Raw genomic sequence first — 56,924 nt, 5'->3', positions numbered from 1 at the left:
CCCCACGGCCAGGCTGGCGCCGACGAGCAGCACCCCCACGCCAAGGCAGGATGCCCCGAGACCGGCAATAAACATCGCCCCCGCCAGAATGCCCCCGGCGGCGGCAATCAGGCCACCGACAATCGTTCCGGCAATCATCCCGGCCAGCGCACCGGAGTGGCCGATATCATCACCAACGCGTGCAGCTTCAAACATAACGACTATCCCTGGTGTTAATGGTGGAAGCGAAAGCTCCTGAGAAGATCGCCGAACAGCGCGCAGTCCGTATCGCCCAGCGTACGGGTGCAGGTCATGGTGAACACCAGAATGTTATCGCGCTCGGCATTAAACACGGCCTGCTGCTGCCAGATGCGTTTCCCGTCGCGCAGATAGCTGGCGTGGACCATTTCACCCTGCAAAAGGCCGTCGCCGAGCGTTGCGGCACTGCGTTCACCCTGCTTCCAGCCCTTGAGATGTTTTGCCATCAGGGCGAGCTGGCGATCGATATACGCGGCAAGCGCTTCGCCGGGGTTGAGGGTATCGCGGGAGATGTTGAATGCTGGCGCATCCGCTGCAGGCGGCGCGAAGACATTGACGGTACGGTCCTGATAGCCCTCGGGAAAAGCGATCATTCCTTCATTAAACAGGCACTGCGAAGATGGTTCTGACATTGAGCGGGTCCCACCACATTTTTTCAGAAGCGGTAAGTTTCGCATATGTGTTTAAGGCTGACTATCCCCAGATTATTGTCCCACCGCCACGCTCGCCGACAGGCCCGCCACCAGCTCAACCCCCTTCGGTAAGGTGTCGATATGAATGCGCACCGGCACGCGCTGCGCCAGCCGCACCCAGCTGAAGGTGGGCTCCACGTCGGGCAGACCCAGCCCGCCGGTCTCGTCGTTGTTATCGCCAATCCCATGACCGATGCTCTCCACGTGCCCCGTGAGGACAGGGTCATAACCCATCAGCACAACCTGCGCGGCATCCCCGACGTGAATATGGCGCAGCCTGGTCTCCTCAAAGTACCCCACCACCCAGAAGCTGTGGGCATCAACGATGGCAACCTTGGTTTCCCCCGCCGTCGCGTAGTCTCCGGGGCGAAGCCGCAGGTGCGTGACGTACCCCGAAACCGGCGAGCGGACGGTGGCGTGCGCCAGATTAAGCTCTGCCAGCGCCAGCGCGGCCTGCGCACCGTGAAAGTTGGCCGCCGCGACGTTCGCCGCGCTGCCGGTTTGCTGCAAATCTTCGCTGGAGATGGCGTTTTTAATCAGCGTGCGTCGCCGGGCCGCGTCCTGGCGCATCAGCATCTCATGGCGTTTCGACTCCACGTCCGCCTGCGCGCTGGTCACCGCCAGCTTAAGCCAGCGCGGATCGATGGTGTAGAGCACATCGCCCCGGTTCACCCACTGATTATCCCGCACGGCCACGCTGATGATCGGCCCGGAGACGTCCGGCGCAATCTGCACCACGTCCGCCCGCACGCGGCCGTCGCGGGTCCACGGCGTTTGCGCATAGTGTTTCCACAGCATAAACGCCAGAAGGGTGGCCGCTGCGGCCGCGCTTAACGTCAGCGCATAGCGAGCCAGTAAAGAGAGCAGTGATTTCATGACAATAACCCCAACGCGGTCAGACCCTGCATCAGCAGGAAAAAGGTGACAATCCAGGTAGAAACGTCCAGCAGCGGGCGACACGGCAGGTGCCGGTAGAGCCTGCTGAGAGAGAAAAGCGCGACGAGGCCCAGCGTGCAGACCAGCGCCGCAAGGGCGACCATCACCAGCCCCGGAATAAAAACGCCGCCGATATTGAGATCGTTAACCATGGTCTGGCTCCCGTAATGCACAGTGCAGATCCACCAGCCTGAAGACAAACTGGCGCGTATGTTCATCTGCCGCAGGCAGGTGCCGCTCGATGATGTCGGCGATGCGTTCGCGCAAGGAGCTGAGGTCTGCGGTAGCAATCTGATGAAAAAGCGTGTCAACCTCCCTGCCGGGCAATGTGTCACCACGGCGTAAATGCATAACCGAAAGCCCCAGACGCAGCGCGTGCAGCAGCCGATCGAGCGCCTGCTCTGGCGCACGTTTGCTGCGCTGCAGGCGCGGCAGCAGCAGAGCGGTGCGGTCCATCATCAGGTTGATCCAGTGCGTTTCATCAACCCGCAGCATGCCCTTCACGCTGCGGCGAATGTCGCGCTGGCACAGGCTCAGCAGGCGCGCGATGGCGGCGTCCGCCTGCACGGTTTGCAGCAGGCTCATGCTGACGACGGCAAAGCCGGTGGCGGCAAAGAGCGCAATGGCGGTGTTGGCCGCGACGGCGAAGTCTCCGCTGTAGCGCGCGCCCAGCTCGCACAGAATGGGCAGCGTCAGGGTGATCCCCATCGCCATAAACGTGGTGGGCGGACGCGCCTGAAGCGACCCGGCCAGCAGATACGCCGGGGCAAGCACCGCCACCAGCACCGGGAAATCGCTCACCTGCGGCAGCAGCGCAAAGCTGTAGAGCAGGCTAATCAGCACGCCCCAGAACGAGCCAACGATGTACTTCACAATGTGCGGCGCCGGGGTGTCGAAGCTGCCAAACAGCGTGCAGCAGACGCCCAGTATTGACACCGCCGTTGCGCCATCCGGCCACGCAGAGAAGATCCATACCAGGCAGCCGCTCAGGATAATGGCGAAAGCCCCCAGCGCCGTGCGGGCTGCGGTAAGGGGATCCCGGTGGAACACGTAGCCTTTTGCCGCACGGGTTTGTTTCTCCCCGAAGACAGGCTTCGCGTGGCGGATGGCCCCGGAAAGGCGCTCGCACTGCTGCAGAAGAGCGATGGCCTCCGAGAGGTAGCGGATAAAACTGACCCGCAGCGCGTCGTCAAACGTCTGCGCCTGCGCGGCATACCGCGCGATGAGCTGCGCGCTGCGGTGCCGCAGCGCCTCGCCGCCGCGGCTGTCGCTTTCAGCGGCGAGCCAGGCCCGAACGTTCTCCAGCAGCGTCTGCACGTCGGCGGGCAGGGTTCCTATCATGGGCAGGCGATCGTGTAATTCACAGTTGACAATAACGAGCCGCGCCAGCCGGTCGTGAATGGCGTTTCTGGCCTGCCGCACCGGGGCTGAGAGGGCAAAATCGTACGGAATATGGTGGCTGATGCCCTGCAGGAACTGCAGCGCCAGGGCCAGATGCAGCGGGCCGGATGCCGCGTCGGGTTTGCCCGCTAAGGTATCCGCCACCCGCCCGCGGGCGGCCCGTAGCGTCTGGGATAGCTTAGCGTTGAACTGGCCCGATATCCGCGCGGGCAGCACGTAGCGGTGGATCAGCGCCGCGCAGAAAATCCCAATCGCGATCTCCTGCACGCGGACAATGGCGACGTTGAAGATGCCGCCGGGATCGGACACCGCCGGAAAGCCAATCAGGCTCGCGGTGTAGCCCGCCAGCACAAAGGCGTATGCCCGGGGCGTGCGTTCCAGCAGAGAGAGCCACAGGCAGAACGCGATCCAGCCCGTCAGCACCACGCTGCACAGGATCGGCGTATTCGCGAAGGTGGGCACAATCAGAACGGTCGCGCTGGCCCCGACAACCGTACCGGCCAGACGGTAGAGGCTTCTGCTAAGCGATGCCCCCACCGACGTCTGCGACACGATATAAACCGTAATAATCGCCCACGAGGGACGTTCGAGGCCGATCGACAGGGCGAGGTAATACGCGAGCATCGCCGCAGCAAAACTCTTTGCGGCGTAGATCAGCGCCCCCGCATCGTTTCGCAGCGCGGGATGAGAGAAAATGTTTTTCATGCCGGGATTATTACCGGCTTGCAGACCCGCTTAAATACTCTATTCTGTCAAAAAATACCTAAAAGTTGCCAGAATCGTGAAGCCTCAACTCGCTCATACGCTGTATGACCCTGACTCTAGCGCCTCGCCTGCCGTGGCGCGTCATCTGGACTTCGTGGACTACGCCGCGGAAGTGCCGGTACACACCCACCGTAAGGGGCAGCTGATTATTGCCCGCTACGGCGCGGTCAGCTGTTATGCGGAAAACGATATCTGGATCGTGCCGCCGGACTGCGCCGTCTGGATCCCGGGCGGGATCCCGCACAGCGCGAAAGCGACATGGAACGCGCACCTGAACTATCTGTTTATTGAGCCCGGCGCGGCGGCGCTGCCGGAGAAGTGTTGCACGCTGGCGATCTCGCCGTTGATTAAAGAGCTGGTCGATCGTTTGACGCATGAAGGCGTTGATTATCCGCCCGACGGCCACGTCGCGAGGCTGACCCGGGTGACGCTGGACGAGCTCGCCAGCATGCCGCAGCAGAAGCTGAGCCTGCCGGTCTCAGCCGATCCGAAAATTCGCACCATGGCCGACGCGCTGGTCAGCCATCCTGAGGACAGAAGCACCCTGAAGGCGTGGGCGAAGCGGCTGGCCCTCAGCGAGCGCTCGTTTGCCCGCCTGATGCAGCGCGAAACAGGGCTGAGCTTCGGGCGATGGCGCCAGCAGCTGCATTTGATTATTGCCCTGCGGGAGCTGGCAAGCGGCGTGCCCGTCCAGAACGTGGCGACAACGCTCGGGTACGAATCCGTGAATGCATTTATCACCATGTTCAGAAAAGCGATGGGCAGCACGCCCGCGCATTACTTTGCCGAACGGAAAAACAGCGGCCGTTAGCCCGGTCCCTCGCTCCCCGCCGCCAGCAGCGGCACTATCACATCGCTGATGGGTACCGGAATACCGTGCGCGCGGCCATAGCGCTGGATCACGCCGTTGCGGATATCCCATTCCAGTGGGCGGTTGGCCTGACGGTCGGCAAGGATCGAGGTGCCTAAATCGGCCGGGGCGCGCTGGAAGTTCGCCAGGATCTCCTGCGCCACGTCATCATTGAGCGCCGCCCCCTCGGCACGGGCGACGGCAAGGCCTTCGCGAAGATAGGCCAGCGCAAGTTCGCTGATATCCTCGCGCCTGAACATTCCGGCGCGACGGTTGGCCAGCACCATCAGCCCGGCAACCGCATTTTGCAGCAGCTTGCGCCAGGCGACAGTGGTGAAATCAGCCGAAGGTTCTACCGCACAGCGTGTACCCTGCAGCGCATCCACCACCCGTTTTGCCTGCGGGACGTCCGGCAGGGTCAGGCGCGGTTTGGCACGCAGCCAGACGGAGGCATCCGGCTCGCGCTGCGCCGGGAACCAGACCACCGACGGTAGCACCGTCGCGCCGTTGACCCACGGCTCCAGTTGGGCTTTCTGCTCCACGCCGTTTTGCAGAGCGCAGACCACTGTGTTTACGTCACACAGCGCGCGCAGCCACCCGGCGCTGTCAGCGTTCTGCGTGGTCTTCACCGCCACAAAAACCAGATCCACAGGGCGTGTGATGGTCGTCGGATCGGTCAATACCGGGCCGGGAACGACCGTTTCACCTTCGTCGTCGCGCAAACGCAGTTCTGGATGTGCGGTGCGTCCGCATAGCTGCAGTGTGCGGCCAGCATCATGCAGCGCCGCGGCGATGGTGGTACCAATTGCACCAGGACCAATCAGCGCAATCTCTGGATTGTCAGACATGGTTAACTCCCCTTTTCGCTAAGCCTGCTAACAGTTATACCACTGTAAAAAGTGAGCGCCACGTCGTTGTCTATACTCAACACACGACAGACAACGGAGTGCGCCATGCCTTTACCCGATTTCAAATCCTCTGAACCCTATACCCTTGGCATCGAACTCGAGCTGCAGGTGGTTAACCCACCGGGATATGATCTGAGCCAGGACTCCTCCGCGCTTATCGCCGCCGTTAAAGACGACATCAAAGGCGGTGAGGTCAAACACGATATCACCGAAAGCATGCTTGAGATTGCCACCGGCGTGTGCCAGAACATCGATCAGGCGGCGGCACAGTTCTCCATGATGCAGCAGAGCATTTTGCGTGCGGCGGCGGAGCAGCATATTCAGATCTGCGGCGGTGGGACGCATCCGTTCCAGAAGTGGCAGCGGCAGGAGGTGTGCGATGACGAGCGCTACAACATTACCCTGGAGCGCTTTGGCTATCTGATTCTACAGGCAACGGTCTTTGGCCAGCACGTGCATGTCGGGTGCCGGACCGGCGATGACGCGATTTATCTGCTGCATGGCCTGTCGCGCTTTGTTCCGCATTTTATCGCCCTGGCCGCCGCCTCCCCCTACATGCAGGGCACGGACACGAAGTTTGCCTCATCGCGACTCAACATCTTTTCCGGGTTCCCGGATAACGGGCAGATGCCGTGGGTCAACAGCTGGCAGGAGTTCGAGGGGCTGTTCCGCCGCCTGAGTTCGACCAGCATGATCGACAGCATTAAAGATCTGCACTGGGACATCCGCCCCAGCCCACATTTTGGCACCGTTGAGGTGCGGGTGATGGATACGCCGCTGACGCTCGGCCATGCGATCAATATCGCCGGGCTGATCCAGGCCACATCCCACTGGTTGCTGACCAGCCGGCCGTATAAGCATCAGGAGAGGGATTTTCTGCTGTATCGCTTTAACCGTTTTCAGGCGTGTCGCTACGGGCTTGAGGGCATACTGACGGACGTGCATACCGGCGAGCACAAGACGGTCGCAGAGGATATTGCCTGGCTGCTGGAGCAGGTTGCGCCATCGGCCGAGAAGCTCGGCGCGACCAGCGCGATCAAGGAACTTGCCCTGCTGTTAAAGCAGGGCAAGAGCGAGGCGCAGCGCATGCGGGACTTTATCGCCGACGGCGGCTCGCTTATTTCTCTGGTTCAGAAGCACTGCGAGCTGTGGGCGACGAGTCCGTAAGGCCGTGCCCCCACTCGCGCAGGCGCTGGAACAGCACGAACAGCGCGGGGATGAACAGGATCCCCACCACGGTCGCCACCAGCATACCGCTGAATACCGTAGTACCAATGATGCGACGGCTTTGGGCACCCGCCCCGGTCGCCAGCATCATTGGCAGGACGCCAATGATGAACGATACCGCCGTCATCATCACCGCACGGAAGCGGCGTGATGCCCCCTCGCGAGCCGCATCGGCTATTGCTATCCCCTCCATGCGCCGCGCGCGGGCAAACTCGACGATAAGAATGGCGTTCTTGGCAGCAAGGGCTATCAGCAACACCAGACCAATCTGTACATACACGTCGTTGGCATAGCCGGCTGTCCACAGCCAGACCAGTGCCCCGCCGATGGCGAACAGCACCGAGAGCATCACGCTCGCCGGTAACGTCCAGCTCTCGTACTGGGCAACGAGGAACAGCCACGCCATCACCACCGCCGCCAGTACGATCCAGATTGCCTGATTGCCGGTCTGCTGCTCCTGGTACGACATGCCGCTCCAGGCATAGTCATAACCCGCTGGCAGGTTTTCCGCCAGAAGCTGGCTCATCGCCGCCATAGCGGAGCTGCTGCTGACCCCTTCCGCCGCTGAACCGCTCACCGACACCGACGGGAACTGATTGTACTGCTGCAGGAACGGTGCGCCGACGGTGGGCGTGATGGTCACGAGATTACTCAGGCGCACCCGCTCGCCGTTGTTGCTGCGCACGAACAGCTCGCTGATTTGCCCGGCGCGCTCGCGCCACTGCATCTCGTTTTGCATCACCACGTGGTAGACGCGGTTGTTGACGCTGAAATCGCCGGCGCGCGTACCGCCAAAAGCGGTCTGCAGGCTGCTGAAGATGCGCGACACCGGTACGTCGAGACGTGCCGCGCGCTCGCGGTCAACGGTCAGCGTCAGCTGCGGTACGTTGCTGCTCCAGGTGGTGAATACGCGGCTCAACTGCGGATGCTGGTTGGCTTTTACCAGCACCTCGCGGGTGATGCGCTCCAGCTCCGCCGGGCTCTGCCCCGCCTGCGCCTGAATACGCAGGTCGAAACCGGAAGCATTGCCCAGCCCCGGCAGCGTCGGCGGGGCAAAGGTCATGATGGTTGCTTCCGGCAACGCCAGCAGCTGGCGCTGAAGGGTACCCATCACTTCATCCAGCGGCGGACGCTCGCTCCAGTCCTTCAGCATGATGGAGATAAACCCGCCATTGGAGGCGCTGGTGCCGTTGAGAATATTAAACCCGGAAACCTGAATCACATCCTCTACCGCCGGGTTTTTGGCGATCAGTTCACGTGCAGTGGTCATCACCGCTTCGGTCCGCTCAAGCGACGCCGCTTCCGGCAACTGAACGCTGGCGAAGAAGTAGCCCTGATCTTCCTGCGGCAGGAAGCCTTTTGGCATCGACGTAAAGCTGAACACCACCACCGCTGCCGCGCCTGCGGTGGCCAGCAGCGCCAGCCACGGGCGAAGGTTGAAGAAATTGACGATGCGGGTATAACCATTGCGCGCAGTATCCAGCCCACGATTGAAAACGCGATACACAGCCGCCGGACGCGCCGGACGCGGGCGCAGCAGCAGCGCGCAGAGCGCGGGGGTCAGGGTTAACGCCACCAGGCTTGAAAGCGTTACGGCGGTGGAGAGCGTGACCGCAAACTGGCGGTACAGCTCGCCGACAATCCCCGGCAGCAAGGCCACCGGCACGAATACCGCCAGCAGCACCAGCGTCGTCGCGATCACCGGCCCGGCAATCTGGCGCAGCGCCAGCGCGGTCGCCGCCGTCCGGCTCTGCCCTTCCGCCATCAGCGTTTCGACGCTTTCCACGACGACGATGGCATCATCCACCACCATGGTCAGCGCCAGAATAATGGCGAACAGGCTGAGCGTGTTGGCGGAGTAGCCAAGCGTGTAGAGCACCGCAAAGGTGCCCACCAGCGATACCGGAATGGCAAGGGCGACAATCAGCGTGGCGCGCCAGCTCTGCAGGAACAGGGAAACGACCACCACTACCGCCAGCAGGGTCAGCACCAGCGAGACGCCGATCTCTTTGATCGTCGCGGCGACAAAGGTAGTAGTGTCGAATTTCACCTCATACACCAGGTCGTCCGGGAAGCGCGTCGAGAGACGTTCAAGCTCTGCGCGCACCGCGTCGGCCACGCGCAGGGCGTTGGCGGACGGGGTCGGATAGATACCGAGGTAGGCGGAGTCCTGCCCGTTCAGCTGCGCGCCGGAGCTGTAGCTGCGCGAGCCAAGCTCGATGGTGGCAACGTCCTGCAGGCGCACCAGTTGCCCCATCTCGCCCGCGCGGATGATGATGTTGGCAAAGTCTTCGGCCTGGTTTAAGCGCCCCAGCCCGTTGATGGTCAGGGTCTGCTGCTGGCCGTTAAACACCGGCGGCGTGCCGACCTGGCCTGCCGCGCCCTGCACGTTCTGCTCGCGCAGCGCCTGCGCCACGTCGTCGGTGGTGACGTTGAGCGCGTTCATGCGGTCGGGACGCAGCCAGATACGCATGCTGTAGTCACGCGCGCCAAACATCTGCACCTGCCCGACGCCCGGCAGGCGGGACAGCGCCTCACGCACCTGGGTGCTGGCGTAATTGCTGACGAACAGTGGCGTGTGGGTGTTATTCGGTGAGTAAAGACTTACCCCCATCATCAGGTTGGTGGCCCGCTTGCGCACCTGCACGCCGTTTTGCTGCGCCTCGGTCGGCAATTGCGCCACAGCCTGCGACACGCGGTTTTGCACGTCGATGGCGGCCAGATCCGGGTCGGTTCCGGCAGCAAACGTGATGTTCAGGCTGTAGGTGCCTTCATCAGAGCTGGTGGACTCCATATACAGCATGTGATCCACGCCGTTAAGCTGGGTCTCCAGCGGTGTGGCGATGGCCTCCGCCACGTCAGCCGCGCTGGCGCCGGGCCATGACGCTGACACATTCACGACCGGCGGCGTAATCTGCGGGTACTGCTCCACCGGGATCAGCTTCAGCGCGATAGCCCCCAACAGGGTAATGACCAGCGCAATCACCATCGCAAAGCGCGGGCGTTTGATGAAAAACGTCAGCATGATGGCTCCTTAATTCAGTATCTGGACGGCAGCGCCTGGCTGCACGCGCTGTGCACCGTCAGTGATCGCTCGCTCACCGGGCTTCACGCCGGAGGTAATCTGGAACTGCTGGCCGATCTGCCCGGCGATCGTCAGCGGGCGCATGTCGGCTTTGCCGTCGGCGTTAACCACCCAGGCGAAAAAGCCGTCGCCGTTCTGCTGGACCGCCGCGGCGGGAAGGGTCAGCACGGGCTGCTCGGTTGCCGGGCGCAGGGTCACGTTCACGTTGCCGCCGGGCAGGAGTTGATGGCGCGGGTTGGCAAACTCGGCGCGCAGCATCACGCTGGCGGTACGCGGGTCGATGCGGTTATCCACGGATGTCAGTTCACCTGGGATGCGCTGGCCGTTGCTGTCAATTAACGCCTGCCAGGCCTGCTTCATGGCGCTGATATCCGCATGCTGTCCGGCTTTGGTGGCAAATGCCCCCTCTTCCAGCGCAAAGGCGATGCGGATGGGATCGAGCTGCACGACTTCCACCAGCACGCCGCTGGCAGGGTTGACCAGGCTGCCGACGTGGAACTGGCTGTGCCCCACGCGACCGTCAATCGGCGAGACGATGCGGGTATAGTTCAGGGTGACGCTGCGGGTGTCGAGACGGGCTTTCGCCTGCTCCAGCGCGGCGCTGGCGACGTCCCGCTGCATGCGGGCGTTATCCACGTCGTGACGGCTGATGGCGTTACTGCTACCCAGGCTTTCAAAGCGCGAGAGCTGCTGCTGCGCCTGACGCAGCGTGGCTTCGGCGCTTCTCACCTCGGCCTGTGCCAGGCGCAGGGCGGCGCGCGGCTCGGCGTCATCGAGCTCAAACAGCACGTCTCCCTTTTTCACGTACTGCCCGTCGCGGAAGTGGATTTTGGTAATCACGCCTTCCGTGCGGGCGCGCAGCTCAACGGTGTGAATCGCTTCGATGCGGCCCGGGATCTGACGCTCGGCGGCGTGGGCGGTCTGCTCCACGGCGGCGACGCGAACAGGAATGGCGGCAGCGAATGCGGGTTGCAGGGTGCAGGCGAGGAGCGCGAACAGGAGTGGGAATTTCATGGGAGTACCTCAGGGTTGCTGCCCTCACCCCGGCCCTCTCCCACAGGGAGAGGGAGGTCAGGGTCCCCTCTCCCTGTGGGAGAGGATTAGGGTGAGGGCAAAAGGTTATGCGGCCTTACGGAACCTGCGGGTGAGTCGCTTCTCGATTTCGACGATAAAGAACATCCCGATTGCCACCGCCAGAGTCACGAACCAGTAGCGCAGCGGCAGTGCTTCGGTGCCGAACAGCATCTGCATAAACGGCAGATAGATAATCGCCACCTGGAGCAGGAACAGCACACCGGTCACCAGCCAGATCCCTTTGTTTGCCAGCAGGCCGCGGTTCAGGGAGAACCCTTCGGTGTTGCGGCAGTTAATCATGTACACCCACTGGGCGCAGACCAGCATCTGCAGCAGCACGGTGCGAATGAACTCCGCGCTGTGACCGCGCGGGGCAAGCAAGGCTTCCAGCGCAAAAGCGGCGATGGCAATCATGGTGCCCACAAAGGCCACGCGCCACACGGCATACGCGTCCATCACATGCTGCCCGGTCTGACGCGGCGGACGGCGCATGATGTTGCGCTCGGCGGCTTCAAACGCCAGGCCGAAGGAGAGCGTGGCGGAGGTTGCCATGTTCATCCACAGAATCAGTACCGGCGTGAGCGGAATGATATTCCCCGCCAGCAGCGCAATCACAATCAACAGCCCCTGCGCCAGGTTAGTTGGCATGATGAACAGAATGGTTTTCTTCAGGTTGTCGTAGACACGACGTCCCTCTTTTACCGCGCTGGCAATGGTGGCGAAGTTATCGTCTGTCAGGACCATGTCCGCCGCCTCTTTGGTCACTTCGGTGCCTTTGATGCCCATCGCAATACCCACGTCCGCCTGACGCAGCGCCGGGGCATCGTTCACGCCGTCACCGGTCATGCCGACAATTTCACCTTTATCCTGCAGGGCTTTCACCAGACGCAGCTTATGCTCCGGGCTGGTACGGGCGAAGATGTCATACTTCACCGCCGCGTCCGCCAGCTCGGCGTCGTCCATCTTCTCCAGCTGGTAGCCTGTCACCGCCTGCTCGCTGTTGGTGATCCCCAGCATCTGACCAATGCTCATCGCCGTCTGCGGGTGATCGCCAGTGATCATCTTCACGCGGATCCCTGCTTGCTGGCAGGCGTTAATGGCGTCAATGGCTTCCGGGCGCGGTGGATCCATCATCCCGGCGATACCGAGGAAGATCAGACCGTGGCTGAGATCGTCGTGCGTCAGCGCCTGCTCACCGTTTGCCGGTTTGAACGCCGCGGCCACCATACGCAACCCCTGGCGCGCATAGCGCTCCATCTCGCTTTCCCAGTACGCACGATCAAACGCCTGCGCACCGTTGCGGGTCTGCTGCTGTGCGCAGAGGGCGAAAATCACATCCGGCGCGCCGGTGATCAGGATCTGCTCCTCACTGCCAATCTGGTAGTGGGTGCTCATGTACTTGTACTGCGAGTCGAACGGGATTTTGTTAATCAGCGTGGTCATCACCGGCGCGAGGTGGGCTTTCGCCGCCAGCACCTTCAGCGCGCCTTCGGTCGGCCCACCGGTGATGCCCCACAGGCCGCGCTCGTCCTGAATCAGCTGGCTGTCGTTGCACAGGTCGATGGTGCGCAGGTACTGCTCCAGCACGGTGTCCGGCTGGATCTGCATCGGCTCGTCGCTGCCTTCCAGGTAGATGTTACCCACCGGCTCGTAGCTGTTGCCGTCCACGCGGTAGCAGGCGTCAGCGGTGATGATGGCCTTCACCGTCATTTCGTTCATGGTCAGGGTACCGGTTTTATCCGAGCAGACCACGGTCATCGCCCCCAGGGTTTCAACCGTGGGCAACTTGCGGATAATCGCCCGCTTGCGCGCCATCGCCTGCACACCCAGAGAGAGGATAATGGAGATAATCGCCGGCAGACCTTCCGGTACGGACGCCACCGCCAGGCTAATCAGCGAGAGCAGCAGCTCGCCCATTGGGATCTCGCGGAACACCAGGCTGAAGATAAACAGCGCCGCCATCATCGCCAGAATAAGGGCGAAGATAGCCTTGCCCAGCTTGTCCATCTGTACCAGCAGCGGCGTGCGGTGTTTTTCAATCCCGTCCATCATCTGGTTGATGTGGCCAAGCTCGGTCTCCTGCCCGGTGGCAATCACCACGCCAATCCCCCCACCCGCACTCACGGTGGTGCCTGAGAAGACCAGGTTAGTGCGATCGCCCAGCGGCAGTTCACCGCTCAGCGGGTTGGTGTGTTTATCTACCACCGTGGATTCGCCGGTGAGAATCGCCTCTTCCACGCGTAAATTATGTGCTTCGATTAAGCGCATATCTGCGGGAATACGATCCCCCGCACGTAAGACAATAATATCGCCCGGAACTATTTCAGTTGTGGGTATTGTTTCATGGTTGCCATTGCGAATAACGCGCGCCTCGCTGGAGAGCATATTACGAATACTCTTCAACGATTTTTCCGCGTTGCTTTCCTGAATATGACCAATTAACGCATTGATCACCGCCACGCCCAAAATAACCAGCGTATCGACCCAGTGGCCCATTATTGCCGTTAATACGGCCGCGGCCAGCAGGACATAAATCAGGACATCGTTAAAATGGGCTAAAAAACGCAGCCAGGCGGGTTTACCTTTTTTCTCCGGCAGCGCATTCGGGCCCTGTTTTTGCAAACGCGCCTGTGCCTCTGCACGGTCCAGACCACTGGCCTGGCTCTGCGCGTGCGCAAGCACCTGCTCTACGGTCTGCTGGTATGCCAGCCCGCCGGAAGGTGGCACATTTGGGGACAATTTTTTTTCGGTCATCGTATTTTTCCTTTAATATCCGGTGAACAGAAGCCTGAATTCCTTTCGGGCGTAAATAAATTCATTTTAAAGTCTTGCGGGTAAAATTGATCTACCGCAATATAATGACGTCTCGGTTATTCAAAACTGCTTAAAACTATTTCGATGACCCAATTTTTACAAAATATTTCTAAACCAACTCTAAACGAGGAGGATCCATGTTTGGTATTTATCGCGGACGCCGCCTGGCGTTATACATTATCGCTGCCATTGTTATTGCAACGTTAATTGGATATAGCACCTATACGTTTGTAAAATTATTTTCATAACGCAGACATTAATTGACATAACGCGATTTTCATTTAATCGCGCGTGGGGGATTGTTTTTATTCTGAGAATAAGAAGATGATCAGCGGCGATTATTTTGGTGAATGTGTATTGTCGGGTTTATATTGCTTTACGTTTCGCGATGCCCGACAATGACTTTTTTAACTGACGATTAACATTACGATGAAACACCCGTTAGAATCGCTGCTCACGGCGGGCGGCATTTTATTGCTGGCCCTGCTTTCGTGCCTGCTGTTACCGGCACCCTCGCTGGGGCTGGTACTGGCGCAGAAGCTGGTTCAAACCTTCCACATGGTGGATCTGAACCAGCTCTACACTATTCTGTTCTGCGTGTGGTTTTTACTGCTCGGGGCGATCGAATTCTTCGTGCTGCGTTTCGTCTGGCGCCGCTGGTTTTCACTGGCGTCGTAAGCAGGTGATGGAGGCCCGGCAGGCGAAGCCACCGGGCAAAACGGCTTAATGCGCCCGACTGTGGTTCTCTTTGCGATACGCCCCAGGCGGCTGGTTGAACGTGCGGGTGAAGATGCGGGTAAACGTCTGCTGCGAGTCAAACCCGTAACGCAGGCAAATGTCATACACCCGCGCATCTGATTCACGCAGGTCCCGTGCCGCCAGCAGCAGCTTGCGTTCACGGATGTAGCGCCCCAGACTCTCCCCTTTGTATTGCATAAACAACCGCTGCAGATGCCATTTCGAGTAACCCGCGTGACGGGCAATCTCTTCAATACGTAATGGCTGGTGCAGGTTATCGTCGATCCACTCGACGATGGTGTCGATAACTTGAGCGGAAATGGTCATACTGCTCTCCCCTTCAGCTTCTTGATTGATCATTATTCCCACCACTCACGAAATGTTTGTGTGGTGTCACTCACCCGGACAGGCTCGCCCAGCGCGGGTGTCAGCAGCCGATAATTTTTGTCCTTGCTGGCTTTTGCCAGTTGGATCAGCGGATCGTTCCAGGTGTGTTTCGCCAGCACGAAACGTCCGTTATGCCCAGGCACCACGGCTTTCGCGTTCAGATCCACTGAGGCCTGCGCCGTCTCTTCCGGCAGCATGTGGATATACTTCCAGTCCTGGTCATACTGACCGTTTTCCATAATGGCCAGGTCCACCTCGCCAAACTGCTCACCGATAGCCTTAAAATGCGGCCCGTAACCCGAATCGCCGCTGTAGTAAATCTTCTGCCCGGGCGTAACGAACATAAAACTGCCCCACAGCGTTTGATTGCGCTTTATGCCGCGTCCGGAAAAATGACGCGCCGGCAGGACATGTACCGTCAGCGCCTCGCTGATACGTACCGACTGGTTCCAGTCGCGCTCTTCAATAATCTCCGGCTTCATCCCCCAGTAACGCAGGTGCGATCCCACGCCAAGTGGGGTAACCACGCGTTTCACCTTCGGTAGCAGCGCCGTGATGGTGGCGTGATCCAGGTGATCGTAGTGATCGTGCGAGATGATCAGCAGGTCGATCTCCGGCATGCTGCTCGCCTGCCAGGGATACTCCCCGGCGAAGGCTTTATTGAGGAATGAAAACGGCGCCGCGTAATTCCCGAGAACGGGGTCGATCAGAATACGTTTACCCGCCAGCTGCATATACCAGGAGGAGTGACCGAGCCACACCAGCGTCTCCTGCTCCAGCGGCAGGCTCGCGAGATCGGTTTTCACCAGCGGCAGCGGCTGTGCAGGACGGGCGTTTTCGGTCTTCTGGGTCAGAAACTCCCACATCGCCACCAGCATATTTTTGTCGCCGTTATAGCCCGGCGTAGGCAACGTATTGTGGAACTTCCCGTCGCGATACTGTGGCGAGGCCTCTACTTCCGTAAGCTGCGCACCCTGCGGTGGCTGGCCAAAACCGGCGTTCAGAACAGACGGAAAACTCGCAGCTGAAGCAATAATCATGATTAACACCACGCAGATGAAGAGAGGTTTTTTCATATCCTGACCCGAAAACGCGCCTCATCCGATGGTTTGCGCGGGGTAAACTTGATTATGAGTGAGTAAGCACTCATTATAGATATGATGATAAAGTCGTCAAGACGTTTTCGATCTTTGACATTCCGCGTTGCAGCGGGTCAAAGCACGTGTTTCAATCAGGGTTTTTACAAGTGACAGGAGGATAAATTTAGTGGCACGTCCGAAGAGTGAAGATAAAAAACAGGCCTTACTGGACGCCGCAACCGCGGCATTTGCGCAGTCAGGTATTGCCGCCTCAACGGCCTTAATTGCCCGTAAGGCGGGGGTCGCCGAAGGCACCCTGTTCCGCTACTTTGCTACCAAAGACGATCTGCTGAATGCCCTCTATCTGCATCTGAAGCAGGATCTCTGCCAGACCATGCTGGCGAACCTCGATCGCACCATTACGCTGCCAAAAGAACATACCCGCAATATCTGGAACAGCTATGTGGACTGGGGTATTCGTAACCCTGTTGCGCATGCGGCTATCCGTCAGATCGGCGTGAGTGAAAAGCTGAGCGTCGAAACGGAACAGGCGGTGAAGGAGATGTTTCCGGAACTCCATGAGCTCTGCCGCCGTTCGATACGCCAGGTGTTTATGTCTGATGAATTTAAAACCTTTGGCGATGCGCTTTTCTTATCGCTTGCCGAATCCACAATGGAATTTGCCACCCGCGATCCTTCCCGCGCCGTTGATTTCAAAGCGCTCGGGTTTGAAGTTATGTGGCGCGGGCTTGCCCAGGAAGAGAGCGATGGACAGTAAATCCCTGCAGGAGCACGCCAAACGCGTGGCGCTGGAGTTGCCTTTCACCGAACATTGCTGGCCGTTTGGGCCGGAATACGATGTGTTTAAGGTGGGCGGAAAAATTTTTATGCTGATGGCCACCGTACATGGACGGCCCCACGTCAGCCTGAAATCAGACCCGGAAAAATCGCTGTTAAACCAACAAATTTATCGCGGGGTTGAACCGGGCTATCATCTGAACAAAAAACACTGGATTTCCCTCTACGGTACCGACGACGTCACGCCAGAGCTGGTGACCGATCTCATCAACGATTCCTGGAATCTGGTGGTGGATAAGCTGCCGAAAAAAGACCAGAAGTGGATCAGGCCGGTTTGATTGTTCGTCTGAGACGAACAGAATAAGCGCTCGAATCGCACTTATCTTTTTCTGCGTCTCGCTGTAATCTGCTCTCCTTTCGCGCCCGCATGCGGGCGAATTTCATTACCAGGAGTTGTTATGGATATTATTTCTGTCGCCCTGAAACGCCACTCCACCAAGGCGTTCGACCCCGCTAAAAAACTGACCGCAGACGAAGCGGAAAAAATCAAAACCCTGCTGCAATACAGCCCGTCCAGCACCAACTCCCAGCCGTGGCACTTTATTGTCGCCAGCACCGAGGAAGGTAAAGCACGCGTGGCGAAATCTGCCGCAGGCACTTACGTCTTCAACGAGCGCAAAATGCTGGACGCTTCTCACGTGGTGGTGTTCTGCGCAAAAACCGCGATGGACGATGCCTGGCTGGAACGCGTCGTGGATCAGGAAGAGGCCGATGGCCGTTTCAACACGCCTGAAGCCAAAGCGGCCAACCATAAAGGTCGTACCTACTTTGCTGACATGCACCGTGTGGATCTGAAAGATGACGACCAGTGGATGGCGAAACAAGTTTATCTGAACGTGGGTAACTTCCTGCTGGGCGTGGCTGCGCTGGGCCTGGATGCGGTACCGATTGAAGGCTTCGACGCCGCAATCCTCGACGACGAGTTCGGCCTGAAAGAGAAAGGTTTCACCAGCCTGGTGGTGGTGCCGGTTGGGCATCACAGTGTGGAAGATTTCAACGCCACGCTGCCAAAATCTCGCCTGCCGCTGAGCACGATTGTGACTGAGTGCTAATCAGTACTGGCACGCTGGATCCCGGCGTGCCAGCTATCAATAAAGCGTGATCTGCGGATGCTTTACCCCACACACCAGCGCATAACGCGTTAAGGTATCCAGACTGGCACGTGTGATATTTGCTTCCATTCGGGAAACCGTTGGCGCGCTAACCCCCATCCTCTCTGCCACCTGCGCACGCGTCAGTCCGGCCTGGTTTCGCCATTGCGCCAGCATGTCACGCAGACGCGCTTTACGCTCTTCCGCATCAAAAGAGGCTTGTACCTCTGAATCACTTAATAACTCTGCTCTTAACTCATCCCAGTTAATAATCTTCTTGCTCATCTAACATCTCCTGTTGGTAGACATAATTCCCCGACTATGGAGCAACCCAACTGTTCTTATTTCAAACAAGCCATGTGGCAATCGCTTGCTATCAGGCTCACACAATGCCGTTGGATGAGTACGCAGTTTATGACGACATTAACATATAAGGCAATTTGCATTAAAGGCTAATTTCGCCTTTCGTGATTTACCTTACACGTTTGTGCCAGGATCAACCGAGTCCACGTCGATTCCCTGAATTCTTCTCGCAAAAAACTTACCTGGCCGGGTTCCCGGCGTGCCAGATTCGTTCTGCATAGCGCCCAATCACCGCCAGCGACGCCGCGAGGAGCAGGAAGAACACCACTTTGTTCATGCCGTCCCAGAAGTATTCGAAGTAGCGGGTGTAGAGGTTAATGGCGAGGAAGGTCAGGCCAAAACCGCGCAGCATGCCGTCGTCGGTTTTAAGGCCGATGTAAATGCAGAGCACCGCCGCCACGGCGAACAACAGCGCCCACGGCAGCAGCGAAGCCTGCGTAACGCCGTACCAGTTATCGATATCGTAGTTGCCGAAAATCGACATGATCCACAGGGCGACAAACAGATACGTGAGCCCCATCGCTTTGCTGGTCGTGTAGAGATGGCGCACCTGCAGCCTTCTGCGCAGCAGCCAGCACAGTGCCAGCAGCGCACCGCCGAAGAAGATAAAGCGCACCGGGTAGTTCATTCCCAGCCAGTAGGCGCCCCAGCCGGACATATAGCCCGTCTCCGCGCCAAACCAGTTACCGAGTGAGAGCAGGAAGAACAGCCACACCAGGCCGGAGCGACCAAAGAAGCCCACCAGCCCGTAAACCGCACACCCCGCCAGGAAGAGCGGTGCGATATGGCCGCTGCCGTTATCCAGCCGCTCCCCGAGTTGCCAGAGCGCGATAGCCGTAAACAACACGCCGAGGAAAAGCATGGCTTCAGTGCTGTAGTGCCACTGGGTTTCCCGCCGCTGTCGGCTGAAGCCCCACAGATAAAACAGCACGGCAACCAGCGCAGGCAGCCCGATGCGGGCGAAGGAGGAGAAAGAGAAGAATTCAATAATGCGCACCATCAGTTCACTGTCGGAGAACAGGCTGCCGATGGCGATGATCACGCAGGCCAGCGCCGTCCAGAAGGCATAGCGACTGAGCCGCTGCCAGTCCATGGTGACGCGTGTCAAGGTGCCCGCCAGACGCTGATGCTCGTCAGCGCTTAATGTGCCTTCCTGCTGCCACTCGTTGAGCGCGCGGCGCAAAAGCTGCTCCTGTTTTCGGGTTACCTTCATTTTGCCTGCTCCGCCAGCCATTCCATCGCCCTCTCCCCCGCGTCATCCACCGGCAGATAGACCAGCAGCCGCGATCCATTACGCGGCGCAGAGTACCAGTACATCTGCTGCAGGGTAAACTCGCCCAGCTCAGGATGGGTAAACAGCTTGAGCTGGTTCTCCACGCCGCGTACCTCGTTGCGCTGATGCCACAGGGTTTTAAATTCCTCAGACACGGCAAAGAAACGCGCCAGTTTCGCTTCCCACAGCGGATCGCCCCGGTGTTCGGCCATCGCCGCGCGGAAATAGGAGACAAAGATCGGCAGGACGTCGTCACGCTTGCCGAGCCGCGCACGCCATGCAGGATGGGTGAGGAAAAGATAAATACAGTTGCGATCTTCCGGCGGGATCGTATTGAAATCGACGCCCATTAAGTGCCCGAAACTGTCGTTCCACGCCACGATATCGAAGTTGGGTTTCTGGATGCTGGCGGGTTTCGGCATGAGGGTATCAAGCAGGCGGCGCGTGCCCTCGCTGATCCCCTCGCAGCCCGTCGCCTGTGGCGCTTCGCCCGGCGGCAATCCGGCCAGTACAAAGAGATGGCGCGTCTCGGTTGGGGTACATTGCAGCGCTTTTGCCACTGCCGCCATCACGGTGCTGGAGGGATTAACATCTCTGCCCTGCTCCAGCCACGTGTACCAGGTCACGCCCACATCAGCCAGCAAAGCCACCTCTTCACGGCGCAGCCCCGGCGTGCGGCGGCGGCCGCTGCGCGGCAATCCAAGACGCTGTGGATCAAGGCTCTCACGCCGGGCGCGTAAAAATGCCCCCAGCTGTTTTCGCGTGTCGTCCTTGAGCGAGACAACAGGTTCAGACATCAGCGCCATAACTCCCCCTGCATGGTAGTGCCAGTACCAGTATAAGCAAGAACTGGTACCCGTTTATCAGATCGTTGATGCTACGACCATCTGTTGAATGACGCAATGGAGTTACCATGAATACGTCAGTTGTTTCACCGGGTCGCGCAGGCCTGATATTGCTGTTAACCGGCCAGATGCTGCCGCTGATTGATACCTCGATCACCAACGTGGCGCTGGACGCTATCACCCACTCCTTGCATGCCACCGCCACCGAACTGGAGCTGATTGTCGCGCTCTACGGCGTGGCCTTCGCCGTCTGCCTTGCCCTTGGCAGCAAGCTCGGGGATAACCTCGGGCGCCGTCGTCTGTTTATGTGGTGCGTGGCAAGTTTTGGTCTGGCGTCGCTACTGTGCGGAATGGCGGGAACCATTGAGCAGCTGCTTGCCGCGCGCATCATTCAGGGCGCAGGCGCGGCGCTGATCGTGCCGCAAATTCTCGCCACCCTGCACGTGACGCTCAAAGGTACGGCTCACGCCAAAGCGATCAGCCTGTTTGGCGGTATCGGCGGCATTGCGTTTATCGTCGGGCAGATGGGCGGCGGCTGGCTGGTGTCGGCGGATATCGCCGGGCTGGGCTGGCGTAACGCCTTCTTTATCAACGTGCCTGTCTGTCTGGTGGTCCTGGCGTTGAGCCGTCGCTATGTGCCGGAAACCCGTCGCGAAACGCCGTCGCGCATTGACTGGGCGGGCACCGTTCTGCTGGCAGCCATTCTCTGCTGCCTGCTGTTCCCGATGGCCCTCGGCCCCCAGTGGCACTGGTCCTGGCCGCTGAAAGCCGCACTGATGGCGATTATCCCGCTGGGGTATCTGATGGTCTTAAATGCCCGTAAAAAGGAGCGTGAGGATGCCCATCCGCTGATCCCGCCGCGTCTGATGCAGCTTCGCAGCATCCGCTTTGGCGTACTGATTGCGCTGCTCTTTTTCAGCGTCTGGTCCGGGTTTATGTTCTGCATGGCGCTGACCATGCAAACCGGTCTCGGAATGGCGCCGTGGCAGTCAGGAAACAGTTTTATCGCCCTGGGGGTGACCTATTTTATTTCGGCATGGTTTGCCCCGCGTCTGATTGCCCGCTACAGCAGCAGTACGATCCTGCTGACCGGGCTGGCCATCCAGATTATCGGCCTGCTGGCGCTGATTGCCACGTTCCGCCTCTGGGGCATGCACAACACGGCGCTGACCCTGGCACCGGCAACCGGGCTGGTCGGCTATGGGCAGGCGCTGATCGTCAACAGCTTCTACCGCATCGGGATGCGCGACATTCAGCCTGACGATGCCGGGGCGGCCAGCGCGATTTTAAGTACGCTGCAGCAGGCCGCCCTGGGGCTTGGCCCGGCGATTTTTGGTGCGATCCTGCTGCACGCACTGCAAAACCACCACGGCGATTACACCCAGGCGATTAACGTCTTCCTCGCCGTGGAAACCGGCATGATGATCGTGCTGGGGCTGGCAACGTTACGTATGCGCCATCGTCTGTGCCTTCCGGTGGTGAAAACCTGCCACGCCACTAAATAAGCCGCGAATTTGCATAATAGATCCGCAGCCGCCATTATGGGGCTGCATCAATACAGGAGACGTTATGCAGGAATTAATTGCTCAGGTTGAAGAGTTAGGGATTGAAATTAATCACACCACTTCGTTAGTGATTATCTTTGGTATTATTTTTCTTACCGCCATCATTGTTCATTTTATTCTGCACAAAGTGGTGCTTCGCGCGTTCGAGAAACGCGCGCAGGCCAGCAGCCATTTATGGTTGCAGATCATTACGCAGAACAAGTTATTTCACCGTCTGGCGTTTACCCTTCAGGGGATAATCGTCAACGTTCAGGCGGTACTGTGGCTGCAAAAAGGTAGCGAAGCAGCGGAAATGCTCACCACCTGCGCGAAGCTGTGGGTGATGGCGTATGCCCTGCTCTCTTTCTTCTCGCTGCTGGACGTGATTTTTAATCTGTCACAGAAAATGGCGACCGCCTCGCAGTTGCCGCTGAAGGGGATCTTCCAGGGTATCAAGCTGGTGAGCGCTATTCTGGTGGGGATCTTAATTATCTCCCTGCTGATCGGCCAGTCACCCGCCATTCTGATCAGCGGCCTGGGGGCCATGGCAGCGGTATTAATGCTGGTGTTTAAAGACCCGATACTCGGACTGGTGGCGGGCATTCAGCTCTCCGCCAACGACATGCTGAAGCTCGGCGACTGGCTGGAGATGCCGAAATACGGCGCCAACGGCACGGTGACGGACATTGGTCTCACCACGGTTAAAGTTCGCAACTTCGACAACACCATCACCACCATTCCGACGTGGGCGCTGGTCTCCGACGCCTTTATCAACTGGAGCGGCATGTCTGCCTCCGGCGGGCGACGCATTAAGCGCAGCCTGAATATTGATACCACCAGCATTCACTTCCTCGACGAGCATGAGCAGCAGAAGCTGATTCAGGCGAAGCTGCTGAAGCCTTATCTGGCCGCACGTCATGAGGAGATTAACCTGTGGAATCAGCAAAACGGTGAAGGGGAATCGGTATTAAACCTGCGCAAGATGACCAATATCGGCACCTTTCGCGCCTACCTGAATGAATATCTGCGTAACCACCCGCGGATTCGCAAAGATATGACGCTGATGGTGCGCCAGCTGGCGCCTGACGCAAATGGTCTGCCGATTGAAATATATGCCTTCACCAACACGGTGGTCTGGGCGGAATATGAAGAGATTCAGGCTGACATCTTCGACCATATTTTTGCCGTGGTGGATGAATTTGGTCTGCGTATTCATCAGTCCCCCACCGGGAACGATATTCGCTCCCTGGCGGGCGTTATTACACAATAATCAGGTACTGGCGCGGGAAATAAAGCGCCAGTCCAGCATGATTCTTTCCGTGGGCGCATCCGGGTTGTCGATCTTATTCAACAGCAGATCGACCGCCTTGCGCCCGATATCCCGCGAAGGCTGTTCAATGGTGGTCAGCGAGATCATCTCTGCCAGCTCCGTACCGTCAAACCCCACCACCGCGATATCCTCCGGCACGCGCAGCCCCGCCTGCTGTATGGCCCGCAGCGCCCCTGCCGCAAGGGTATCGGACACCGCAAATACCGCGTCCGGCGGGTTGTCCTTCAGCAGATTTTGCATCGCCGCCATGCCCGCGCTGGAGCTGAGATCGCGGGCGTACTCCACCGCCTGATAATCCAGATCCCGCAGGTGAATCACGCTCTTATAACCGCGTTCGCGCAGGCGGGCATATTTGTAGCTGAGATCGTGATTGATCATCGCGATACGTTTGCGTCCGCCGTTGGCAAGCTGGCTGATGGCATGCTGTGACGCGTCCACATCATTGATGCCCACGCAGGAAACCGTTCCGGCGTCGGCGTATTCAGCGCACTGCACCCACGGCGCGGAGCCGATCAGCGCGGCGAGTTCGGGCAGTTTTGAGAAGGCATCCATGGTGATAATGCCGTCGACGATTTTGCCCGACAGCAGGCTTAACCCCGAGCGGGAGCGTTCGATATCCGATCCGGAGTTACACAGCAGAATGCGGTAGCCGTTCTTCTCGGCTTCCTCTTCAATGCCCTTCACCACTTCCGCACAGAACGGGTTGGCGATATTCGAGACCATCACCAGGATCATATAGCTGCGCGCGGTACGCAGCTGACGCGCCAGCAAATTGGGCTGGTAGTTGCTCTCTTTAATGGCCTGCAGGACGCGCTCGCGGTTTTTCGCCTTCACGGTATCGCTGTTGTTAAGCACGCGCGAGACCGTTGCCACGGACACCCCGGCAAGCTGAGCGATTTTCTGAATTGACATAGCGACGGCACTTCCTGCGGTTAACGTTTTATGCAGGCTACCATAAATTCGTTGCCCGGCGAACCGGACAACGCGTTACGCTTGCACACGAACCCAGCGCTGCTGATGATGGCTTTTCACAATGGCATCAATGATATACATCACATTCGCCCCGTCGTGGAACGTCGCAAACTCGGGCCGCTCAGGCATCACGCCGGCGTGCACGGCACGGTAAAACTGCGCCATCATGTTTTTAAACGCATCGGGCCAGCCTTCGATGTGCCCGCCGGGGAAGTGGGCGCTGTCGGCCACATCGCGGTTCATCAGCGTCGGGTCATCACTCAGCGTCTGACTGGCCTGCGCGCGATGGCCGATCCACAGCTGTTGCGGCACCTCCTGATCCCATGCAACAGACCGCTCGCTGCCGTTGATTTCAAAGGTCAGGCGATTTTTGCGCCCGGCGCTCACCTGTGAAACGCTAAAGCAGCCTTTGCTGCCGTCGTCAAAGCGGAACAGCACTGAGCCAAAATCTTCGGTGGTGACCGGTTTTTCTTCATACTGCGCGTGTTCATCGTGAGTGAAAGTGTGATTGCCTGCCACATTTGCCTTGCGCGTCGGCCAGACGATGGATAAATCGGCCATCACCTCGGTGATGCGCCGCCCGGTGACAAACTGCACCGTGTCGCACCAGTGTGAGCCGATATCCGCCACCGCGCGCGATGCGCCACCGAGCGCCGCATCCACCCGCCAGTTGTAGTCCGTTTCCAGCAGCATCCAGTCCTGCAGATAGCTGCCGTGCGAGGCGAACAGCCGCCCGATGCTGCCCGCGTTCATCATGCTTGCCGCCTGGCGCACCATGGCAAACTGGCGATAGACAAAGCTGACGCCGTGTACCACACCCGCCTGCTCCGCCAGCGCCACCAGCTCACGCGCCTCGTCCGGCGTCATGCACAGCGGTTTTTCGGAGAATACGTGCTTACCCGCGCGCAGGATCTGGCGGTTAATCTCCGCGTGCAGATGGTTCGGCGTGCAGTTGTGTACCACGTGCAGATCGGGGTGTGCGAGCAGTTCCTCAACGCTGCCGTAGGCATGCGGCACATTCAAGGCTCTCGCCTTTTCCTGCGCCTGCGCAGGCGTGCCGTCGCACAGGGCAACCACCTGCACAAACCCGAGACGCCGAAGCGCCTCGATATGCGCCGGGCCAATAAACCCGCTGCCGATAATGCCGACGTTAATCATCGTTGCCTCCTGCGGCAAAATCATCAAACGCGCGCCCGGAGACCGGAATGATGTGACGGCGAATAAACTCGCTGCCTTCACGGGCACCGGTATCGCCGTCCTTAAGGCAGCACTCCCACTCCAGTACCGCCCAGCCGTCAAAATCATACTGGGTCAGCTTGCTGAAGATGCCTTTGAAGTCGATCTGTCCGTCACCCAGTGAACGGAACCGCCCGGCACGGTTGAGCCACGGCTGGTAGCCACCGTACACGCCGCTGCGCCCGTTGGGGCGAAACTCGGCATCCTTCACATGAAACGCTTTAATACGCGCATGGTAGATGTCGATAAAGGTCAGGTAGTCCATCTGCTGGAGCAGCATATGGCTTGGGTCGTAGAGAATGTTGCAGCGCGGGTGGTTATCAACAAGCGCCAGAAAACGCTCAAAGGTCACTCCATCGTGCAGATCTTCCCCCGGATGCAGCTCAAAACAGACGTTCACGCCCTGCTCGTCAAAGGCGTCCAGAATCGGGCGCCAGCGGGTGGCCAGTTCCTGGAACGCCGCCTGAAAACGCGGCTCATTGTGCGGCGGCCACGGGTAGAAAAACGGCCATGCCAGCGAGCCGGAGAAGGTGGCATGCGCCTTCAGGCCTAATCTCGCCGAGGCCACGGCGGCCTGTTCCAGTTTTTCTGTAGCCCACGCCTGCCGGGCGGCCTCATTGCCGCGTACGGCTACAGGGGCGAAGTGGTCAAACGCGTCACTGTACACCGGGTTCACCGCCACAAGCTGCCCTTCCAGATGGGTCGACAGCTCGCTGATCACCAGCCCTTGCTCCGCCAGCGTGCCGGTGATGTCATCACAATAGGTCTGGCTTTCAGACGCTTTCTGCACATCAAAAATAGCCGGATGGTTACAGGGGATCTGCACCGCCTTATAGCCCATCGCTGCCGCCCAGCCCGCCAGCCCTTTAAGCGTGTTGAACGGTGCATTCACACCAATAAACTGCGACAGAAAAATACCCGGTCCCTTAATCGTTCTCATACCACCTCCAGAACATTACGCCTTGTCATCGTCATACTTAAACGTGAGAAGGAAAATCAGCGCGATCGCCGCGGCAGCCACCGCCGGGATCCACCAGAACGTGACCCACGCCTGCGGAACGGCCTGCCCGGCCACCAGGCGGTTATAGAGCGCGCCGGAAATCTGCGAGCCAAGCAGCATGCCGATACCGTAGGTAAACATCACAATCATGCTCTGCGCCTGACCTTTCACCTTTTCGCCCGCCACCCGGTCGGTATAGATAAAGCCGACGACAAAGAAGAAATCGTAGCAGACACCGTGCAGCAGAATGCCGAGATAGAGCAGGATGCGCCCCTCCTCGCTGACGCCCAGCGCGAACAGGGCATAACGCACAAACCACGCCAGCATGCCGATCAGCAGCATGATTTTCACGCCCAGGCGGCGGAACAGCAGCGGAATGACCAGCATGAAGAAGATCTCAGACATCTGCCCGAACGACATGGCGGTACTGACATCCGCAATACCCGCATCCGCCAGATACGAGGCGGTGTAGGCGTAGTAGGTGCCCAGCGGGACGGAGATCAGCATCGCGCAGACGGAAAAGACGAAAAAGTGGCGGGTTTTCAGCAGCGCAAAGGCATCCGCGCAGAAGAGATCGCGCACCTGCACCGGCAGCCCTTTTGCGGGAGCAGGCGTGTGCGGCAGCGTCAGGCTGTAGAGAGCCAGCAGCACGGAGCTGACTGCCGCCACCTGGAAGATGGTGACACTTGCCGCCACGCCGGTAACGCCGATGAAAATGCCCGCCACAATCCAGCCGATGGTGCCGAACACGCGCACCACCGGGAAGGTTTTATCCACGTTCGCCAGGCTGTGAAAGGCGATGTTGTTGGTCAACGCCAGCGTCGGCATGTAGCAGAGCGTATAGCCGAACAGCAGGCCAATCAGCAACGCACCGTTTTCAGCAATCAGCGCGCCCGGCACAAACCAGAGGATTGCCGCCCCGGTGAGATGCATCACCGCCATCACCTTTTGCGAAGCGAAGAAGCGATCCACCAGCATCCCGAGCACAAACGGCGACAGAATAGAGGCGATGGGCCCGGCAGAGAACGCATCGCCAATCAGCAACGACATGTTGTGCTGGGTCATCACCAGACCCAGCGTGACCGACCAGCTTCCCCAGATAAAAAACTGCAGAAACATCATCAGCGACAGACGCGGCACCAGCAGCCGGTGCGGTGCTATCGCCTTTCCACTACTTTCAGTTGTTGACACCATGATAAGCCCCACCCTCAAAAGTAATCGATTACAAAACAACTCAAACAAAAAAGTAATCGATTACAAAATAAAGATCCTGTGGATCGTAGAAGATTTGGGAGGGGGGTCACGATAAAGAGGCTTGCCTGATAAACAGATGTGTTCTGATTGGAATTATAGCCAATAGGCTATAATATAATAAGGCGAGGAAGCGACAGGATAAAGAGATGATAGCGCTGGCTGACGTTGAGTATCACAGACATCTGGCGAATAAGGAGGCCATATGGCAACGCTAAAAGAACTTATGGCACAACAGAGCGCGGAAAGTCAGGAGCGTATTGCGGCGAAAGTTGAAGTGATGCGCAGAATTGTTGCGCTGAACCAACTGCGGGAAGAGCTCAATGTTTCGCAGACAGAACTGGCTGCGGCAATGGGGGTAAAACAACCCACGGTGGCGAAAATCGAACAGCCGGGAAACGACCCCCGACTTTCAACGCTCAAACGCTATGTGAGTGCGCTTGGAGGGGAGCTAAGCATCGATGTGACGTTACCAAACGGGAAACGGATAGCGTTTGAGATTTAATATTGCAACATGTAGACCCGGTAAGCGCAGCGCCACCGGGCGTGAAGGCAGGGGCGGTCTGTTGCCCTCACCCCGGCCCTCTCCGACAGGGAGAGGGAGAAAAACGGGCTACTTTTTGCGTGAGAGTTTAAACGCGATAAACAGGAACACCACCCATACCGGCAGCAGCATCGCGGACAGGCGCATGTCGTCGATGGTGCACATCAGCACCAGGATCATCGCCAGGAACGCGATACAGATGTAGTTGCCTGCCGGATAGAGCAGCGCCTTAAACTGTGTCTCACGCCCTTTGCGGCGCATCGCGGCGCGAAAACGCAGGTGCGCCAGGCAGATCATGATCCAGTTCAGCAGCAGCGTGGCGACAACCAGTGCCATCAGCAGACCAAAGGCGGATTTCGGCAGCAGGTAGTTAATCAATACCACCAGCGACGTAATGGCCCCGGATAGCAGCAGAGAGTTGACCGGTACGCCGCGGCGGCTGACGCGGGTGAGGAATTTCGGCGCGTTACCTTGTACGGAGAGGCCAAACAGCATGCGGCTGTTGGAGTACACCCCGCTGTTATAGACCGACAGCGAGGCCACCAGAATGACGAAGTTCAGCGCCGAGGCCACCACGTTGCTGTTCAGATCGTGGAAAATCATCACAAACGGACTGCTGTCGGATTTCACTTCCACCCACGGGTAGAGCGCCAGCAGCACCACCAGCGAGCCGATGTAGAACAGCAGAATACGGTACACCACCTGGTTAACCGCTTTCGGAATGCTTTTATGTGGATCGCGCGCTTCGGCCGCGGTGATCCCAATCAGCTCCAGCCCGCCGAACGAGAACATAATCACCGCCAGGGACAGGATCAACCCCTTCCAGCCCGTCGCCAGGAAGCCGCCGTGCTGCCATAGGTTGTCGATAGTGGCACGCTCGCCGCCGTGACCGGAGAACAGCAGCCACAGGCCAAAGCCGATCATGCCGATAATCGCCAGCACCTTGATCAGCGCGAACCAGAACTCGGTTTCACCATACAGGCGCACGTTCACGAGGTTAACGGCGTTGATGATAATAAAGAAGGCCGCAGCCCAGACCCATGTTGGCACCTCGGGCAGCCAGTACTGCATATAGATGCCTGCGGCGGTCAGCTCAGCCATTCCCACCAGCACAAACATCACCCAGTAGTTCCAGCCGGAGAGGAAGCCAGCGAACGGGCCCCAGTATTTATAGGCAAAGTGAGCGAACGAGCCTGACACCGGCTCTTCGACGACCATCTCGCCGAGCTGGCGCATGATCAGGAAGGCGATAACCCCGGCGATACCGTACCCCAGCAGCACTGCCGGGCCAGCCATCTGAATGGCGGGGCCAATACCGAGAAACAGCCCGGTACCGATCGCGCCGCCAAGGGCAATTAACTGAATATGTCGATTTTGCAAACCACGTTGCAGCGTCGGGTTCTGTTCCGACGAAGCTTCAGCGCTACCGTTGCCTGAAGCGGATGACGCGTCTTTCACGTCCTACCCCTGTCTCTTTTTTAGAAGGGGCACGTTTTAACACTTCATGCTGGTGGTAGCAAGTTTAACGCCGGGCCAGTGCATGCACCCGGCGGATAAACGTCACGAACCGATGATCCCACCGTCCGCTTTGGTGATCACCACCGTTGACGAACGCGGACGTCCGTTCGGGTTCGCGTCTGGCCAGTTGGAAACCGCACGCGGATTGGCCGGGTCGGTAATATCATCCCCGCCCTCTCCCGGATGCTGAATGTTAATAAACAGCGTGCGGTTGTCCGGCGTAAACGCAATCCCGGTGATTTCACACCCGCGTGGGCCGGTCAGGAAACGGCGATACTCATTGGTGCCCGGAATGGTGGCCACCATCTGGTTATTGCCCATCCCTTCGTACGCTTTCTTATTAATGGTGCTGGAAGAGACATCGGTCTGGATCCACAGCACGCCCTGGTGATCGAACGACAGGCCATCCGGGCTGCCGAATGCCGCGCCCTGCATGGAGCCTTTGGCCTTCGGATCGTCGCTGTCGGTACGCCCGGCCATCACCAGAATATCCCATTTAAAGCGTGCAGAAGCAGGATCGGCTCCCTCTTCGTGCCAGTGCATAATATGACCAAACACGTTGTTGGCGCGCGGGTTAGCAGCATCAACGGGCGCCTTGCCCTCTTTCCCGCGATCGCTGTTGTTGGTGAGCGTACAGTAGACGCTGCCGCTGGCGTACGGATCGACCGCTATCCACTCAGGGCGATCCATTTTCGTCGCCCCCACCACGTCGGCCGCCAGGCGGGTTTTGATCAGCAGATCGCCCTGGTTCTCAAAACCGTTGCTTTTATCCAGGCCATTCTGCCCGAAGATCAGCGGCAGCCAGTCGCCGCTTCCCTCCTCGTTGAACCGGGCGACGTACAGCGTGCCGGAGGTGAGCAACTGCATGTTGGCTTCACGGTTTGCAGGATCGTATTTTTTGTCCGAGACAAATTTATAGATGTACTCAAACTTCTGATCGTCCCCCATATAGACCACCACGCGGTTATCGGCGGCGAGCGTGACGGCGGCGCCTTCATGCTTGAAGCGGCCCAGGGCGGTGTGCTTGCGCGGCGTGGAGGTCGGATCGTAGGGATCAATCTCCACAACCCAGCCGAAACGGTTGGGTTCGTTAGGGGTTTTATCGACGCTGAACCGGTCATCCACCTCGTTCCAGCGGTAGGATTCATCGCTGTCGCTGATGCCGTAGCGTTTTTCCAGCGGGTTAAGGTCGGCTTTTTTGACAAAAATATCCGACCAGTTCTCCTCACAGGTGAGATAGGTGCCCCACGGCGTATGGCCGTTGGCGCAGTTTTGCATGGTGCCCAGCACGCGTTCCCCCTGCGGGTCGGCGGCGGTTTTCATTAAATCCTGATGCCGCGCCGGGCCGGTAAGCTGCATCGGCGTACTGACGGTAATACGGCGGGCATACGAAGACGGGCGAACCACCTGCCAGTCGCTGCCCGTTTTTTTCACTTCTACCACCGACACGCCCATCGCGTTCTGCCCCTTACGGGCCTTGTCGAGACTCCAGTTCGCCGTGCCGTCGGTAAACAGCATCCCGTTATCAATGTATTCGTGATTCAACGCCAGCAGGCCATGCTCAGGGTTTTGTTCCCCCTGCGGCAGGCTAAACCACGCCATACCGTCGTGGTGCATGCCCGCCTGCACGGCCTGTTCGTCCGTGGTGTTGCTGGCATCCGGTTTGAAAGCCGGCATCTTATCTTTAATCCCCGTCGGGTCGCCCCAGCGATAAAACGGGCGGGCAATATAGCCTTCCGGCACCCTGACCGTATCTTCCGTGGAGACGTCGATGCTGGTAAAGCCCAGGGAAACCGCTTTTGCCAGCGCGGAAGGCTTCGATACCGCGGCAATGGCATTTTCGGGTTTGATCAGAAAAGGGAATGAAACGGCAGCGCCCGCTACGGCGCCCATCTGTAAAAAGCGGCGACGAGAGAGGAATACCTCCGCAACCTCGGAGAATACCGGGTTAGCGCTGCGGTTAGTGATATCGTCGCGATGTTCTTTTTTAAATACGGATTTGAGGGGTCTGCCCATAGCGGCTTCCTGTCATTGGCCAAGAGGTAAAGGTCTGGAGGCCAGTGTAAGAAGCTTTTATTACAATTTTATAACACGATACGGAAGGATGGGGGCATCCCTGCCCCGGATAACGAGGTGGAACGCTTAGAACTCGTAGCCAACCGAGACCTTAAAGGTACGCGGTTCGCCCTGCGTGATGTAGGTGCCGGAATCGTCAACGCTGGACCAGTAGTTTTCATTAGTCACGTTGTCGATGCCCGCGCGCACCGTCATCTGGTTTTCATTGTGGTTCACCGCGAAGCGATAGCGCATGCCCAGATCCAGCGTGGTATAGCTGTCGAGCTTTTTGCTGTTCGCGAGATCGGCGTACTGCGAGCCAGAGTGGTTGACGCGTGCGGTAGCCGTCAGGCCCTCAATCGGCTTGATGTCATACTCTGCGCCCAGCACGGCGTAGAAGTTCGGGACACCAATGGCATCGTTGCCCTGATTTACGCCGTTTTTGGTTTTGGTCAGCTCGGCCTGCAGCCAGGTGGCGCTGGCGTTCAGACGCATCCCAAGCATTGGCTCGCCGAAGACGTTCAGCTCCACGCCACGGTTATGCTGTTCAGCGTCCAGGCCGTAGTGACCGCTGTCGTCGAGGATCGCCGACGGCATTTTGATCTCAAACAGCGCCAGGGAGCCGCCCACGCGGCCAAAGTCCGCCTTCACGCCCACTTCATTCTGCTTAGAGTGAACGATACCGGTGCTCTGGCCATAGTTCGTCGCCGTGTTAGGTGCGGTTTTACCCGGCTGTAGCGCCTCGGTGTGGTTGGCGTAAAGGGAAATTTCCTCCCACGGTTTATAGACCACACCGTAGGTTGGCATCCAGCGGCTGCCGTCAAAACCGTCCGCGTCGTTTTCCGCACCGGTAATTTTGTTGTACCCGCGAATGACCACTTTCTGATGACGTGCGCCGGCGGTAAACAGCAGCTTGTCATCCAGCATGCCCAGGGTATCGCTCAGCAGCCAGCCCTGAGTGCGGGTGCGCCCGCTGGTCAGCGGATCGCTGTATTTGCCGCCAGAGCCGTTGAAGTTGGAGCTCTCCGGCATCGGGACGCCGGTGTTGTGGTAGATATTAGTGGTCGGGTTATCCGCCGTCGCCGACATTTTCCAGGCGATTTTTTCGTTTTTGGTCATCGCGGAGTACCCCACGTTGACCTTGTGCGAGACAAAGCCAGTATTGAAGTGACCGCGGATCCCCGCCATGCCGCTGACGGAATCGCTGATACGGTTGGTATCGAGACGGCTGACCACGGCCTTACCGCTCTTGTCCACCAGCTTCGGTGCGCTGTAGATCCCTTCTTCGTGCGCGTGCTGCGCGCCAAGGCCGGTATAGGCCGTCCAGTTGTCAGTGATGTCGTACTCGCTGCGCCACATCCCGAACTCGTTTTCAATGTTGCTGTAGGCCCATTTCTGCGAGAAGTTACGATCGTTTTTCGGTGGCTCCGGCACAAAGTCCACGCCGGAAATATTGACGCTGGTCGGACTGCCGTGGAAGGTCTTCTTCTGATAGCCCATATCCAGGGAAGTACGGAAGTTGTCGCCTTTATAATCCAGACCGGTGGAGAGCAGCGTGGTGCGACGACGGTCATTCGGCACACCGGTTTCCCCTTCCCGGTGAACCAGGTTCACGCGCGCGCCGAACTGGTCGTTGTCGCCAAAGCGACGGCCCGCATCGAGGGTGGTACCAATCTGTGAATCGGAGGTGTAGTCCACGCCCACTTTCGCCTGCGGCGTATCGCCCGCATGTTTTGGCTCGAGGTTGATCATCCCGCCCACGCCAGAGCTTGCCGCGCCGTTCATCAGCGAGTTTGCCCCTTTGAAAATCTCAATGCGGTCGACCATCTGGGCATCCACCACCTGACGCGGCAATACGCCGGACAGCCCGCCAAAGGTCATGTCGTCGCCGTCAAACTTCAGTCCACGAATACGGAAGGTTTCGGCGCTATTACCGTAGCCCTGAACGTACTGCACGCCCGCATCGTTGGCGACCACATCAGCAATGGTTTTCGCCTGCTGATCTTCCACCAGCTTTGAGGTGTAGCTGATGATATTAAACGGCACATCCATGGCGTTCTGCTGACCGAGCATCCCCATACGGCCGCCGTTTGCCACCTGCCCGTCCAGGAAAGCGGGCACCAGCTGGTCGCCGCCGGGTTTGAAATCGCTTCCGGCTGCAGACTGGACCACCATGGTGTCTTCTGGTTTCGCGTCTGCTGCCAAAGCAGCGTGCGTCACTGTGCTAACGGCAAGCGCCAGCAATGTTTTATGCATTTTGGTGTTGTTCATAATTAACTCATTAAACGTGCGCGCAAAAATGGCCCGTCGTCGGGCCTTAGAAGGATGTTATAAGCAATGCAAATGAGAACTATACGCATTATATATACGTTAGCAAGTGTAACCGCGCGTATCTGCCTGAGAAAATGGGTTAAACGAAGCCGGGGGAACGGAGAAGGGTTACAGCGGGAAAACGTAACGCACAACCACCCCGGATCCGGGGTGGTTGCAGGGCATTATTTTTTCTTGTAAATATCGGCGGTGCCGTGAATTTTGTTGTTGGTATTACCAGACGTGAGCACCAGGACATCGGCACCTTCTTTGTCTGCTTTTTCAATTAATTCTTTCTTCGCATCATCAATGGAGACTTCATTTGAAGTGCTGACTGTACCGATTTTTTCATACTGCGATTCGACTTTCTCGAAATCATTTTTCGTCAGCAGTTCAGCGGCAAAGGCATTGGTGGTAAACAGAAACGCCGTTCCCAGCAAAATAGCAGTCGTCTTTTTCATAACCTTTTTTCCTTGAGATTAATCAGCAACTACGAAAAACCTCACACATAATGGTGAGGTTTTATGAGCATGGTAGAGAATCTCAGGAAATGCCACACGTTAAGGAAAATTCTTTTATAACAACCCGTTGTATTAAATTACTAACGAACATTAAGAATATTCAAAAACGCGCGCCGTACCAGCAATATCAATACGCACCGCCGCGCCCGGGTTCCATCCAGGCTGGCTGACGGTTTTCAGGGTAATCGGCTCCGTTTGCCCGGCTAACGCCAGCGTGAGCGTGGACAACTGGCCGGTGAAATCCACATCCACAATCGACACCGGGCTTTCGTGCGCCGCGCATGCCGTCACGCGCAGTTGCTCAGGACGCAACATCACTCTGCCCTGCCCCGTCGCCTGGGCGTTGTCCGTGGGCACCTCGCCCAGCGCACACTGCGCATAACCGCTGGCGAGTTGTGCCGGCAGGATCACCGCATCTCCCAGAAACAGCGCTGTCTCTTCGTCCACAGGCTGAGAGTAGACCTGATAAGGGGTACCGACCTGAGTGAAACGCCCGGATCGCATGACCGCCACCTGCGTGGCAAAGGACAACGCTTCGTTTTGATCGTGGGTGACCAGGATCGAGGCCACCCCCGCTTCCGCCAGCAGATCGGCCGTCGCTTTACGCGTCATGGCGCGCAAGCCGGTATCCAGTGCCGAGAAGGGTTCATCCAGCAGCATCAGAGAGGGACGCTGCGCCAGCGCACGGGCGAGCGCCACGCGCTGCTGCTGGCCGCCGGAAATCTCATGCGGCCAGTGCGTGGCGAGTTGTCTGTCAAGCAAGACCATCTCCATCAGTGCTTCCACGCGCTGGCGCTTTTCGTGGCGGGTACCGTCTAATCCCCAGGCGATGTTGTCTGCCACATTAAGATGCGGGAAGAGCGCGCCTTCCTGAGGAACGAAGCCAATTTTGCGCAGATGTGCGGGTACAACGTGGTTTTCGTCGAACAGGGTTCGGCCCTGCATCACGATCCGTCCGCTATCCGGCGTTTCAAATCCGGCAAGGATACGCAGCAGCGTGGTTTTACCCGACCCTGACGGCCCGACAATCGCCGTCCGGCTTCCCGGCGCAACGCTCAGGTTTAAGCTGTCGAGCACCTGCGCATCGGAAAACGATTTAGAAATGGACGTTAATTCAAGCATCTCATAGCCCTGCAATTTTTTTAGACTGCATATAAAGAATGGCGGTCAGCGGAAGTGAAATCAAAATCATCAACATGGCGTAAGGCGCAGCGGCAACATAATCGATCTCGCTGGTCAGCGCCCAGAAACCGGTGGACAGCGTGCGCGTTCCCAGCGGGGAGAGCAGCAGCGTCGCCGTCAAATCGTTACTGACGCCAAGAAAGACCAGCGCCGCCCCTGCCGCCGCACCGGGCGCGGCCAGCCGCATGGTGACGCTCCACAATGCCTTCGCGGGCGTGCTGCCCAGACTGCGCGCCACGTTTTCCAGTTCCACCGGCGCCTGCGCAATCCCGGCCCGCAGGTTAATGAGCGCACGGGGCATAAACATCAGCAAATAAGCCAGGAACAGCGTAATTTCGGTCTGATAAATCGGGCGTGCATAGTGAATGGTGACCGTGACCAGCGCGAGAGCGGTGACGATCCCCGGCAACGAACTGGTGATGTAAATACACCCTTCCAGCATCCGGAAAATGCGGTGCGGGTAACGAATACCGAGCCAGGCGATGGGAATGACACAAGCGGTGGTCAGCAGCGCGCCGCCCACGCCGAGCATCAGCGTCTGGCGCAGCGAGTGCCAGAGATCGGCGCTCATCCAGTTCTGTACGCCGCCAAGCCATATCCAGCGACACAGCACAATGAGCGGTACGCCCAGCGCCAGCACAATCAGTACGAGGAAAAATAGCTGGCCCAACGCCGCTGCAACAGGCTTTAGCGGCCAGCGCGTCTGTTCACGTGCCGCCCCTGCGCCGATGCGCGCATAGCGGGCTTTTCCGCGGGTGACCCCTTCCAGCAGCAAGATGGCCAGACAGCATAGCGCCAGCACACCCGCCAGCATATTTGCCGCCGGGCCACTGAATGTCGACTGGAACTGGTCGTAGATAGCGGTGGTGAAGGTATCAAAGCGGATCATCACGTACAGGCCATATTCCGCCAGCAGATGCAGCGCCACAAGCAGCGCACCGCCGCAAATCGCGAGCTTAAGCTGCGGTAACACCACGCGAAAAAAGACCCGCCACGGCGGCGTGCCGAGCGAAGCGGCAACATCTTCAAGCGTTGGATCAAGACGGCGCAACACCGCCGCCACGGGCATATAGATAAACGGGTAATAGGCTAACACGGAGAGAAACACGCCCGCAGAAAGCCCATGCATGGAAGGCACCACGCTCACCCAGGCGTAGCTTTGTACGAACGCAGGAATAGCCAGCGGGGCCACCGCCAGCGCAGACCAGATCCTCCGCCCGGCGAGCTGAGTACGTTCCGTCAGCCAGGCTATCGCCACGCCGGTGACGATACAGAGTGGCACCGCTAAGGCCGTCAGCCACAGCGTGTTGCTGAGCAGTTCAGCAACACGCGGGCGGAACACCAGCGCCTTAATGGTTTCCCAGCCCGTCTCAATGCCTATGGCAATGATAAAGCCCAAAGGCAGAAGCGCCATTAATGAAAACAGGACAGCTAACGCAACCATCGGCAGCGCAGGACGCCTGCGGGCAGGCTCCCGCACTCTGTTTTTGCCGATGTCGAGACTCAGACCAGACATAGGACGTTCACTTTACTCTCAGGATCACAGCAGGCCAGCTTGCGTCATCAGCTCGATAACTTTTTTACTGTTAAGCGTGGAAGGTTCTACTTTCGGTGCATCCAGCTCGTTCAGCGGCACCAGTTTCGGGTTAGAGGCCGCGTTCACGCCCACCGCATATTCGAAGGCGTTGTTGGTGCGCAGGCTCTCCTGACCTTCTTTGCCGGTGATGTATTTGATGAAGGCCTGAGCCTGCGCTTTGTGTTTGCTGGACGCCAGCACGCCGCCGCCAGAGAGGCTAACAAAGGCGCCCGGATCCTGGTGTTTAAAGTAGTAGAGCTTAGTGTTTTTGCTGTTTTCACCCGTTTTGGACTGATCGACAAAACGGTAGTAGTGATAAATCACCCCGCCATCAATCTGACCGGCGTTAACGGCTTTCATCACCGTGCTGTTGCCTTTATAGGCAACGAAATTGGCTTTCATCGCTTTGAGCCACTCAAGGGTGGCCTGCTCGCCTTTCAGGGCCAGCATTGCGCTGACGATCGCCTGGAAATCGGCACCTGACGGAGAGGCAGCCCAGCGGCCTTTCCACTCGGGTTTAGCAAGATCCATCAGCGATTTTGGCAGTTGCTGCTCGCTCAGTTTTTTCGGGTTATAGACAAACACCGTGCTGCGAGCGGCAATCCCGATCCAGCGGCCGTGTGCCGGGCGATATTCCGCCGGTACCTGCTTTAATGTCTCTGCATCTAATGGCGCAAACAGTTTGGCGTTATCAACCAGCACCATTGACGGCGAGTTTTCAGTCAAAAATACGTCCGCAGGTGATGCGCTGCCTTCCTGCACCAGCTGGTTGCCCAGCTCGCTGTCATCGCCATTACGCAGCGTGACCTTAATACCCGTTTCTTTGGTAAAACCGTCTACCCACGACTTCACCAGATTTTCATGCTGCGCGTTATAAACAACGATACCTTCGTTGTTATCAGCGGCAACCGATTGAGTTGAAAGGAAAAGTGATGAAGACAACAGGGCAAGCGAGAAGCATGACAGCAGGCGAGAATTCATGAACATATCCTTAATAGACCAACGTGATAAACAACAAAGGGCTGTGTGGGACAGGATTAAAGCATACAACAATACTAATGATAATAAGTATCAATCCAGTTTAAGCGTAAAAGTGTAAAATTTCTTTATTGCCAGATTTAAACTGATAAAAAACTAAATTAATAAGAAGGGGAAATTAAATATTAAGAAAACCTTAAGGCCTGGAAATAATAATTAATTAGTCTTCTATTTATTATTAAGGTATTAAATTTCACGGAATGACGGAGTGATAACGTTCAGTATAAAAACGGTGTTTTTTGCCATCCATTGACGGGTTCCCATGCATTAGCGGAACCCATATAGAACGACAATCAGATGATTTTCACAGGCAGGCTTTCCAGCGTTCTCAGAATCAGGCTTCCGTTCGACCATTTCGCCTCGTCCTCCAGGGCGATAATCCCTCGCTCACTGACAGCCATCGCCAGATTTTCCGCCTGACATTGCGCCAGCAGTTGTCCAATACACTGGTGTACACCGGCGCCAAATCCCAGCTGGCGTTGCACATTTTTTCTGTCGGGCATAAAGCGCCCTGCCTCTTCAAAGACGGTTTCATCCCGGTTGGCAGACCCAAGACAGAGCAACACGTTATCCCCCACGTTGAGCTTACGCCCCAGAAACTCCACGGGAGCCGCAACCTTTCGCCGTCCCATCTGCAACGGAGATTCAAAGCGCATGGTTTCGCTGACGATATCTTTCATCCGCACAGTATTATCCTGCACGCGTTCCTGTAACTCAGGATGCTGTGCAAGCATATACAGCAGATTCCCGGTGAGCGCCTCACTGGTTTCACTGCCACCGATGAGCATAGTGACGCAATCGGTACTGAAGCGTTCCCTGAGCGCATCATCATCTCCACCGTACCCGTTAAGCAAGCTGCGATAAAAAAGAGAGTCGTAACCTTTTCTGTGCGCCTGCGCGAGCTGACTAAACCCCTCATCCAGATGGGAAAGTGCCTTTAACAGGCGTTCAAGACCCTGTCTGTCGATGGAACTGGGATCCAGTAAAAGACGAATGGCGCTTTTCTCCTCTTCCACCACGGCCTGCAGTTCATCTGGCAGATTGAGCCATGCAGAAAACAGTTTTCCCCAGAGAGGAGCCGCAATCTGGCGAATACCATCAAAGGGATACGCGGTTGAGAGCCCAGCCACCAGCGACTGTGATTCGCGAGTGATGATAGTGGTTAACGCCTCCCATGATTCGCCCATGAACAGTGACTGTAACGCCTGACGGTGCATGCGATGGACGCCACCATCTTCAAACAGCACGATGCCATAAAGCAGGGACAGTAAAGGGGGCGACAGGCTAAAACGTTCTTTTTCCAGTGCGCGATGGACGTCTTCAGGTATCCCTGAAGAGATAAACGCGCGCTCTTTCAGCGCCTGATAAACATCCTTGTAGCGAGTGAGTACCCACGTTTTCCCGATGCGCGCCACAGGTTGGTGGTTGCGCATATGGTGATACACGTTGTGCAGATTTTCCTGAAAAACAGGTGAGGCCGGATTAAACCGAAGTGCTTTGTCGACATATGCCACAGGTGAACCCTCATCACAGGATTAATCACCATTGAGTTAAGCAGGGATATGTTTCAGTTCAAGCAATGCTGGTGTGATGGGAGAGTTTTGATTCCAGATGACAATGCTGGATCTGAACCTGCAACCCATCAGTTTTCACTCGACCATGCCAGCGACTGAGCAAAAGAGTCATACGCGGGGGGAGCCCCTCAACGTAACGAGAAAAATCAGATATTTATCCGGCCACAAACTCATCGAAAATGAGGCAGATCACATAATACGTAAGAATAATTAGTCATATTAAACAAGACATTAGAACTGAGGAGTTACCATGCAGATTTCAGGACTGAAAGAACTACATAAAAATATGAGGCAAAATGGTGTTACCCGGACTCAGTTTCAGTACAGACATAATCAGGTAGTCTTTGATGTGCTGTTTTTCACCGATGGCTCCCCATACAAGCTACTTTTCGGCGCTATAGGAGAAAAGTGTTGTTTCGTGGTAAATGTCAAGCCAGGCTATTCAATCGATCCTTTCTTACAACCTAAATCGGCATATAACGATTTATGTCGTGTTTTGGGCATTGAGTACGACCCAAAAAACCCTTTCAGTACAGCAAAATTTTTTCGACATTTTGCTGATGCCGTTCCTCATTCCGTCACCTCAACAAAAGAACCTGCAACGCCAGCAAAATCTCAAGCAGAACTGAATGATGATGGAGAAAAAATTTACTTTAAGTACTGGAAAAACAATGGGGTAAACAGCCATGTGACACCCCTTAATCTCGAAAAAACACGAAAAGCCTTTGGAAGTGAGATAGCTGAATTCTGCTCTGAACGGAATATCAGCAGTTGCTGGTCCAGTAATGAGAAGAAAAACTCAAACTGATATTGGATGATTAACCGGTGTGTCGATTTGATTGTGCCAGGCAGACGACAGCGCTTTTTGCGTAACGCACTATTACTTTTTATCATTGAGAAATAACATAAACGGAGCATTAGTGTGGGTGAAGGATTACAGGTAGTTATGTCTCCGGTTCAGATGGCTGCAGTGTTATCTGATAAAACAGTAACTGAAGCAGAAACACTGCAGAATCGGTTGTTGGGCGGACTCAGTGTAGCAATGAGTACTGTTGAACTCGCAGGGGCGACAATTCTGTGCGCAGCTCCAGACCCAAAGACGTTAACCAAAGCGGCTTGCATTGTCGTTGGTGCGCATGGCCTCGATAGCCTCAATGCCGCTATTGACCAGACTCTTTCTGGCCGAGACACCCGGACAGCGGCGTACCAGTTAGCTGTTGATACCGCCCGCCATCTTGGAGCTGATGAAAATACCGCAATTCATATTGGATTGACTGTCGATATCGCGGTGCCAGTGGCTTTTGGTCTTACCCTCGGTGCTGTCCGCGTCGCATCGGTTCGTGTCGGCAGAATTAGACTTATTGAACATGAATCTGCTGCTGGATATAAACCCGGTGGTCATACGCTCTCCCGCCATGTAGGGTTAAGTGAAGCAGACCTCAGAACACGATTAACCAACAGACCCACGCTCTCAGGAAGTAGTACTTTCTATAACAGACGCATTGCTGAGGATGCCATTTCCCGTGCGCTGAAATTTAACGCGTCTTATGTAGCTAACTGGGCCAAAACTGCACGAGCTGGCTCAAAATTGAACATCGATTTTTTTGCAGGCAAGGAAATTGGCTTTGGCATTGAGTCTGCGACTGGTCCCATGATCAAATCGCATAAAATGCGCGTTGTTCTTGAACTCCAGTTGTATAACAACAAACCTTACTATGTACTGACTGCTTTCCCGGTACTGAGATAAATCATGATTAATAAATTTTTAGATCACCTAATGGGTGCTTACTTTAACCAGGATTATGACCTGTTTGGCGAGACCATCGAAGAGGTGATGGAGGAATATCTGAAATGCGAAGGGCCAGAAAATGCAAAGGGGCTGATTGAGGATTGCAATAACTTCATCAACAGAAATGACGATGTGGAGCTTGAGTTTCTCAACTTATATAAGTTCGATTTTAACCCGTCTTTATGGGGGATTACCGCAAAGCAGTTCCTGACGATGATATCGACACAGGCTTCCCATTATCTGGATGTACAAAAGTAAGGGTCTTTTCAGGCTGGCGTTCCGGTATCTGTATTGCGGTAAATGGATGGCTGGGAAAGTATCGAAATGGTCCGTCGCTATGCCCACTTAGCACATAATCATTTAACTGAGCATGCTAAGCAAATTGGCTAACTTTTTGGGGTTGATGTCCCAAGTTTGTCCCACAAGGGTAATCAGGAGGGAGCGAAAGACGTGTAAATGCCTGATATTAAATGGCACGCCCTGTAGGATTCGAACCTACGACCTACGGCTTAGAAGGCCGTTGCTCTATCCAACTGAGCTAAGGGCGCACTGAGAAGAGTGAACTTCGCGGTGGTGAAACGCGAAGAATTATACGGTCAATGGCAGGTGAGTCAATGCCTTTTCCGTATTCGACCCTGAATAGGGCTAGTTGATTGTAAATATGACTGTTTTTTCAACATTCCCCGCTTTTCTTCCGTACACTTTAGCACTGCGAAAAGGCTTAGCTGCATTTAAGTAACGCCTGCTGTTTTCCTGAGCGCCAGCTCGTCACACTAGTGTGAGGTATCCCGGCCGCCTGGAGGCTGACAGACAACAGGACAATGGAGTGACAGCGCAAAACCTGATCGATACGTCCCCCGGCTTACAGCACCTCTCTCAGGACATTACGGGCATCAAACTTGAGCCTATCGTCGCCCTCTCCTCGCAGCGCCAGGTTGGGGTGGAAGTGTTGAGCGTCCTGTCAGCAACAGAGCAAAGCGAGGCATTTTTCACCGATCGGTCTGCGGAGTGGTCAATTGCGCTGCTTGAAGCGCAACTTGCCGCGCTAAAAAAGGCCCCGCACTGTCATAATCTTTACGTCAATTTGCCGATAACCGTATTCACACAGCCGGACGCTTTTCAACGGCTTATCCGGTTGCATGCCGCACCGCTGAATATTGAAATTGTCGACCCGGCACGCTTTCTGGCGCTGTCTGACGCAAAGCGGCAGGACGTTCTCCAGCGACTGCAACAGCTCAGAAGGCAAGGTCACGGTATCTGGCTGGACGATATTGATGAAGTAACCGTCCAACCATTTCTGTCCTGCCGGTTGCCGTTAACCGGCATAAAAATCGATAAGGAAGCATTCTGGCGTTTACGCGCCCCCCCTGCGCTCGGGCAACTGGTAACACGTTGCTTTCAGCTTGCCGACAAGGTGCTTATTGAAGGTATTGAGACTGAAAAGGATCGTATCCGGGCACAACAGGCAGGAGCAGGACTCGGCCAGGGGTACTACTGGCCGTCCTGGAAATGGCCGGAGGAATAAAAAGCCATTTCCAGGAGGGAAGCCATGCGAATGACAGTGCGCCGTTACCGGCGGCGGCGTACAGGAAGTGATGCACTGGGATTTACGCACTCGCCTTTTGCTCCCCCCTTTTTCGACCGACTCGAATTTTTGAGCCAGTCCATCCACCAGCACCGCAAAACAGACGCGCCCTTCATTATTCTGGTCACGGAAGATCATTTCCTGCGCACCGGTTTTCTGAACGGTCAGTTTCCCCTGAGCAGCTGTAGCGATTATCCGACGCTGGATGATGCCTTTCAGGCGCTGAACCAGTGGCCTGCTGCCCGTCTGGTGGTGGATATTGAAAGCCGTACCACGGCGCTTATGGAAAAGCTGGATCAGCTGCGAAGACACAGCCTGTATCCGCCGTATCTGACGCCGTATCTGTTGGTCAGGGCGGATAATTATGACACCCGTCTGTTCTGCAAAGCGGCAGGTCCGTTTCATGTCCTCGAACGCCAGTCAACGGCGGCGGCGCTCCAGCACAGCCTGATGGATATCACCCCCCCGCAGGGCTCCAGTAAAGAGTGGTTCTCGCGTGGCGAGTGGCCCATTTTACAGGAGCTGTCGCGGGGGAAGACGCTACGCCAGATCGCCCTGCTGCAGAACCGCCCCTATAGCCGCATTATCTATCGCCTGAGCTGCATTCTGGTAAAGCTCGGGCTGAGCCATCGCCAGGAACTGCTGCATCTTCTCAATAATCTCTCCGACTGCTCGTTTTACTCTTAACCTAACCCCTTCTTTCCTAAAGGCCTTTAGGAAATTACTTACCAAAAATGTTAATTTAATGTTAACTGTTAACACTAAAGTCGAAATTACAACTATTCCTAATTTTTGACTCTGAACCACGTGAAATATCAAAGAATACGTAAAGTGCAGCACTTTCATCCATGCGTTAAGGGATTGATGGTTCCGTTAACAGGATGATAATGATGTAAAAACAAGCAATTTGGCTGCATGTGCCAGGCGCACAAAGTGAAGGTCGCAGAAGATTTTGCTCTTCCGGCATAGTATTTTTCTGATATCGGGGAGAGGCATCGGGATGAGGATGAGACGCGCTATCTGTGCAAATTCACGCCACTTCAGCAGCAGCTGAGACGTTTTACTGCCCCGCTATTTCATTAACAATTTTGAAACATATAGTGGTATCTGTTATTTTTTGTTATTACATAAAGATGAAAAGATGCGGTAAATGGAATAACAGGATATTTCCGCTAAAATTAAAAAAATAGCCATTCAGATCCAGAAGATAATACAAACCAATAATTGTGAATTAATCTGCAGGCTTTTCGGAAAAAACTTACACGGTATAATAAGACGCGTACCAAATATGAATAAGAAAAACCTTTTTGCCGATACCAGCCAAATGAGAAGACCGCGCTGAGGCAATGACATTACCGCTACGTTAACAAGGATGCTTTCGCTCTTTCCAGGGAAATACCACCCTATAAGGATCTGCAAATTTATCCTTCCGGCATTTCGAGAGTTTGAACCAAACTCAGCATAACGCTTTTAACAATCTGAGGCATAAAAAATGAAACCGGCATCCGTTATCATTATGGACGAACACCCTATCGTCAGAATGTCGATAGAAGTCCTGCTACAGAAAAATAAAAATATCACAGTCAAACTGAAGTCTGGCGACAGCCACGAAGTCCTTGACTGTATCCGCAATCACGCCATCGATCTGGTGATCCTGGACATTGAACTCACGGGCACCGATGGCTTCGCTTTACTGAAACGAATCAGAAACTTAAACAAAGACATCAAGGTCTTGTTCCTCTCTTCCAAATCGGAATCCTTTTACGCGGGGCGCGCCATTCGTGCCGGTGCAAATGGGTTTGTCAGTAAACGAAAAGATTTGGGTGAGATCTACAACGCTGTGGAAATGATCCTGATGGGCTATTCTTTTTTCCCGTCAGAAACGCTGAACTTTATTAATCATCTGGGTTCAGGGAAAGGGATGGCGGCAGATATGCCATTATCGAATCGCGAGGTCACGGTATTGCGCTATCTGGCGAATGGATTATCGAATAAGGAAATTGCTGAACAACTACTATTAAGTAACAAAACCATTAGCGCGCACAAATCTAATATTTATTCCAAGCTCGGCGTGCAAAGCATTGTGGAATTAATCGATTACGCCAAGGCACACGAGCTGCTATAACCTGAATTCACTCCCTGCAGTTTATCTGAGCTGCAGGGAGTGCGGTCAGCGCTAATTATAATTAATCATAAAGGTAGCATCCGCATCGGCGCGTCCGGGCTGGGGGTTATCCGCAGTGGCAATATAATTAGCATAGAATGACAGCACGGCATTTCCCTGCGCATCCACCGTCACCGGCTGGCTGGCCTGCTGCAACGCCAGACGCGTTTTATCCGCATCCCTGATCTCCACCGCGACGTTATTCGCCGTGCTGGCATCGTTCAGCGCCAGCAATCCGCTGTCACTCCCGTCCGTTTTCCCGGAAAACGTAATCGATGCCGCGCCTGGCGGACAGCCGGTTAGCTTTAGCGTAAAAGGCATGGGCTGCGTACGACTCCCCGTGGTGCTGAGCTGTTTTGTCGGCCAGGTGCCCAGCGTAACAGTCTTGTCGCTGTCGTTACCCTCTGCCACGCAGGTAAAATCAACGATATTGCCGTACATCTGAATATTGATCTCGCCCAGCGCTGTGGCTGACCACGCATTTGCCTGACACATCGTCAGGGCCAGCGCAGCGAAAGGCCATTTCCAGTTCCGCATCTCTCCCCCTTAATCGTAATCCACGCGCAGATAGCCGCGAGAGGTGAACCGGCCTTCTGCTGGCTTATTCCCCGTAATGCTCACCGGCCAGACCCGGATCCCGACCTGCGCCTGGGCACTGTCATCCAGGCGGAACGGAATTTTACTGTTCAGGTTGTTAGGCGTCAGAGGCGTACCGCTATCGTTCGCCACGACAAACCCTAAATCCGGGTTATCGGAAACCAGCGCATTACCCGAAATTTTTTCCGCCTCGATGCGCATCGTCAGATACGCATTGGCCTCCACATTGGTGCACTTAATGGCAATGGTTTTGCTTTGGGGTGAGACATTCTGAGGACGATTGCCGGCCCCCGCCTGGCTGAACAACGACGCGCCAATATCACCAAAATCAAATTCCACCACCTGCCCGGCATTAATCGCACAGCTTTGAGGTACCTGAATGGTGCCGCTGTAGCTAATGGTATACACCGGGGTATTCAACGGGTCGGATGACGTGGTGGTCACATAGACGGTGAACATGGTTTGCTGAGGGATCACCACCATGTTGATAAACCGCCGCGTGACTCTCAGACGAAAGACCAGCTTCGAATCGGTGACAGGAAACGCCTTGTTGTTCGGAACGTTAGGGTGCTGCCCCATCTGGATGTAGTTTGCCGGCGGGTAGAAGGTGCCCGCGTAGTCATCGTGGATCTGCATTGCGCCATCAAGGTAGTCATTCAGCTTCACATACTTATAGCTATCAATCACCGTCGTTATCGGCAGGCTGGTGACGTAACTACGCATCGTGGACTTCCCGGTTGTACCTCTGGGGCAAATAGCATTAACGCCCACCAGCCCGGATTTTTGCGCAAGGGTCACAATCTGCCCCGGTTTGTTATTGGAACTGTTAAAGACGTTTGAAAGATCGTACGAGATATCCTTTGCCACGCCCGTAGAGTTCTGGCAGACCGTCGCCCACGCGGGCATCGTGCTGCAGAGCAGCGCTAAGCTAAACACATTGCGTAAACTGCGCATCTTTGGGTTCCTGTTAACGGTCACAGCTTGCCCCCGCCATGGTAATGGCCTGGTTTTGGCTTTCAGGCGATAAACGATAGTGCGCACGACACTGGGACTGCATCCCATTGCCCCACTGAATAAGCAACTCCCCTTCCAGCGGCAGGCCGCTCAGGTAAATCTGCCCGTCATCGCCCACCATGCTGGTGACCCCGCTCTGGGTTTCACGGACCACGGCACCAAACGGCACTGGCTGGTTGCCGCGCGTCACGGTCAGCAGGGCACGCACGCCAATACGGGTATCGAAGCTGGCGCGCACCAGCGCGCCTTTGGTCGGCACCACGCTGCTGACGTTATTTTCGATGTCGGTGTTGTTACTCATGGAGTTGGTATCCAGCGCCACGCGGTTATAGCGGTAGACGGTGGCATACGGCATCACCGCGTAGCCTCGCCAGTCGGTTTTCACCCCGGTCTGGTTTTCCACGCTGACACCCGATGCTCCCGGCGCTTTAATCAGGACGTTGGTATCCCCCAGCGGCTGGCTGAAAGTGACACCGTCGGCATGGCCCACCACCCCACCGGCGAGCTGCCAGTTGAGATCGTGCTGATCGCGCGCGTAGTTGTAGCCCACACCCAACGTGCCGTAGGTCGCCTGCCAGTTCGCGCTGGCGCTACCGCTTGAGCCGTTGGTACTGGTGTGCCCCTGCGTAACGCTGTAGTTCAGGTTGCGATCTTCCAGCAGGGTGCCGCTGACCCCGGTTTGCCAGCTGGTATCACCGTCGCTGTTGCGGCTGGCTGACGCCGTGGCGTAGGCGCGGTCGATGGCACTGTCCCGACGATACCCCTGACGGGTAAAGAGGCTGAACGGCACCGAGACGTTAAACGACGCGATCCGGTCCGTGCCCTCGATCCCGACGGACTTGTTCCACGACCATGACAGGGAGTAGTTGATCCCTTTTACGCCCCCGGCATAGCCGAGCTGATACCAGAGGTTCGACTGGCTGGTGCCCCAGTAGGTCTGCTCGCTGCCGGAAACATAGACTGAGCCGTAATCACCCAGCGACTGAGAGATATTGAGCTGGAAGCGCCCTTTTTTATTCCATGTCAGGTTGTGATAACTCTGTACGTCCGGCACGCCGTCATCATCCTGGCTGTCGGCATACTGATAGCCTTCCATCGAACGCCAGGCCACATCATCCAGGGTGTAAAACCCTTTCGTGGAGTAGCGATAGCCCAGCAGCTGGAAGTTGGTGCCGAATCCGTTAAGTGATTTTGCATACAGGAAACGCAGGGACTGGCCTTCATGGCGGCTGTCGTCCGCCAACTGGCTGCGGGCATGGGTGACATCGACGGACACCGCGCCCCAGTCACCGAGGTTTTTCCCGGCACCAATGGCCACTGCGGTATAGCGCGACGCCAGCTGCGTACCGCCGTACAGGGTGAAGCCATTGGCAAGACCGGTAATCAGCGTGCCCTGGGTAAAGAACGGCGTGTCCTGATCGCTGTTACCGCTGCGGTAATCCCCTGCCACGAGGTCATATTTCCAGCGTCCTTCACGCTGCAGCAGCGGCACGGTGGAGTACGGCACGGTATAGCGTTGCTGGCTACCGTCTTTCTCTTCCACCGTCACCTCCAGATCGCCGCTTGAGGAGGTGGGGTTCAGATCGGTGATGGCAAACGCACCAGGCTGGACGTAGCTCTGATAGATAACGTAGCCGTTCTGGCGAACGACCACTTTGGCTGGCGTCCGGGCGATACCGCGCACGGTTGGCGCGTAGCCCTGCAGGCTGTCCGGGTACATGCTGTCGGACGAGAACAGCCGCCCGCCGCGAAAACCGACGCTGTCAAAGACATCATTGCCGGTATTGCTGTCGCCCAGCACCAGTTCGCTTTTGAGGGGAATGACGGTACGCTGCGCCCAGGTGCCAATGTTCTGCCAGTTACTGTGCCGCTGGCCGTTGTTCTGCGTATAACGCCAGGCACCGTTATTGCGTAAACGCCAGGCGCCATAGTTCAGCCCGCTCTGCAGGTTCAGATAGTAGCTGTCGTCCTCGCTTCCCCGGTTGCCGGTAAAGCTGTAGTTCAACAGCGCGGCGGGGATCCCTTCATCCCACTGTTCAGGCGGGATATAGCCACGGGCGCTGTTCTGCATCGCCACCTGCGGCAGGCTGATATTCAGACGCTGTGAGGCGAAGTTAAACGCGACCAGGCTCCCGGGGATCGCTTTTGCCAGCGGGACACAGGTATCGCCCTGCACGTTAACCAGATCGGGAAACGCGGCGATGTTAACGCCAAACCGCTCCAGCATTTTACGCGTGATGCACGGCGCCAGCCCACCCGCGACCGGGGGTGTATCGTCGGCCTGCTCAAAGCGCACGTCCTGGGTCGCGATAAACTCATCGTTGCGCCAGATATCCACGCGATACACGCCGGGTGCCTGCTGATGACCTTGTTCAAAACGCGATAAATCCGCCACGCTGGCGGTATCGTCGGACAAAAAGGCCGGATTAAAGTAGCTTTCGCTCCAGCCCGCCTGCGGCCAGAGCGTTGCCATCAGCGCCAGTGCAACCGGGCAGTAACGCCATTGATGATTATTCATCGCCCTGACTCTGCTCACAGGTTGACGCTACGCGCCGGAGTAATGGCACCGTAGTCATTGACGCTCTGCCAGGAGAGCGTACCGCCCGCACCGGCCGGCAGCGTCTGCTGCGCCGAGTTCTTTGGCGCGATCATAATGTTGTCCAGCGTCTGACCGCCCAGCTTCAGATTGACCAGCGTGATGTAATACGGTGACGCGTTGCTGATCTTCAGATGGGTGCCAACACGCTCAAAGCGCAACTGAGAGAGCGCCTCTTCCGGCTGCATCGCCAGATTGTTCGGGCGCACAAACAGCTTGATACGCGACAGGATGGCCAGTTGCAGCACGTTGTTGTTTTCGGTTTTGGCTTTGTTCACTGACGGGATCGCTTTCACGTTCATGTAAAAGAGCGATTCACGATCGGCGGGCAGCGCGGGGCCGGCATAAATAATGCGCAGGGTGTTTTCGCTGTCCGGTTCACTGACAAACAGCGGAGGCGTAACGGCAAAGGTCTTTTCCTTTTGCCCGTTCGCATTTTCGATCCATGCGTTTATTAAATAGCGTTCTTGTTTGTTGCTGTTGGTGATCGCCAGTGAAGTTTGTTTAGCATCTGCCGGATAAATAACGCGCGTGGCTCCGAGTGCAATACCACCGGACGCATTCGCGCATGCAGAAACCATCATTAAAATAAACGATAAAATCAGTCCTGGTTTAATTAGCGTATTCATCAAAACCGTACCTTTAATAATGTGTTCGCAGGTGTTATGGATAAATCAACGTAAACCAGACATCCGACTGAATATTGCCTGGCACAAGGTGTTCGGAAATAGCGCGATAACGGGCGCTAAAATGAAACGCAAGCTCGCGGGTCTCAATCGGCAGCCAGTTGACCGCCGTGGCGTTGGGGATAATCTGACGCTGTTGTTCGTCAAAGAGCGCCAGCCCCACCCCGCTGCTGATGGGTGTTTCACCTGGCCGCGATGTCGCCAGAAAAACCTGCGGATCTTCTGCGGGCGTGATGCCCTGAAACTGGATCCCGACGGTGCGTGAGACATCCACGCTGCAATCCAGCAGCCGCACGGTGAAAGGCACATTAACCGTAGAAAAACTGCCCACCCCGGAAAATGAGTTGGTTCGGTACTGCCCCATGTCGATGCGCATATTCTGGCTGTCCGGCGCCACGGCGCAGCCGCCGTTCACCAGTTCACCTCTGAGGTGTACTTTGCCGCCGTCAATCACCACCGTATGGGCGAATGCCTGAGAAGCCATCGCAAGGGTTAACAGCAGTAGTGTTCCTGTCCTTGTCATCCTTCGTTCCTGGCCTGAGCGTATAACGGGCCTCATCCGTGAGGCCAAAACATCCCTGTACGGCGGAATTATTCGTATTTCATAACGAAAGTGGCGTCAGCGTTCGCCTGGCCTGGTTCAGTGGTCGCCGCCGTTGCTTTATAACGCGCGCTGAAGTTCAGGGTGTTGGTACCCTGGATCAGGTTCTGCGCTGCAGAGAAGGTGGCACCGTCTGGGGTCAGAACGCTGGATTTGCTGTCGAGGATCTCGATACCAACACCTTTCGCGGTGTTGTCGTTGCTACCGGAAGTCACTGCCAGCAGGGTTTTGTCGGTCGCGTCGATCTGACCGGTAAACGCTACAGCAGCCGTTTTCGCCACCAGCGGATCGCAATCGTTCAGTTCGATGGTGAATGGAATATTAGACGTCGTGTCACCCACTTTGGTGAATTTCGCGGTACGGTATTGACCGAGATTAACAGTCTGCTCGGAAGAATCGGTATTTACTGAACATGCAGCATTAACCAGTTCACCTTTAAAATGCACGGTACCGCCATTTACAGAAACTGGCGTAACCGGATCCGCAGCGTGAGCGGCACCCGCGACCAGGGCCAGTGAAGCAATAACAGTAGAAGCAATGTTGCTGAGTTTCATGTCTATTCCTTTAAAATGTAAATAACCCTTCCCGCGAATTATCGGGAATAAGAAATACGTTCAATTGAAAAATTGAAAGCTTATTTCGGAGGAGACAAAGTAGCTCAGGAAACTATTTTTAAATATGTCAAAACGCTGCCATTTTACCAGGTCACATCCTAATCCCGCCTAAGAAATTGACCATCATCCGGGAAGGGTCTTTACGCCCGCCGGAGGAAAACTCGCAAAGGGTGACTGACAGCGGCGCTCGCTTCTGACAAAATACAGGCCATCCCCCCTTTCAAACGTTACAGACGGAATCTTCTCTCTGATGGCAGCAAAGATTATTGACGGTAAAACGATTGCGCAGCAGGTGCGCTCTGAGGTCGCGGAAAAAGTTAAGGCGCGTAAAGCGGCTGGATTTCGCGCACCAGGGCTCGCCGTTGTGCTGGTTGGTAGCAACCCGGCATCGCAGATTTATGTCGGCAGCAAGCGCAAAGCGTGTGAAGAGGTGGGGTTCGTCTCCCGCTCTTACGATTTGCCAGAAACCACCACCGAAGCAGAACTGCTGGAACTTATTGACACCCTGAATGCCGATAAAGAGATCGACGGTATTCTGGTCCAGCTGCCGCTGCCGGCAGGCATCGACAACGTGAAGGTGCTGGAGCGTATCGCGCCGGATAAAGACGTGGACGGTTTCCACCCGTACAACGTTGGCCGTCTGTGCCAGCGCGCGCCGCGCCTGCGTCCCTGCACCCCGCGCGGTATCGTGACGCTGCTGGAGCGTTATAACATCGACACCTACGGTCTGAATGCCGTAGTAATTGGCGCCTCCAACATCGTGGGCCGTCCGATGAGCATGGAGCTGCTGCTGGCCGGCTGCACCACCACCGTGACCCACCGCTTCACCAAGAACCTGCGTCATCACGTTGAGAACGCCGATCTGCTGATCGTCGCGGTCGGTAAGCCAGGCTTCATTCCTGGGGAATGGATTAAGGAAGGGGCAATTGTCGTGGACGTCGGGATTAACCGTCTGGAAAACGGCAAAGTGGTCGGCGACGTGGTTTACGAAGACGCCGCGGCGCGTGCCTCTTACATCACCCCGGTGCCGGGCGGCGTAGGCCCGATGACCGTTGCCACCCTGATTCAGAATACCTTGCAGGCATGCGAGGAGTATCACGACGTAGAGGACGCGTAATATGGCGACATTTTCATTAGGTAAACACCCACACGTTGAACTGTGCGATCTGCTGAAGCTGGAAGGCTGGAGCGAAAGCGGCGCGCAGGCCAAGATCGTGATTGCCGACGGGCAGGTTTTCGTCGACGGCGTGGTAGAAACCCGTAAGCGCTGCAAGATTGTTGCCGGTCAGACTGTCAGCTTTGACGGCCAGAGCGTGACGGTTACGGCCTGAGTCTTTTGATGCCCTCACCCTAACCCTCTCCCACAGGGAGAGGGGATGACAATCCCCCCATACCCATCACGGTTAATTATCGATCAACTTCAAATAATCACTATTTCATCTGCTGAAAAGTGAAAATTGAGTTGCGCGTTTTTCACGCTTTGCCCACGATAAGTAGAACGTTCTACTAAAACGTTCTACTTACAATAACAGCGCCAAAAAAAGCGCTTCTCGGGGGAAATCAGCATGAGTCTGATATCAGGGTTTGTTAAATCGCTGTCTAAGTTATCGATGATTGGTCGCGCCTTAATGCTGCCAATTTCACTGCTTCCCGCTGCGGGCCTGCTGCTGGCCTTTGGCGATAAGTTTCACCTGCCGCTGATGATGAACGCGGGTGGGGTTATCTTTGATAACCTGCCGATGCTGTTTGCCATTGGCTCCGCCGTAGGTCTGGCATCGGAATCCGGCATTGCCGCGCTGTCTGCCGCCGTCTCGGTGTTTGTCACCAATATCACCATCAGTACCGTGCTGAGCATCACGCCAGAAATGGCCTCTCAGGGCGGAAAATACGCCATGGTGGTCGGCATCCCGACGCTGCAGATGGGCGTCTTTGGCGGGCTGATCTGCGGTATTCTGGCGGCGTGGTGCTATAACCGTTTCCACACTATGCAACTGCCGGAGTTCCTCGGCTTCTTCTCCGGCAAACGCTTTGTGGCGATTGCCACGGCGTTTCTCTCGTTCCTGCTCGGCCTGCTGCTGCCCTACGTCTGGCAACACATCCAGGCCGGTATCGACGCGCTCTCCGTGGTGGTGAACGGCGATAATCAGGCCGCCTCGACCTTTATCTTCGGCCTGGTCGAACGTGCGCTGATCCCGCTCGGTCTGCACCACATCTGGTATCCCTCTTTCTGGTACTCATTTGGTGATTACACCACCCAGGCAGGCCAGGTGATCCACGGCGACCAGACCATCTGGTTCAAGATGCTGGAAGAAGGGGTGAAATCCTTCAGCAGCGACACTTACCAGAACGCCGGTAAGTTCATGCAAGGGGAATTCCCGCTGATGCTGTTCGCACTGCCTGCGGCGTGTCTGGCGATGTATCATGAAGCACACACCAAAAATAAGAAAATCGCGGCCGGTATTCTGTTCTCTGCGGCACTCACCTGCTTCCTGACGGGGATCACCGAACCGGTGGAATTCACGTTCATCTTCGTTGCGCCGATCCTCTACGTCTTCAACGCCATTATGGCGGGTCTGGCGTACATGACCATGTATCTGCTGCACGCCCATATCGCCAAGTCGTTCTCAGCAGGCTTTATCGATTATCTGTCGTTCGGGATCCTGCCGTCATTTAACGGCTATCAGACCAACTTCCTCAATGCCATTATCATTGGTATTCCGATGGGCCTGATTTATTACTTCACCTTCCGTTTCGTGATCCGTCGCTTTGACGTGAAAACGCCGGGCCGTACCGAAGTAACCGCCAGCGCGGATGATAAATCCGATTCTGAACTCGCCACCGAAATCATTACCCTGCTGGGCGGTGCGCACAACATCGACTCCGTTGGCTCCTGTATCACCCGTCTGCGCCTGGAAGTGGCAAAAAGCGATGCGGTGGATAAAGATGGCCTGAACGGGCTCGGCGCGCGCGGCGTGGTCTTCGTGGGTGATAACGGAATTCAGGTGATTTTCGGTGCCAGAGCACAGTTTATCGCCCAGACCATGTCCACCATGATTGGCAAATAATAAGATGCCGGAACGACACGTCTCCTGTAGGCTGAGAGACGTGTCGTATCTGGCTGATAATCGGTAAATTTCAGGGAGCGGTTTTGAAGAAAGTCAGCATCATTGATGTCGCAAAGCACGCGGGGGTGTCGGTCTCTACCGTATCGCTGGTGCTGCGTCAGAAAGGGAAAATCTCCGAAGCAACGATCGAGAAGGTCAATGCCGCCATCACGACGCTGGGCTATGTTCATAACGTTGCCGCTGCCAACCTTCGCGCCAACACCTCCAACCTGATCGGCCTGATCCTGCGTGATTTTAGCGACAGCTTTTCCATCAAAGTCATGGCGAGTATCGTCCAGGAGCTGGAGAAGCAGGGGTATATGGTTTTTCTCGGCCAGCCGCTGAACGATCGGGAACATTTAGAGCGTACTCTGCTCTCCTTTAAGCAACAGGGCGTGGCGGGCGTGATCTATCTCGCCTCTGATACGCGCTCCTCAACCCTGCCGGAGCAGATCCGCCAGTGTCCGCTGCCGCTGGTGGTGGTCTCGCAGTCTCTGTTGGATGAAAAATGCAACCTGGTGATGCGCGATAACCGCCAGGCGGCGAACCTGGCCGCGCGCTATCTTATTGAACGTGGGCACCGCAACATCGCCTACATTGGCGGGCGGGAAGGCTGTCTTATTCGCGAGCAACGCCTGCTCGGATTTCGCAGCGCAATGACCCAGAACGGGCTGGTGTGGCGCGATGAAAGCTCCCCGGCCTGCAGCGATGACACGCAAGCCGCGGCGATGGCGACCCGCCAGTTGCTCGAGAAAAACAACACCATCACCGCCCTGCTCTGCCATTCACCGGATGCGATGATCGGCTGCATTAGCGGTATTCATCAGGTGGGCCGCACCGTGGGAAAAGACGTATTTCTGACGCAGCAGGTCGCACTGGTGGGCTTTGAAGATATGCTGCACGTCAACCTGACCTCGCCGTCGTTTACCTATGTCTCCTCCGCCAGTGACGAGACAGGCCGCCAGGCGGCGGGTCTTATCATCCGTAAGCTGAAAGAGCCAGAGCTGCAGACGCAGCGCATTACCCTCTCCGGCCAGCTTATCGCGCGGGAATCGGCGTAAAAATCGGAATTTAGCACAGGTCAGTTCCAGCGAAATCGCTGCTATATTGCCATGATTTGTCATGGAAAATTACGATGCCTACCGTTATCACTCACGCTGCTGTTCCGCTTTGCCTGGGCTTAGGTCTGGGAACCCGGGTTATCCCTCCCCGCCTGCTTTTCGCCGGTGTCGTGCTCGCAATGCTGCCCGATGCCGACGTGCTGGCGTTTAAGTTCGGCGTTGCTTACGGCAACGTTTTCGGCCATCGCGGCTTTACCCATTCACTGCTGTTTGCCTTCGTGGTGCCGATACTCTGCGTACTGTTCGGGCGACGATGGTTCAGGGCAAGTTTGACGCGCTGCTGGCTGTTTTTAACCGTGTCGCTGCTGTCGCACAGCCTGCTCGATTCCATCACCACCGGCGGGAAAGGCGTCGGCTGGCTGTGGCCGTGGTCAGATGAACGGTTCTTTGCGCCGTGGCAGGTGATCAAGGTCGCGCCGTTTGCGCTGTCTCGCTACACCACGCCGTACGGGCATCAGGTGATTATCTCTGAACTGCTGTGGGTATGGCTGCCGGGGGTGGTGCTGATGGGATTGTTGTGGTGGCGAAAGCGTGCGCGCTGATGCCCTCACCCCGGCCCTCTCCCACAGGGAGAGGGTTAGGGTGAGAGGAAAATTACTTACGGCGCCAGGTGGTCCCCTGAGGGCCATCTTCCAGGATGATCCCCATCTCGGTCAGACGGTTACGCGCCGCATCTGCTGCCGCCCAGTCTTTAGCCTGACGGGCTTCGAGACGTGCGTTAATCAGCGCTTCAATCTCCGCCACTTCACCGTCATCCGCCTGTGCGCCGCTCTGCAGGAAGGCATCAGGCTCCTGCTCCAGCAGGCCGAGCACGGAAGAGAGTTTGCGCAGGTGAGAAGCCAGCGCATTCGCTGCCGCCATATCTTCTGACTTCAGACGGTTGACTTCACGCGCCATGTCGAACAGCACGGAGTAGGCTTCCGGCGTGTTGAAATCATCGTTCATCACCTCAACAAAACGGGCCTCGAACGCCTCGCCACCCGCAGCCTCCACGGACT

General features: G+C 56.6%; 53 protein-coding genes, 1 tRNA gene and 1 pseudogene (2 of these 55 only partly in view). 21 read left to right on the top strand and 34 right to left on the bottom strand.

The annotated features are described in order from the left end of the window. The 5 genes from ACTJJI_RS01590 to ACTJJI_RS01570 form a co-directional block, all read right to left on the bottom strand. Positions 1-195, bottom strand: the start of a protein-coding gene (locus tag ACTJJI_RS01590) for an RHS repeat-associated core domain-containing protein (protein WP_440652800.1). It extends 4,002 nt beyond the left edge of the window; the window shows 195 of its 4,197 coding nt (coding positions 1-195); the start codon lies at positions 193-195; the stop codon falls past the left edge of the window. Between the two features lie 17 nt (positions 196-212). Beyond that, positions 213-650 (bottom strand): DcrB-related protein, encoded by a 438-nt coding sequence (locus tag ACTJJI_RS01585; RefSeq protein WP_063411921.1) that lies wholly within the window; start codon positions 648-650, stop codon positions 213-215. A gap of 72 nt (positions 651-722) precedes the next feature. Beyond that, complete coding sequence (locus tag ACTJJI_RS01580; RefSeq protein WP_248041843.1) at positions 723-1,586, bottom strand: efflux RND transporter periplasmic adaptor subunit; 864 nt, start codon at positions 1,584-1,586, stop codon at positions 723-725. Beyond that, complete coding sequence (locus ACTJJI_RS01575) at positions 1,583-1,798, bottom strand: DUF1656 domain-containing protein (protein ID WP_100165361.1); 216 nt, start codon at positions 1,796-1,798, stop codon at positions 1,583-1,585. The genes ACTJJI_RS01580 and ACTJJI_RS01575 overlap by 4 nt, the downstream gene beginning before the upstream one ends. Then, positions 1,791-3,752, bottom strand: coding sequence for an FUSC family protein (locus ACTJJI_RS01570; RefSeq protein WP_248041844.1), 1,962 nt, complete (start codon positions 3,750-3,752; stop codon positions 1,791-1,793). Before ACTJJI_RS01570 ends, ACTJJI_RS01575 begins: the two co-directional genes overlap by 8 nt. Before the next feature lie 76 nt (positions 3,753-3,828). On the opposite strand from ACTJJI_RS01570, the gene ACTJJI_RS01565 reads away from it, so the two are divergent. Continuing rightward, positions 3,829-4,623, top strand: coding sequence for an AraC family transcriptional regulator (locus ACTJJI_RS01565; RefSeq protein ID WP_440652796.1), 795 nt, complete (start codon positions 3,829-3,831; stop codon positions 4,621-4,623). On the opposite strand, the gene ACTJJI_RS01560 is transcribed toward ACTJJI_RS01565, so the two are convergent. Beyond that, on the bottom strand, positions 4,620-5,510 hold the full coding sequence (locus ACTJJI_RS01560) for an oxidoreductase (RefSeq protein ID WP_440652794.1): 891 nt from the start codon (positions 5,508-5,510) through the stop codon (positions 4,620-4,622). The two genes, ACTJJI_RS01565 and ACTJJI_RS01560, sit on opposite strands and share 4 nt — an antisense overlap. A gap of 105 nt (positions 5,511-5,615) precedes the next feature. Between ACTJJI_RS01560 and ACTJJI_RS01555 the strand changes: the two genes are divergently transcribed. After that, complete coding sequence (locus ACTJJI_RS01555; protein ID WP_163281041.1) at positions 5,616-6,737, top strand: YbdK family carboxylate-amine ligase; 1,122 nt, start codon at positions 5,616-5,618, stop codon at positions 6,735-6,737. Here the strand turns inward: ACTJJI_RS01555 and ACTJJI_RS01550 are convergent. From ACTJJI_RS01550 to ACTJJI_RS01540, 3 genes are all read right to left on the bottom strand, one after another. Beyond that, positions 6,688-9,822: an efflux RND transporter permease subunit gene (locus ACTJJI_RS01550; RefSeq protein ID WP_440652792.1), complete on the bottom strand. Its 3,135-nt coding sequence runs from the start codon at positions 9,820-9,822 to the stop codon at positions 6,688-6,690. The two genes, ACTJJI_RS01555 and ACTJJI_RS01550, sit on opposite strands and share 50 nt — an antisense overlap. A gap of 9 nt (positions 9,823-9,831) precedes the next feature. Beyond that, the gene (locus tag ACTJJI_RS01545) at positions 9,832-10,896 is read right to left on the bottom strand and encodes an efflux RND transporter periplasmic adaptor subunit (protein ID WP_440652790.1); all 1,065 of its coding nucleotides are present in this window, start codon (positions 10,894-10,896) and stop codon (positions 9,832-9,834) included. Positions 10,897-11,001: 105 nt separating this feature from the next. Then, complete coding sequence (locus ACTJJI_RS01540; protein ID WP_440652789.1) at positions 11,002-13,710, bottom strand: cation-transporting P-type ATPase; 2,709 nt, start codon at positions 13,708-13,710, stop codon at positions 11,002-11,004. 489 nt (positions 13,711-14,199) lie between these two features. On the opposite strand from ACTJJI_RS01540, the gene ACTJJI_RS01535 reads away from it, so the two are divergent. Then, positions 14,200-14,448, top strand: a complete 249-nt coding sequence (locus ACTJJI_RS01535; RefSeq protein WP_013097677.1) for a DUF1158 domain-containing protein — start codon at positions 14,200-14,202, stop codon at positions 14,446-14,448. Between the two features lie 45 nt (positions 14,449-14,493). Here ACTJJI_RS01535 and ACTJJI_RS01530 read toward each other — a convergent pair whose 3' ends face one another. Both ACTJJI_RS01530 and ACTJJI_RS01525 read right to left on the bottom strand, forming a co-directional pair. Next, complete coding sequence (locus ACTJJI_RS01530) at positions 14,494-14,835, bottom strand: RamA family antibiotic efflux transcriptional regulator (protein WP_014830972.1); 342 nt, start codon at positions 14,833-14,835, stop codon at positions 14,494-14,496. Between the two features lie 32 nt (positions 14,836-14,867). Beyond that, positions 14,868-15,971 carry an MBL fold metallo-hydrolase gene (locus ACTJJI_RS01525; protein WP_014830971.1) on the bottom strand — a complete coding sequence of 368 codons (1,104 nt, stop codon included), beginning with the start codon at positions 15,969-15,971 and terminating at the stop codon, positions 14,868-14,870. A 190-nt stretch (positions 15,972-16,161) separates the two neighbouring features. Here ACTJJI_RS01525 and ACTJJI_RS01520 point away from each other — a divergent pair, with 190 nt between their 5' ends. The 3 genes from ACTJJI_RS01520 (at position 16,162) to nfsB (ending at position 17,884) form a co-directional block, all read left to right on the top strand. Beyond that, positions 16,162-16,752: a TetR/AcrR family transcriptional regulator gene (locus ACTJJI_RS01520; protein ID WP_014830970.1), complete on the top strand. Its 591-nt coding sequence runs from the start codon at positions 16,162-16,164 to the stop codon at positions 16,750-16,752. Next, positions 16,742-17,110, top strand: coding sequence for an MmcQ/YjbR family DNA-binding protein (locus ACTJJI_RS01515; RefSeq protein WP_014830969.1), 369 nt, complete (start codon positions 16,742-16,744; stop codon positions 17,108-17,110). Before ACTJJI_RS01520 ends, ACTJJI_RS01515 begins: the two co-directional genes overlap by 11 nt. 120 nt (positions 17,111-17,230) lie before the next feature. Continuing rightward, the gene (nfsB, locus tag ACTJJI_RS01510) at positions 17,231-17,884 is read left to right on the top strand and encodes an oxygen-insensitive NAD(P)H nitroreductase (protein WP_014830968.1); all 654 of its coding nucleotides are present in this window, start codon (positions 17,231-17,233) and stop codon (positions 17,882-17,884) included. Positions 17,885-17,920: 36 nt separating this feature from the next. On the opposite strand, the gene ACTJJI_RS01505 is transcribed toward nfsB, so the two are convergent. The 3 genes from ACTJJI_RS01505 to ACTJJI_RS01495 form a co-directional block, all read right to left on the bottom strand. Further along, a complete protein-coding gene (locus ACTJJI_RS01505) occupies positions 17,921-18,208 on the bottom strand; it encodes a helix-turn-helix domain-containing protein (RefSeq protein WP_013097683.1) in 288 nt (95 codons plus the stop codon). Positions 18,209-18,464: 256 nt separating this feature from the next. Continuing rightward, positions 18,465-19,499 (bottom strand): DUF2157 domain-containing protein, encoded by a 1,035-nt coding sequence (locus ACTJJI_RS01500; protein WP_368278227.1) that lies wholly within the window; start codon positions 19,497-19,499, stop codon positions 18,465-18,467. Continuing rightward, positions 19,496-20,365 carry a helix-turn-helix transcriptional regulator gene (locus ACTJJI_RS01495; RefSeq protein ID WP_014830964.1) on the bottom strand — a complete coding sequence of 290 codons (870 nt, stop codon included), beginning with the start codon at positions 20,363-20,365 and terminating at the stop codon, positions 19,496-19,498. Before ACTJJI_RS01495 ends, ACTJJI_RS01500 begins: the two co-directional genes overlap by 4 nt. A gap of 107 nt (positions 20,366-20,472) precedes the next feature. Between ACTJJI_RS01495 and ACTJJI_RS01490 the strand changes: the two genes are divergently transcribed. Beyond that, complete coding sequence (locus ACTJJI_RS01490) at positions 20,473-21,909, top strand: MFS transporter (protein WP_440652784.1); 1,437 nt, start codon at positions 20,473-20,475, stop codon at positions 21,907-21,909. A 64-nt stretch (positions 21,910-21,973) separates the two neighbouring features. Beyond that, positions 21,974-23,218, top strand: a complete 1,245-nt coding sequence (locus ACTJJI_RS01485) for a mechanosensitive ion channel family protein (protein ID WP_440652782.1) — start codon at positions 21,974-21,976, stop codon at positions 23,216-23,218. Here the strand turns inward: ACTJJI_RS01485 and ACTJJI_RS01480 are convergent, their stop codons facing one another. From ACTJJI_RS01480 to ACTJJI_RS01465, 4 genes are all read right to left on the bottom strand, one after another. Continuing rightward, positions 23,219-24,190, bottom strand: coding sequence for a LacI family DNA-binding transcriptional regulator (locus ACTJJI_RS01480; RefSeq protein ID WP_047362525.1), 972 nt, complete (start codon positions 24,188-24,190; stop codon positions 23,219-23,221). Between the two features lie 75 nt (positions 24,191-24,265). Beyond that, positions 24,266-25,408 carry a Gfo/Idh/MocA family protein gene (locus ACTJJI_RS01475; protein WP_440652780.1) on the bottom strand — a complete coding sequence of 381 codons (1,143 nt, stop codon included), beginning with the start codon at positions 25,406-25,408 and terminating at the stop codon, positions 24,266-24,268. Then, positions 25,401-26,426 carry a sugar phosphate isomerase/epimerase family protein gene (locus ACTJJI_RS01470; RefSeq protein WP_440652778.1) on the bottom strand — a complete coding sequence of 342 codons (1,026 nt, stop codon included), beginning with the start codon at positions 26,424-26,426 and terminating at the stop codon, positions 25,401-25,403. Before ACTJJI_RS01470 ends, ACTJJI_RS01475 begins: the two co-directional genes overlap by 8 nt. A 15-nt stretch (positions 26,427-26,441) precedes the next feature. Beyond that, positions 26,442-27,680: an MFS transporter gene (locus ACTJJI_RS01465; protein ID WP_440652776.1), complete on the bottom strand. Its 1,239-nt coding sequence runs from the start codon at positions 27,678-27,680 to the stop codon at positions 26,442-26,444. Positions 27,681-27,942: 262 nt separating this feature from the next. Here ACTJJI_RS01465 and ACTJJI_RS01460 point away from each other — a divergent pair, with 262 nt between their 5' ends. Next, positions 27,943-28,242 carry a helix-turn-helix domain-containing protein gene (locus ACTJJI_RS01460; RefSeq protein ID WP_063411910.1) on the top strand — a complete coding sequence of 100 codons (300 nt, stop codon included), beginning with the start codon at positions 27,943-27,945 and terminating at the stop codon, positions 28,240-28,242. Between the two features lie 108 nt (positions 28,243-28,350). On the opposite strand, the gene pheP is transcribed toward ACTJJI_RS01460, so the two are convergent. From pheP to ACTJJI_RS01420, 8 genes are all read right to left on the bottom strand, one after another. After that, entirely contained in the window at positions 28,351-29,739 is a 1,389-nt protein-coding gene (gene pheP, locus ACTJJI_RS01455) for a phenylalanine transporter (RefSeq protein ID WP_063425185.1), read from the bottom strand. Between the two features lie 102 nt (positions 29,740-29,841). Next, a complete protein-coding gene (locus tag ACTJJI_RS01450; RefSeq protein WP_125366133.1) occupies positions 29,842-31,815 on the bottom strand; it encodes a PhoX family protein in 1,974 nt (657 codons plus the stop codon). Positions 31,816-31,941: 126 nt separating this feature from the next. Then, positions 31,942-34,125, bottom strand: coding sequence for a TonB-dependent receptor (locus tag ACTJJI_RS01445; protein ID WP_440652773.1), 2,184 nt, complete (start codon positions 34,123-34,125; stop codon positions 31,942-31,944). 224 nt (positions 34,126-34,349) lie between these two features. After that, complete coding sequence (yahO, locus tag ACTJJI_RS01440) at positions 34,350-34,625, bottom strand: DUF1471 family periplasmic protein YahO (protein ID WP_014830954.1); 276 nt, start codon at positions 34,623-34,625, stop codon at positions 34,350-34,352. A 150-nt stretch (positions 34,626-34,775) separates the two neighbouring features. Continuing rightward, positions 34,776-35,807: an ABC transporter ATP-binding protein gene (locus tag ACTJJI_RS01435; RefSeq protein WP_440652770.1), complete on the bottom strand. Its 1,032-nt coding sequence runs from the start codon at positions 35,805-35,807 to the stop codon at positions 34,776-34,778. Position 35,808: 1 nt separating this feature from the next. Continuing rightward, positions 35,809-37,383: an ABC transporter permease gene (locus ACTJJI_RS01430; protein WP_440652768.1), complete on the bottom strand. Its 1,575-nt coding sequence runs from the start codon at positions 37,381-37,383 to the stop codon at positions 35,809-35,811. 24 nt (positions 37,384-37,407) lie between these two features. Further along, positions 37,408-38,424: an iron ABC transporter substrate-binding protein gene (locus ACTJJI_RS01425; protein ID WP_014830951.1), complete on the bottom strand. Its 1,017-nt coding sequence runs from the start codon at positions 38,422-38,424 to the stop codon at positions 37,408-37,410. Between the two features lie 350 nt (positions 38,425-38,774). Beyond that, positions 38,775-39,995: a cytochrome P450 gene (locus ACTJJI_RS01420; RefSeq protein WP_014830950.1), complete on the bottom strand. Its 1,221-nt coding sequence runs from the start codon at positions 39,993-39,995 to the stop codon at positions 38,775-38,777. Positions 39,996-40,305: 310 nt separating this feature from the next. On the opposite strand from ACTJJI_RS01420, the gene ACTJJI_RS01415 reads away from it, so the two are divergent. From ACTJJI_RS01415 to ACTJJI_RS01400, 4 genes and pseudogenes are all read left to right on the top strand, one after another. Continuing rightward, positions 40,306-40,863 (top strand): DUF6037 family protein, encoded by a 558-nt coding sequence (locus ACTJJI_RS01415; RefSeq protein ID WP_014830949.1) that lies wholly within the window; start codon positions 40,306-40,308, stop codon positions 40,861-40,863. A gap of 114 nt (positions 40,864-40,977) precedes the next feature. Next, a complete protein-coding gene (locus ACTJJI_RS01410; protein WP_440652766.1) occupies positions 40,978-41,802 on the top strand; it encodes an RNase A-like domain-containing protein in 825 nt (274 codons plus the stop codon). Between the two features lie 3 nt (positions 41,803-41,805). Next, positions 41,806-42,102 (top strand): contact-dependent growth inhibition system immunity protein, encoded by a 297-nt coding sequence (locus ACTJJI_RS01405; protein WP_014830947.1) that lies wholly within the window; start codon positions 41,806-41,808, stop codon positions 42,100-42,102. A 9-nt stretch (positions 42,103-42,111) separates the two neighbouring features. After that, a pseudogene (locus ACTJJI_RS01400) lies at positions 42,112-42,234 on the top strand (integrase); the annotation flags it as partial. A gap of 81 nt (positions 42,235-42,315) precedes the next feature. Here the strand turns inward: ACTJJI_RS01400 and ACTJJI_RS01395 are convergent. Further along, a tRNA-Arg gene (locus ACTJJI_RS01395) sits at positions 42,316-42,392 on the bottom strand. Between the two features lie 278 nt (positions 42,393-42,670). Here ACTJJI_RS01395 and ACTJJI_RS01390 point away from each other — a divergent pair. The 3 genes from ACTJJI_RS01390 to fimZ all read left to right on the top strand — a co-directional run bounded on the left by ACTJJI_RS01390 (position 42,671) and on the right by fimZ (position 45,554). Further along, on the top strand, positions 42,671-43,369 hold the full coding sequence (locus tag ACTJJI_RS01390) for an EAL domain-containing protein (RefSeq protein ID WP_192544000.1): 699 nt from the start codon (positions 42,671-42,673) through the stop codon (positions 43,367-43,369). Between the two features lie 24 nt (positions 43,370-43,393). Next, positions 43,394-44,116, top strand: coding sequence for a helix-turn-helix transcriptional regulator (locus tag ACTJJI_RS01385; RefSeq protein WP_182381432.1), 723 nt, complete (start codon positions 43,394-43,396; stop codon positions 44,114-44,116). A gap of 805 nt (positions 44,117-44,921) precedes the next feature. Next, positions 44,922-45,554 (top strand): fimbria biosynthesis transcriptional regulator FimZ, encoded by a 633-nt coding sequence (gene fimZ / locus ACTJJI_RS01380; RefSeq protein WP_014830944.1) that lies wholly within the window; start codon positions 44,922-44,924, stop codon positions 45,552-45,554. Positions 45,555-45,605: 51 nt separating this feature from the next. Here fimZ and sfmF read toward each other — a convergent pair whose 3' ends face one another. The 6 genes from sfmF to fimA form a co-directional block, all read right to left on the bottom strand. Continuing rightward, complete coding sequence (gene sfmF / locus ACTJJI_RS01375; RefSeq protein ID WP_046888536.1) at positions 45,606-46,130, bottom strand: fimbria assembly protein; 525 nt, start codon at positions 46,128-46,130, stop codon at positions 45,606-45,608. Positions 46,131-46,139: 9 nt separating this feature from the next. Next, the gene (fimH, locus tag ACTJJI_RS01370) at positions 46,140-47,144 is read right to left on the bottom strand and encodes a type 1 fimbria D-mannose specific adhesin FimH (protein ID WP_014830942.1); all 1,005 of its coding nucleotides are present in this window, start codon (positions 47,142-47,144) and stop codon (positions 46,140-46,142) included. 13 nt (positions 47,145-47,157) lie between these two features. Next, positions 47,158-49,722, bottom strand: coding sequence for a fimbrial biogenesis usher protein (locus ACTJJI_RS01365; RefSeq protein ID WP_014830941.1), 2,565 nt, complete (start codon positions 49,720-49,722; stop codon positions 47,158-47,160). Positions 49,723-49,736: 14 nt separating this feature from the next. Next, the gene (fimC, locus tag ACTJJI_RS01360) at positions 49,737-50,429 is read right to left on the bottom strand and encodes a type 1 fimbria chaperone FimC (protein ID WP_046888533.1); all 693 of its coding nucleotides are present in this window, start codon (positions 50,427-50,429) and stop codon (positions 49,737-49,739) included. A gap of 34 nt (positions 50,430-50,463) precedes the next feature. Further along, positions 50,464-51,009: a type 1 fimbrial protein subunit FimI gene (gene fimI / locus ACTJJI_RS01355; protein WP_440652763.1), complete on the bottom strand. Its 546-nt coding sequence runs from the start codon at positions 51,007-51,009 to the stop codon at positions 50,464-50,466. A 68-nt stretch (positions 51,010-51,077) separates the two neighbouring features. Then, on the bottom strand, positions 51,078-51,641 hold the full coding sequence (gene fimA / locus ACTJJI_RS01350) for a type 1 fimbrial major subunit FimA (RefSeq protein WP_014830938.1): 564 nt from the start codon (positions 51,639-51,641) through the stop codon (positions 51,078-51,080). A 310-nt stretch (positions 51,642-51,951) separates the two neighbouring features. Here fimA and folD point away from each other — a divergent pair, with 310 nt between their 5' ends. The 5 genes from folD to ACTJJI_RS01325 all read left to right on the top strand — a co-directional run bounded on the left by folD (position 51,952) and on the right by ACTJJI_RS01325 (position 56,468). Further along, the gene (gene folD / locus ACTJJI_RS01345; RefSeq protein WP_013095929.1) at positions 51,952-52,818 is read left to right on the top strand and encodes a bifunctional methylenetetrahydrofolate dehydrogenase/methenyltetrahydrofolate cyclohydrolase FolD; all 867 of its coding nucleotides are present in this window, start codon (positions 51,952-51,954) and stop codon (positions 52,816-52,818) included. Between the two features lies 1 nt (position 52,819). Continuing rightward, positions 52,820-53,032: a ribosome-associated protein YbcJ gene (gene ybcJ, locus ACTJJI_RS01340; protein WP_014830937.1), complete on the top strand. Its 213-nt coding sequence runs from the start codon at positions 52,820-52,822 to the stop codon at positions 53,030-53,032. 234 nt (positions 53,033-53,266) lie between these two features. Further along, positions 53,267-54,766, top strand: a complete 1,500-nt coding sequence (locus tag ACTJJI_RS01335) for a PTS transporter subunit EIIC (RefSeq protein ID WP_014830936.1) — start codon at positions 53,267-53,269, stop codon at positions 54,764-54,766. A gap of 83 nt (positions 54,767-54,849) precedes the next feature. Beyond that, positions 54,850-55,866, top strand: a complete 1,017-nt coding sequence (gene malI / locus ACTJJI_RS01330) for a Mal regulon transcriptional regulator MalI (RefSeq protein ID WP_020685029.1) — start codon at positions 54,850-54,852, stop codon at positions 55,864-55,866. A 74-nt stretch (positions 55,867-55,940) separates the two neighbouring features. After that, positions 55,941-56,468 carry a metal-dependent hydrolase gene (locus ACTJJI_RS01325; RefSeq protein WP_014830934.1) on the top strand — a complete coding sequence of 176 codons (528 nt, stop codon included), beginning with the start codon at positions 55,941-55,943 and terminating at the stop codon, positions 56,466-56,468. Positions 56,469-56,520: 52 nt separating this feature from the next. On the opposite strand, the gene cysS is transcribed toward ACTJJI_RS01325, so the two are convergent. Then, positions 56,521-56,924, bottom strand: the final stretch of a protein-coding gene (cysS, locus tag ACTJJI_RS01320) for a cysteine--tRNA ligase (RefSeq protein ID WP_014830933.1). The gene runs 982 nt beyond the window's last position; only the last 404 of its 1,386 coding nucleotides appear in the window; its start codon lies off the right edge, out of view — the gene reads right to left on this strand; it ends in the stop codon at positions 56,521-56,523.

It is taken from the genome of Enterobacter sp. 22466, assembly GCF_052044775.1.
In the GTDB taxonomy this organism is placed as follows: Bacteria; Pseudomonadota; Gammaproteobacteria; order Enterobacterales; family Enterobacteriaceae; genus Enterobacter; species Enterobacter dissolvens.
This window is presented reverse-complemented; position numbering and strand designations above follow the sequence as displayed.

What these genes read in the sequence shown, in the direction of transcription:
- ACTJJI_RS01460 (WP_063411910.1), top strand. Translation starts at nt 27,943, where the DNA reads ATGGCAACGCTAAAAGAACTTATGGCACAACAGAGCGCGGAAAGTCAG.
- ACTJJI_RS01545 (WP_440652790.1), bottom strand. Translation starts at nt 10,896, where the DNA reads ATGAAATTCCCACTCCTGTTCGCGCTCCTCGCCTGCACCCTGCAACCC.
- yahO (WP_014830954.1), bottom strand. Translation starts at nt 34,625, where the DNA reads ATGAAAAAGACGACTGCTATTTTGCTGGGAACGGCGTTTCTGTTTACC.
- ACTJJI_RS01575 (WP_100165361.1), bottom strand. Translation starts at nt 1,798, where the DNA reads ATGGTTAACGATCTCAATATCGGCGGCGTTTTTATTCCGGGGCTGGTG.
- ACTJJI_RS01365 (WP_014830941.1), bottom strand. Translation starts at nt 49,722, where the DNA reads ATGAATAATCATCAATGGCGTTACTGCCCGGTTGCACTGGCGCTGATG.
- ACTJJI_RS01525 (WP_014830971.1), bottom strand. Translation starts at nt 15,971, where the DNA reads ATGAAAAAACCTCTCTTCATCTGCGTGGTGTTAATCATGATTATTGCT.
- ACTJJI_RS01385 (WP_182381432.1), top strand. Translation starts at nt 43,394, where the DNA reads ATGCGAATGACAGTGCGCCGTTACCGGCGGCGGCGTACAGGAAGTGAT.
- ACTJJI_RS01535 (WP_013097677.1), top strand. Translation starts at nt 14,200, where the DNA reads ATGAAACACCCGTTAGAATCGCTGCTCACGGCGGGCGGCATTTTATTG.
- ACTJJI_RS01485 (WP_440652782.1), top strand. Translation starts at nt 21,974, where the DNA reads ATGCAGGAATTAATTGCTCAGGTTGAAGAGTTAGGGATTGAAATTAAT.
- ACTJJI_RS01480 (WP_047362525.1), bottom strand. Translation starts at nt 24,190, where the DNA reads ATGTCAATTCAGAAAATCGCTCAGCTTGCCGGGGTGTCCGTGGCAACG.
- ACTJJI_RS01505 (WP_013097683.1), bottom strand. Translation starts at nt 18,208, where the DNA reads ATGAGCAAGAAGATTATTAACTGGGATGAGTTAAGAGCAGAGTTATTA.
- fimH (WP_014830942.1), bottom strand. Translation starts at nt 47,144, where the DNA reads ATGCGCAGTTTACGCAATGTGTTTAGCTTAGCGCTGCTCTGCAGCACG.
- fimC (WP_046888533.1), bottom strand. Translation starts at nt 50,429, where the DNA reads ATGAATACGCTAATTAAACCAGGACTGATTTTATCGTTTATTTTAATG.
- ACTJJI_RS01450 (WP_125366133.1), bottom strand. Translation starts at nt 31,815, where the DNA reads ATGGGCAGACCCCTCAAATCCGTATTTAAAAAAGAACATCGCGACGAT.
- ACTJJI_RS01475 (WP_440652780.1), bottom strand. Translation starts at nt 25,408, where the DNA reads ATGATTAACGTCGGCATTATCGGCAGCGGGTTTATTGGCCCGGCGCAT.
- ACTJJI_RS01405 (WP_014830947.1), top strand. Translation starts at nt 41,806, where the DNA reads ATGATTAATAAATTTTTAGATCACCTAATGGGTGCTTACTTTAACCAG.
- sfmF (WP_046888536.1), bottom strand. Translation starts at nt 46,130, where the DNA reads ATGCGGAACTGGAAATGGCCTTTCGCTGCGCTGGCCCTGACGATGTGT.
- ACTJJI_RS01540 (WP_440652789.1), bottom strand. Translation starts at nt 13,710, where the DNA reads ATGACCGAAAAAAAATTGTCCCCAAATGTGCCACCTTCCGGCGGGCTG.
- ACTJJI_RS01515 (WP_014830969.1), top strand. Translation starts at nt 16,742, where the DNA reads ATGGACAGTAAATCCCTGCAGGAGCACGCCAAACGCGTGGCGCTGGAG.
- folD (WP_013095929.1), top strand. Translation starts at nt 51,952, where the DNA reads ATGGCAGCAAAGATTATTGACGGTAAAACGATTGCGCAGCAGGTGCGC.
- ACTJJI_RS01560 (WP_440652794.1), bottom strand. Translation starts at nt 5,510, where the DNA reads ATGTCTGACAATCCAGAGATTGCGCTGATTGGTCCTGGTGCAATTGGT.
- ACTJJI_RS01495 (WP_014830964.1), bottom strand. Translation starts at nt 20,365, where the DNA reads ATGGCGCTGATGTCTGAACCTGTTGTCTCGCTCAAGGACGACACGCGA.
- ACTJJI_RS01435 (WP_440652770.1), bottom strand. Translation starts at nt 35,807, where the DNA reads ATGCTTGAATTAACGTCCATTTCTAAATCGTTTTCCGATGCGCAGGTG.
- ACTJJI_RS01335 (WP_014830936.1), top strand. Translation starts at nt 53,267, where the DNA reads ATGAGTCTGATATCAGGGTTTGTTAAATCGCTGTCTAAGTTATCGATG.
- ACTJJI_RS01550 (WP_440652792.1), bottom strand. Translation starts at nt 9,822, where the DNA reads ATGCTGACGTTTTTCATCAAACGCCCGCGCTTTGCGATGGTGATTGCG.
- ybcJ (WP_014830937.1), top strand. Translation starts at nt 52,820, where the DNA reads ATGGCGACATTTTCATTAGGTAAACACCCACACGTTGAACTGTGCGAT.
- ACTJJI_RS01500 (WP_368278227.1), bottom strand. Translation starts at nt 19,499, where the DNA reads ATGAAGGTAACCCGAAAACAGGAGCAGCTTTTGCGCCGCGCGCTCAAC.
- ACTJJI_RS01555 (WP_163281041.1), top strand. Translation starts at nt 5,616, where the DNA reads ATGCCTTTACCCGATTTCAAATCCTCTGAACCCTATACCCTTGGCATC.
- ACTJJI_RS01490 (WP_440652784.1), top strand. Translation starts at nt 20,473, where the DNA reads ATGAATACGTCAGTTGTTTCACCGGGTCGCGCAGGCCTGATATTGCTG.
- fimI (WP_440652763.1), bottom strand. Translation starts at nt 51,009, where the DNA reads ATGACAAGGACAGGAACACTACTGCTGTTAACCCTTGCGATGGCTTCT.
- ACTJJI_RS01430 (WP_440652768.1), bottom strand. Translation starts at nt 37,383, where the DNA reads ATGTCTGGTCTGAGTCTCGACATCGGCAAAAACAGAGTGCGGGAGCCT.
- ACTJJI_RS01580 (WP_248041843.1), bottom strand. Translation starts at nt 1,586, where the DNA reads ATGAAATCACTGCTCTCTTTACTGGCTCGCTATGCGCTGACGTTAAGC.
- ACTJJI_RS01325 (WP_014830934.1), top strand. Translation starts at nt 55,941, where the DNA reads ATGCCTACCGTTATCACTCACGCTGCTGTTCCGCTTTGCCTGGGCTTA.
- ACTJJI_RS01465 (WP_440652776.1), bottom strand. Translation starts at nt 27,680, where the DNA reads ATGGTGTCAACAACTGAAAGTAGTGGAAAGGCGATAGCACCGCACCGG.
- ACTJJI_RS01415 (WP_014830949.1), top strand. Translation starts at nt 40,306, where the DNA reads ATGCAGATTTCAGGACTGAAAGAACTACATAAAAATATGAGGCAAAAT.
- fimA (WP_014830938.1), bottom strand. Translation starts at nt 51,641, where the DNA reads ATGAAACTCAGCAACATTGCTTCTACTGTTATTGCTTCACTGGCCCTG.
- ACTJJI_RS01445 (WP_440652773.1), bottom strand. Translation starts at nt 34,125, where the DNA reads ATGAACAACACCAAAATGCATAAAACATTGCTGGCGCTTGCCGTTAGC.
- ACTJJI_RS01570 (WP_248041844.1), bottom strand. Translation starts at nt 3,752, where the DNA reads ATGAAAAACATTTTCTCTCATCCCGCGCTGCGAAACGATGCGGGGGCG.
- ACTJJI_RS01585 (WP_063411921.1), bottom strand. Translation starts at nt 650, where the DNA reads ATGTCAGAACCATCTTCGCAGTGCCTGTTTAATGAAGGAATGATCGCT.
- ACTJJI_RS01425 (WP_014830951.1), bottom strand. Translation starts at nt 38,424, where the DNA reads ATGAATTCTCGCCTGCTGTCATGCTTCTCGCTTGCCCTGTTGTCTTCA.
- ACTJJI_RS01470 (WP_440652778.1), bottom strand. Translation starts at nt 26,426, where the DNA reads ATGAGAACGATTAAGGGACCGGGTATTTTTCTGTCGCAGTTTATTGGT.
- fimZ (WP_014830944.1), top strand. Translation starts at nt 44,922, where the DNA reads ATGAAACCGGCATCCGTTATCATTATGGACGAACACCCTATCGTCAGA.
- ACTJJI_RS01530 (WP_014830972.1), bottom strand. Translation starts at nt 14,835, where the DNA reads ATGACCATTTCCGCTCAAGTTATCGACACCATCGTCGAGTGGATCGAC.
- nfsB (WP_014830968.1), top strand. Translation starts at nt 17,231, where the DNA reads ATGGATATTATTTCTGTCGCCCTGAAACGCCACTCCACCAAGGCGTTC.